The 57,671-nt window shown below is 65.2% G+C and carries 52 protein-coding genes and 1 pseudogene (1 of these 53 running past the window's edge); 35 read left to right on the top strand and 18 right to left on the bottom strand.

Translation table 11 applies throughout. The annotated features are described in order from the left end of the window. The 7 genes from GH681_RS10540 to GH681_RS10510 form a co-directional block, all read right to left on the bottom strand. Positions 1–997 carry the 5' portion of an FAD-binding oxidoreductase gene (locus tag GH681_RS10540; RefSeq protein ID WP_153161444.1) on the bottom strand. 410 nt of this gene lie to the left of the window's left edge, so 997 of the gene's 1,407 nt are visible here — the first part of the coding sequence; it begins with the start codon at positions 995–997; its stop codon lies beyond the left edge, outside the window. A gap of 27 nt (positions 998–1,024) precedes the next feature. Further along, positions 1,025–1,936 carry a patatin-like phospholipase RssA gene (rssA, locus tag GH681_RS10535; RefSeq protein ID WP_153161443.1) on the bottom strand — a complete coding sequence of 304 codons (912 nt, stop codon included), beginning with the start codon at positions 1,934–1,936 and terminating at the stop codon, positions 1,025–1,027. Between the two features lie 128 nt (positions 1,937–2,064). Beyond that, positions 2,065–3,396, bottom strand: a complete 1,332-nt coding sequence (gene rimO / locus GH681_RS10530) for a 30S ribosomal protein S12 methylthiotransferase RimO (protein WP_153161442.1) — start codon at positions 3,394–3,396, stop codon at positions 2,065–2,067. A 60-nt stretch (positions 3,397–3,456) separates the two neighbouring features. Next, the gene (gene phaR, locus GH681_RS10525; protein ID WP_153161441.1) at positions 3,457–4,065 is read right to left on the bottom strand and encodes a polyhydroxyalkanoate synthesis repressor PhaR; all 609 of its coding nucleotides are present in this window, start codon (positions 4,063–4,065) and stop codon (positions 3,457–3,459) included. Between the two features lie 108 nt (positions 4,066–4,173). Then, entirely contained in the window at positions 4,174–4,914 is a 741-nt protein-coding gene (gene phbB / locus GH681_RS10520) for an acetoacetyl-CoA reductase (protein WP_153161440.1), read from the bottom strand. Between the two features lie 38 nt (positions 4,915–4,952). Then, the gene (phbB, locus tag GH681_RS10515; protein WP_153161439.1) at positions 4,953–5,693 is read right to left on the bottom strand and encodes an acetoacetyl-CoA reductase; all 741 of its coding nucleotides are present in this window, start codon (positions 5,691–5,693) and stop codon (positions 4,953–4,955) included. A 133-nt stretch (positions 5,694–5,826) separates the two neighbouring features. Next, positions 5,827–7,566, bottom strand: coding sequence for an alpha/beta hydrolase (locus GH681_RS10510; protein WP_153161438.1), 1,740 nt, complete (start codon positions 7,564–7,566; stop codon positions 5,827–5,829). Between the two features lie 133 nt (positions 7,567–7,699). On the opposite strand from GH681_RS10510, the gene GH681_RS23660 reads away from it, so the two are divergent. Continuing rightward, positions 7,700–7,924 carry a hypothetical protein gene (locus GH681_RS23660; RefSeq protein WP_228111866.1) on the top strand — a complete coding sequence of 75 codons (225 nt, stop codon included), beginning with the start codon at positions 7,700–7,702 and terminating at the stop codon, positions 7,922–7,924. Here GH681_RS23660 and GH681_RS10505 read toward each other — a convergent pair. From GH681_RS10505 to rluD, 3 genes are read right to left on the bottom strand one after another with little or no spacing between them, the layout of a single operon-like run. Next, a complete protein-coding gene (locus GH681_RS10505; protein ID WP_153161437.1) occupies positions 7,856–8,653 on the bottom strand; it encodes a ZIP family metal transporter in 798 nt (265 codons plus the stop codon). The genes GH681_RS23660 and GH681_RS10505 overlap by 69 nt on opposite strands. Positions 8,654–8,710: 57 nt before the next feature. After that, positions 8,711–9,442, bottom strand: a complete 732-nt coding sequence (gene pgeF / locus GH681_RS10500; RefSeq protein WP_153161436.1) for a peptidoglycan editing factor PgeF — start codon at positions 9,440–9,442, stop codon at positions 8,711–8,713. Further along, entirely contained in the window at positions 9,439–10,353 is a 915-nt protein-coding gene (gene rluD / locus GH681_RS10495; protein WP_255425184.1) for a 23S rRNA pseudouridine(1911/1915/1917) synthase RluD, read from the bottom strand. Before rluD ends, pgeF begins: the two co-directional genes overlap by 4 nt. 82 nt (positions 10,354–10,435) lie before the next feature. On the opposite strand from rluD, the gene GH681_RS10490 reads away from it, so the two are divergent. Next, positions 10,436–11,236 (top strand): outer membrane protein assembly factor BamD, encoded by an 801-nt coding sequence (locus GH681_RS10490; RefSeq protein ID WP_153161434.1) that lies wholly within the window; start codon positions 10,436–10,438, stop codon positions 11,234–11,236. A gap of 18 nt (positions 11,237–11,254) precedes the next feature. Then, positions 11,255–11,773, top strand: coding sequence for a DUF2946 family protein (locus GH681_RS10485; protein WP_153161433.1), 519 nt, complete (start codon positions 11,255–11,257; stop codon positions 11,771–11,773). Between the two features lie 24 nt (positions 11,774–11,797). Here GH681_RS10485 and GH681_RS10480 read toward each other — a convergent pair whose 3' ends face one another. Continuing rightward, a complete protein-coding gene (locus GH681_RS10480; RefSeq protein ID WP_153161432.1) occupies positions 11,798–13,237 on the bottom strand; it encodes a mannose-1-phosphate guanylyltransferase/mannose-6-phosphate isomerase in 1,440 nt (479 codons plus the stop codon). Between the two features lie 157 nt (positions 13,238–13,394). Further along, entirely contained in the window at positions 13,395–14,003 is a 609-nt protein-coding gene (gene yihA, locus GH681_RS10475) for a ribosome biogenesis GTP-binding protein YihA/YsxC (protein WP_153161431.1), read from the bottom strand. 109 nt (positions 14,004–14,112) lie between these two features. On the opposite strand from yihA, the gene GH681_RS10470 reads away from it, so the two are divergent. From GH681_RS10470 to ccsB, 3 genes are all read left to right on the top strand, one after another. Then, a complete protein-coding gene (locus tag GH681_RS10470) occupies positions 14,113–14,748 on the top strand; it encodes a cytochrome c (protein ID WP_153161430.1) in 636 nt (211 codons plus the stop codon). A gap of 131 nt (positions 14,749–14,879) precedes the next feature. Further along, positions 14,880–16,913, top strand: coding sequence for a cytochrome c biogenesis protein ResB (locus GH681_RS10465; protein WP_153161429.1), 2,034 nt, complete (start codon positions 14,880–14,882; stop codon positions 16,911–16,913). Between the two features lie 32 nt (positions 16,914–16,945). Next, positions 16,946–18,085, top strand: coding sequence for a c-type cytochrome biogenesis protein CcsB (gene ccsB / locus GH681_RS10460; RefSeq protein WP_153161428.1), 1,140 nt, complete (start codon positions 16,946–16,948; stop codon positions 18,083–18,085). Here ccsB and GH681_RS10455 read toward each other — a convergent pair. From GH681_RS10455 to ffh, 5 genes are all read right to left on the bottom strand, one after another. Further along, positions 18,070–18,909 (bottom strand): ferritin-like domain-containing protein, encoded by an 840-nt coding sequence (locus tag GH681_RS10455; protein ID WP_228111864.1) that lies wholly within the window; start codon positions 18,907–18,909, stop codon positions 18,070–18,072. The two genes, ccsB and GH681_RS10455, sit on opposite strands and share 16 nt — an antisense overlap. 99 nt (positions 18,910–19,008) lie before the next feature. Further along, a complete protein-coding gene (locus GH681_RS10450) occupies positions 19,009–19,557 on the bottom strand; it encodes a phasin family protein (RefSeq protein ID WP_194271201.1) in 549 nt (182 codons plus the stop codon). Positions 19,558–19,740: 183 nt separating this feature from the next. Next, on the bottom strand, positions 19,741–20,358 hold the full coding sequence (locus tag GH681_RS10445; RefSeq protein WP_153161426.1) for a response regulator transcription factor: 618 nt from the start codon (positions 20,356–20,358) through the stop codon (positions 19,741–19,743). Positions 20,359–20,421: 63 nt separating this feature from the next. Further along, entirely contained in the window at positions 20,422–21,915 is a 1,494-nt protein-coding gene (locus GH681_RS10440; RefSeq protein WP_153161425.1) for a PAS domain-containing protein, read from the bottom strand. 72 nt (positions 21,916–21,987) lie between these two features. Next, a complete protein-coding gene (gene ffh / locus GH681_RS10435) occupies positions 21,988–23,349 on the bottom strand; it encodes a signal recognition particle protein (protein WP_153161424.1) in 1,362 nt (453 codons plus the stop codon). Between the two features lie 38 nt (positions 23,350–23,387). Here ffh and GH681_RS10430 point away from each other — a divergent pair, with 38 nt between their 5' ends. From GH681_RS10430 to nudB, 12 genes are all read left to right on the top strand, one after another. Then, positions 23,388–24,215 (top strand): inner membrane protein YpjD, encoded by an 828-nt coding sequence (locus tag GH681_RS10430; RefSeq protein ID WP_153161423.1) that lies wholly within the window; start codon positions 23,388–23,390, stop codon positions 24,213–24,215. Positions 24,216–24,271: 56 nt separating this feature from the next. Continuing rightward, the gene (locus GH681_RS10425; RefSeq protein ID WP_153161422.1) at positions 24,272–25,552 is read left to right on the top strand and encodes an HlyC/CorC family transporter; all 1,281 of its coding nucleotides are present in this window, start codon (positions 24,272–24,274) and stop codon (positions 25,550–25,552) included. A gap of 84 nt (positions 25,553–25,636) precedes the next feature. Next, the gene (gene pilB / locus GH681_RS10420) at positions 25,637–27,352 is read left to right on the top strand and encodes a type IV-A pilus assembly ATPase PilB (RefSeq protein WP_153161421.1); all 1,716 of its coding nucleotides are present in this window, start codon (positions 25,637–25,639) and stop codon (positions 27,350–27,352) included. 22 nt (positions 27,353–27,374) lie between these two features. Then, positions 27,375–28,616: a type II secretion system F family protein gene (locus tag GH681_RS10415; protein ID WP_153161420.1), complete on the top strand. Its 1,242-nt coding sequence runs from the start codon at positions 27,375–27,377 to the stop codon at positions 28,614–28,616. 18 nt (positions 28,617–28,634) lie between these two features. Then, complete coding sequence (locus GH681_RS10410) at positions 28,635–29,483, top strand: A24 family peptidase (protein ID WP_194271200.1); 849 nt, start codon at positions 28,635–28,637, stop codon at positions 29,481–29,483. Between the two features lie 117 nt (positions 29,484–29,600). Beyond that, positions 29,601–29,867 carry an FmdB family zinc ribbon protein gene (locus tag GH681_RS10405; protein ID WP_153161418.1) on the top strand — a complete coding sequence of 89 codons (267 nt, stop codon included), beginning with the start codon at positions 29,601–29,603 and terminating at the stop codon, positions 29,865–29,867. 25 nt (positions 29,868–29,892) lie between these two features. After that, a complete protein-coding gene (locus GH681_RS10400) occupies positions 29,893–30,531 on the top strand; it encodes a DUF502 domain-containing protein (RefSeq protein ID WP_153161417.1) in 639 nt (212 codons plus the stop codon). A gap of 52 nt (positions 30,532–30,583) precedes the next feature. Beyond that, positions 30,584–32,374 (top strand): aspartate--tRNA ligase, encoded by a 1,791-nt coding sequence (gene aspS, locus GH681_RS10395; RefSeq protein WP_153161416.1) that lies wholly within the window; start codon positions 30,584–30,586, stop codon positions 32,372–32,374. A 139-nt stretch (positions 32,375–32,513) separates the two neighbouring features. Continuing rightward, positions 32,514–34,130, top strand: coding sequence for a tetratricopeptide repeat-containing response regulator (locus GH681_RS10390; protein ID WP_153161415.1), 1,617 nt, complete (start codon positions 32,514–32,516; stop codon positions 34,128–34,130). Positions 34,131–34,183: 53 nt separating this feature from the next. Next, complete coding sequence (locus GH681_RS10385) at positions 34,184–34,561, top strand: ribonuclease domain-containing protein (protein WP_153161414.1); 378 nt, start codon at positions 34,184–34,186, stop codon at positions 34,559–34,561. 4 nt (positions 34,562–34,565) lie between these two features. Next, a complete protein-coding gene (locus GH681_RS10380) occupies positions 34,566–35,009 on the top strand; it encodes a barstar family protein (protein WP_228111863.1) in 444 nt (147 codons plus the stop codon). Further along, positions 35,006–35,461, top strand: coding sequence for a dihydroneopterin triphosphate diphosphatase (gene nudB, locus GH681_RS10375; protein WP_228111862.1), 456 nt, complete (start codon positions 35,006–35,008; stop codon positions 35,459–35,461). The genes GH681_RS10380 and nudB overlap by 4 nt, the downstream gene beginning before the upstream one ends. Here the strand turns inward: nudB and GH681_RS10370 are convergent. Beyond that, the gene (locus tag GH681_RS10370) at positions 35,445–35,657 is read right to left on the bottom strand and encodes a cysteine-rich CWC family protein (RefSeq protein ID WP_153161412.1); all 213 of its coding nucleotides are present in this window, start codon (positions 35,655–35,657) and stop codon (positions 35,445–35,447) included. The genes nudB and GH681_RS10370 overlap by 17 nt on opposite strands. A gap of 135 nt (positions 35,658–35,792) precedes the next feature. Between GH681_RS10370 and GH681_RS10365 the strand changes: the two genes are divergently transcribed. The 17 genes and pseudogenes from GH681_RS10365 to GH681_RS10285 all read left to right on the top strand — a co-directional run. Beyond that, a complete protein-coding gene (locus GH681_RS10365; RefSeq protein WP_153161411.1) occupies positions 35,793–36,206 on the top strand; it encodes an Hsp20/alpha crystallin family protein in 414 nt (137 codons plus the stop codon). A gap of 116 nt (positions 36,207–36,322) precedes the next feature. After that, on the top strand, positions 36,323–37,222 hold the full coding sequence (gene argB, locus GH681_RS10360) for an acetylglutamate kinase (protein ID WP_153161410.1): 900 nt from the start codon (positions 36,323–36,325) through the stop codon (positions 37,220–37,222). 227 nt (positions 37,223–37,449) lie between these two features. Beyond that, entirely contained in the window at positions 37,450–38,229 is a 780-nt protein-coding gene (locus GH681_RS10355) for a hypothetical protein (RefSeq protein WP_153161409.1), read from the top strand. Positions 38,230–38,314: 85 nt separating this feature from the next. After that, entirely contained in the window at positions 38,315–38,818 is a 504-nt protein-coding gene (locus tag GH681_RS10350; protein WP_153161408.1) for a disulfide bond formation protein B, read from the top strand. 346 nt (positions 38,819–39,164) lie between these two features. Then, on the top strand, positions 39,165–41,165 hold the full coding sequence (locus GH681_RS10345; protein ID WP_153161407.1) for an NAD(P)/FAD-dependent oxidoreductase: 2,001 nt from the start codon (positions 39,165–39,167) through the stop codon (positions 41,163–41,165). A 187-nt stretch (positions 41,166–41,352) separates the two neighbouring features. Beyond that, entirely contained in the window at positions 41,353–42,567 is a 1,215-nt protein-coding gene (locus tag GH681_RS10340) for a NarK/NasA family nitrate transporter (protein WP_153161406.1), read from the top strand. A 113-nt stretch (positions 42,568–42,680) separates the two neighbouring features. Next, positions 42,681–44,390, top strand: a complete 1,710-nt coding sequence (locus tag GH681_RS10335; protein ID WP_153161405.1) for a bifunctional protein-serine/threonine kinase/phosphatase — start codon at positions 42,681–42,683, stop codon at positions 44,388–44,390. A gap of 136 nt (positions 44,391–44,526) precedes the next feature. Next, entirely contained in the window at positions 44,527–45,618 is a 1,092-nt protein-coding gene (gene ychF, locus GH681_RS10330) for a redox-regulated ATPase YchF (protein WP_153161404.1), read from the top strand. Positions 45,619–45,809: 191 nt separating this feature from the next. Continuing rightward, positions 45,810–47,066, top strand: coding sequence for a tyrosine-type recombinase/integrase (locus tag GH681_RS10325; RefSeq protein ID WP_153161403.1), 1,257 nt, complete (start codon positions 45,810–45,812; stop codon positions 47,064–47,066). A 114-nt stretch (positions 47,067–47,180) separates the two neighbouring features. Beyond that, complete coding sequence (locus tag GH681_RS10320) at positions 47,181–48,317, top strand: hypothetical protein (RefSeq protein ID WP_153161402.1); 1,137 nt, start codon at positions 47,181–47,183, stop codon at positions 48,315–48,317. A 116-nt stretch (positions 48,318–48,433) separates the two neighbouring features. Next, the gene (locus GH681_RS10315) at positions 48,434–48,718 is read left to right on the top strand and encodes an AlpA family transcriptional regulator (RefSeq protein WP_228111861.1); all 285 of its coding nucleotides are present in this window, start codon (positions 48,434–48,436) and stop codon (positions 48,716–48,718) included. Between the two features lies 1 nt (position 48,719). After that, on the top strand, positions 48,720–49,013 hold the full coding sequence (locus GH681_RS10310) for a hypothetical protein (protein ID WP_153161401.1): 294 nt from the start codon (positions 48,720–48,722) through the stop codon (positions 49,011–49,013). Beyond that, a complete protein-coding gene (locus GH681_RS10305; protein WP_153161400.1) occupies positions 49,000–51,963 on the top strand; it encodes a tape measure protein in 2,964 nt (987 codons plus the stop codon). The genes GH681_RS10310 and GH681_RS10305 overlap by 14 nt, the downstream gene beginning before the upstream one ends. 104 nt (positions 51,964–52,067) lie before the next feature. After that, positions 52,068–52,637 carry a hypothetical protein gene (locus GH681_RS10300; RefSeq protein ID WP_153161399.1) on the top strand — a complete coding sequence of 190 codons (570 nt, stop codon included), beginning with the start codon at positions 52,068–52,070 and terminating at the stop codon, positions 52,635–52,637. Then, positions 52,634–55,570: a DUF927 domain-containing protein gene (locus tag GH681_RS10295; RefSeq protein ID WP_153161398.1), complete on the top strand. Its 2,937-nt coding sequence runs from the start codon at positions 52,634–52,636 to the stop codon at positions 55,568–55,570. Before GH681_RS10300 ends, GH681_RS10295 begins: the two co-directional genes overlap by 4 nt. 518 nt (positions 55,571–56,088) lie before the next feature. After that, the gene (locus tag GH681_RS10290; RefSeq protein ID WP_153161397.1) at positions 56,089–56,967 is read left to right on the top strand and encodes a hypothetical protein; all 879 of its coding nucleotides are present in this window, start codon (positions 56,089–56,091) and stop codon (positions 56,965–56,967) included. Between the two features lie 280 nt (positions 56,968–57,247). Next, positions 57,248–57,671 (top strand): annotated as a pseudogene (locus GH681_RS10285) (hypothetical protein); the annotation flags it as partial.

Raw genomic sequence — 57,671 nt, 5'->3', positions numbered from 1 at the left:
TGTTCTCGCGCAGGGCCCACAGAGCGGCGGCCTGGGTGGCGCTGGCGGCAATGGTACCGTCGAGGATCAGCCCCGCATCGACGCCCTGCCCCACCTCTTCTTCAAGCAGCGCCTCAAGGCCCGCGTCGATGCGGGTGTCGGTCAGCTCGACGAGCACATACCAGGGATACGCATCGGCGAGCGGATCGCGCGCACCGGGGATGTGCTGGAGCACCAGATCCAGCGACTGCCGGCTGACCAGCTCAAAGGCGGTGACGCGATCGCCGGCCACCGCACGCAGCCGGCCGAGCAGGTCGACCGCCGCGGCCGGATCGGCGATCGCCAGCCAGGCCGTGGCGGACGCCCGCAGACGCGGGAAGAGCTTGAGGCTCGCCGCGGTGACGATGCCTAGCGTACCTTCCGCACCGATGAAAAGCTGCTTGAGGTCGTAGCCCGTGTTGTCCTTGCGCAGCGACCGAAGGCCGTCCCAGATCTGCCCGTCTGGGAGCACCACCTCCAGCCCGAGCACCAGCTCGCGGGCGTTGCCGTAGCGCAGCACCTGCACGCCACCGGCGTTGGTGGAGATGAACCCACCCACCTCGCAGCTGCCTTCGCTGGCCAGGGAGAGCGGAAACAGCCGGTCGGCGTCTTCCGCCGCGGCCTGCACGGCCGCCAGGGTGACGCCGGCCTCGACGACAATGGCGTTGTTGGCTGGATCAACCCGCCGCACCCGGCGCAGCCGTGAGAGATTGACCACCACCGCCGCACTGCCAGCCAGCGGCGTGGCGCCGCCGCACAGGCCGGTGTTGCCGCCCTGGGGCACGATGGCGCAGCCGGCGTCGGCGCAGGCACGCACCACGGCGGACACCTCGGCCGTATCGGCAGGCAGGGCGACGGCCGACGCGGTGCCGGTGTAGCGGCCGCGCCAGTCGGTGAGATAGGGGGCTTTGTCGGCGTCCGCCACCAGGCAATGGGGCTCGCCGACGATCGCACGCAGGGTTTCGATCAGGACATTCATGGAACGCCTCCCGGCGAAGGACGGATTTCAGCGCCCGAGGGCGCGGCGGATGGACGGCAGGGCAAGCTCGACGGCGGCTTCGCCTTCGGCGATCGCCTCACACCCCCGGTGATAGTCCATCAGGCCAAGCTGGGCAAGGCGCGGGGAGATGAGCACGTCGGCGGGCTCGCCGGCCAGACGGCTGCGGGCGATGCGCACCGACATGATGGAGATGCTGCTCTGCATCACGGTGAGCATGGAAGGCGTGCCTTCCGGCTCCTCCTCCGGCTCGTCGGTAGGCGGCGTGTTGTTGCGCCCGAAGCGGGACAGCAGGCGCTTCGACCAGCCGTTAGCGGTGGTTTCGGTATTGCGTTCGGGTTCGGCGCGGTTGCGCCAGGCGGCGCCGACCACATCGGAATTGAGATCGACGGCGATGACGATATCGGCGCCCATCGCCCGGGCCAGCGACACGGGTACCGGATTGACGAGTCCGCCATCCACCAGCAGCCGGCCATCCTGCCATGACGGCGTGAGCAGGCCGGGCAGGGCGATGGAGGCGCGCACGGCCGCCGAGACGCTGCCTTCGCGCAGCCAGACTTCGTGCCCGCTCTGCAGATCAGTGGCGACGCAGCCGAAGCTGTGGCTGAGGGAGATGAAATCCCGGTCGACGAAGTTGCGTTCGAAGAAGGTGATCAGCCGATCACCCTTGATGAGACCGCCGCGCAGGCCCATGTCCATCAGGCCGACGACGTCCTGCCAGCCGAGGGTCTCGACCCAGCTGCCGAGCTTCTCCAGATCCCCTGCCGCCGCCACGGCGCCGACGAAGGCGCCGATGGAGCAACCGGCGATGATCTGCGGCTCGATGCCCTCGCGGGCCAGCGCCCGCAACACGCCGATATGCGCCCAGCCCCGGGCGGAGCCGCTGCCGAGGGCGATGCCGATGCGGGGGGTGCGTTTCATGGGTGTCCGGGTGACGAAACGGTTGGCGATTCCCTGTAGGTCGGACTTCAGTCCGACATCGTGCTCATATCGGACAGTGTTGTCGGACTGAAGTCCGACCTACAGTCCGACCTACAGGGGTCCGAGGGTCAGATCGGCTCGGCGTACAGGTCGTGGACGTCGCAGTCGGTGATGCGGACGCGGGCGAACTCGCCGGGCTCGAGGTTCTCGCCAGCCGGGATGATGACCAGGCCGTCGATGTCGGGGGCATCGCCCGGCGAACGGGCCAGCGCGCCCTCCTCGTCGATCTCGTCCACCAGGACGGTCATCTCGCGGCCGATGAAGCGCTCGAGGCGCTCGGTGGAGATGTCTTCCTGGAATTCCATCAGCTGGATGCGGCGCTCTTCGCGGATTTCTTCCGGCACCGGATCGGCCAGCTCATTGGCGGCGGCGCCTTCGACCGGCGAGTAAGCAAAGGCACCCACGCGGTCGAGCTTGGCTTCTTCGAGGAACTGCAGCAGCTCCTCAAAATCGGCATCGGTTTCGCCGGGGAAGCCGGTGATGAAGGTGGAGCGGATGGTGAGATCGGGGCAGATCTCGCGCCAGCGGCGGATGCGCTCGAGGTTGTTCTCGGAGCTGGCCGGGCGCTTCATGGCCTTCAGGATGCGCGGGCTGGCGTGCTGGAAGGGCACGTCGAGGTACGGCAGGATCTTGCCCTCGGCCATCAGCGGGATGATGTCGTCCACGCTGGGGTACGGGTAAACGTAGTGCAGGCGCACCCATACGCCCAGGTCGCCCAGGGCGTTGCACAGGTCGTAGAGCTTGGTGCGCATGGGCTTGCCGCCCCAGAAGCCGGTGCGGTACTTCACGTCGACGCCGTAGGCGGAGGTGTCCTGGGAGACGACCAGCAGCTCCTTCACGCCGGCATTGACGAGGTTCTCGGCCTCGCGCATCACGTCGCCGATCGGGCGGCTGACGAGATCGCCGCGCAGCGACGGGATGATGCAGAAGGTGCAGCGGTGGTTGCAGCCTTCGGAAATCTTGAGGTACGCGTAGTGATTGGGCGTGAGCTTGACGCCCTGGGGCGGCAGCAGGTCGATGAACGGATCGTGGGGCTTGGGCAGGTGCTTGTGCACTTCCTGCATGACCTGTTCGGTGGCGTGGGGGCCGGTGACCGCCAGCACTTGCGGGTGGGCAGCCATCACCACGTCCTCCTTGGCGCCGAGGCAGCCGGTAACGATGACCTTGCCGTTCTCGTTGAGGGCTTCGCCGATGGCGTCGAGGGATTCCTCTACCGCGGCGTCGATGAAGCCGCAGGTGTTGATGACCACCAGATCGGAGCCTTCATACGACGGCGAGATCTCGTAGCCCTCGGCCCGCAGACGGGTGAGGATGTGTTCGGAATCGACCAGGGCCTTGGGGCAGCCAAGGGAAACGAAGCCGACTTTCGGGGCGGCGCCCTGCTTGCTGGATTGGGTCATGCGTCAGGAAAAACCGGTGGATAAAACACAAGGGCCGCGACGAGTGCGCGGCCCGGGACATCACTTCTTGGTGGCGTCGCTGGGATCACCGCCGGAACCCGGCGCCTCACCCTTCTCCGGGTTGAAGCCCGGCGCACCGAAGGTCGGAAACTGGAAGCCGGAGAACAGGTTGCGCGTCTGGCTGTCGAGTTGCTCCTGCATCTGGGCGTACATCTTCTTGGATTGCTCCATGTAGGCGCCCATCATGCTTTGCATGGCAGGACCCTGGAAGTTCAGGAACTGCGCCCACAGATCCTGGCTCACAGTGGCGTTTTCACCATACACGGAGCGGACCTGATCCTGGAGCTTGGCCTGCATGTCGGTGAAGGCCTTGATGTTGTTTTCCAGGTACTTGCCCATCATCCCCTGCATGGCATTGCCATAGAAGCGGATCATCTGGGACAGCAGATCGCTGGTGAACATCGGCGCCCCGCCGGCTTCCTCTTCGAGGATGATCTGCAGGAGGATGTTGCGGGTCAGGTCTTCGCCGGTCTTGGCGTCGACAACCTGGAAAATGCCATGGTCAAGAACGAGTTCCTTCACGTCTGCGAGCGTGATGTAGGAACTGGTTTGCGTGTCGTAAAGGCGGCGGTTTGGGTACTTTTTTATCAGGCGAATCTGATCGGCCATCTGTGTTTTCTCCTCGGTGGCGATAGTTTCGCCTTCCGAGATTATACTGCGGTGCGCAAAAAAAAGCCCCGCCATGCGGCGGGGCCTCGTGACGCTTGTTGCAGCCTATTACTGGTAGTACAGGCCGCCATTCACGTTCAGGGTGGCACCGGTGACGTAGCCAGCCAGCTCGGAAGCCAGGTAGACCACGGCAGCGCCGATTTCTTCCGGCTTGCCAAGACGCTTGACCGGCACGGTGTCGATGATGGCGTTGCGGACTTCTTCCTTGATCGCCATGACCATGTCGGTGCCGATGTAGCCCGGGGCGATGGCGTTGCAGGTCACACCCTTGGTGGCCAGCTCAGCAGCCAGCGCCTTGGAGAAACCGATCACGCCAGCCTTGGCGGCGGAGTAGTTGGTCTGACCAGCCTGACCCTTGACGCCGTTCACCGAGGAGATGTTGATGATGCGGCCCCAGCCACGTTCCGCCATCTTCGGGGAAATGGTGTGGGTCACGTTGAAGAGGCTGGTGAGGTTGGTCGCGATGACCGCATCCCACTGGCCCTTTTCCATCTTCGGGAAGAACTTGTCGCGGGTGATGCCGGCGTTGTTCACCAGGATGTCGATCGGGCCGACTTCGTTGGTGATCGCCTCAACGGCCGCCTTGCACTGCTCGTAGTCGGAGACGTCGAAACCGTACAGCGGGATATCGAGGCCTTCCGCCTTGCGAGCTTCAACCCAGGCGTCCTTGGCGGGATCGCCAGGGAAGAAATTCCCGACCACGCGGACGCCCGCAGCGGCAAGGGATTTACAGATAGCGGTGCCAAGGCCACCGACGGCACCAGTTACAAGGGCGATGCGTTGAGACATTTTTACTTTCCTTCTTTTGTTGCGGTGCGAAAAGCTTATTAGAACATATGCTGCCCGCCGTTGATAGAGATGTTGGCACCGGTCACGAATGCCGCTTCATCTGAGGCGAGATAGGCAATCAGCCCCGCGATTTCTTCCGGCTTGCCGAGACGGCTCATCGGGATCTGGGGCAGGATCTTGGTTTCGAGGACTTCCTGCGGGATCGCCAGAACCATCTTGGTACCGATGTAACCCGGGGAGATGGTGTTGACGGTCACGCCGGACTTGGCGGTTTCGAGGGCCAGGGACTTGGTGAAACCATGCATGCCGGCCTTGGCCGCAGCGTAGTTGGTCTGACCGAAAGCGCCCTTGATGCCGTTGAGCGAGGAGACGTTGATGACGCGGCCCCACTTGCGCTCGACCATGCCGTCCATGACCTGCTTGGTCATGTTGAAGACGCTGTCGAGGTTGGTGTGGATGACGGCATCCCAGTCGGCCTTGGTCATGCGCTTGAAGGTCATGTCGCGGGTGATGCCGGCGTTGTTGACCAGCACATCCACGGGGCCGATGTCGGCGGTGATCTGCTCGACGCAGGCCTTGCACGAGTCGAAATCGGCGACATCGCAGGGGTAGGCCTTGAAGCCGTAGCCCATGTTGTTCATCGTCTGCAGCCATTCGGCCGCCTTGGCGTTGCCCGGCGAGTGGGTGGTGACGACCTTGTATCCGAGCGCGGCCAGCTTGATGCAGATCGATTCGCCCAGACCGCCCATACCGCCAGTAACCAGTGCTACACGTGCCATGTCTCTCTCCCTCAAAGTGTGAGTGCGGGGGTAAGCTGAAATCGGCAACGCCCCCCGTTATTCCTCTCGCTGCCGACCTTTTTTTTGATTTTCTCCCCCGGGGATCAAGCCCCGAGGGGGTGCTGCAGTGTGATCAGACGGTTTCCTTGACGTAACGCCCGGGCGCCGCTTCGATCACCTTGTATTTCGTGTTGCCCGGCTTGTTGCGGGCAGCGATCATCTCGCCGCTGCGCTGCTTGAGCCATTCGGCCCAGTGCAGCCACCAGCTGCCCTTTTGTTCGGCAGCGGTTTCGAGCCATTCTTCCGGCACCGAAGCGGTGGAATCGCTGGTCCAGTAGCTGCGGCGGTTCTTCGAAGCCGGGTTGATGGCGCCGGCGATGTGGCCGCTGGCGCCCAGCACGAAGGTGGTCTCGCCGCCGAGGATCTGGCGCACCAGGTAGGCGCTGGTCCAGGGCACGATGTGGTCTTCGCGGGTGGCGAGCAGGTAGGCCGGCAGATCGACCTTGCCCATGTCCACCTTGACGCCCAGCATCTCGAGCTTGCCCGGCACGCGCAGGTTGTTCTCGAGGTACATGTTGCGCAGGTACCAGGCGATGAACGGGCCGGAGAGGTTGGTGCTGTCGGAGTTCCAGTACAGCAGATCGAAGGCCTCGGGCGTCTTGCCCTTGAGGTAGTTGCCGACCACGTACTGCCAGATCAGATCGTTGGCACGCAGGCTGGAGAACACCTGGGCGAGTTCGCGGCCGGAGAACACGCCACCGCGGCCGATGGAGGCCTCGCGGGCGGCCACCGACGCTTCGTCCACCAGGCAGCCGATCTCGCCGGCGTCGGAAAAATCGAGCAGGGTGGTCATCAGCGTGAGGCTCTCGGCCGGGTCTTCACCCTTGCCGCGCAGCACTGCCAGCGAGGACGACAGGATGGTGCCGCCGACACAGAAGCCGAGCACGTTGGGCTTGTCCACCTTGGTGACGTCGCGCACGACCTGCAGGGCGGTGATCGGGCCCTTCTCGAGGTAGTCGTCCCAGCCGAAGTGGGCTTCGGACTCCTTGGTGTTCTTCCAGGACACCAGGAACACCGTGAAGCCCTGCTCCACGATGAAGCGCACCAGCGAATTGGCCGGCTGCAGATCCATGATGTAGAACTTGTTGATGCACGGCGGCACGATCAGCAGCGGCGTTTTATAGACCTGTTCGGTCAGGGGCGCGTACTGGATGAGCTGGATCAGCTCGTTCTCGTAGATCACCGAACCCGGCGTGGTGGCCAGGTTGCGGCCGATCTCGAAGGCCGAGTCGTCGGTCATCGAGATGCGGCCCTTCTCCATGTCGCCGATCAGGTTCTTGATGCCCTGGGTGATGCTCTCGCCCTTGGTCTCAAGCGCCGACTGGATGAACTCGGGGTTGGTGGCCGCAAAATTGGACGGGGCCATCGCGTCGATGTACTGACGGGTGAGGTACTGCATCCGGGCCTTGGTGCGGCCGTCAGCCACCGGCAGCGCGTCGGCCACCTTGGCGAGGTAATCGGCGTTGAGCAGATAAGCCTGGCGGATGTAATCGTAGACCGGACTGGACGACCACTCGGGCGCGTTGAAGCGGCGGTCACCGGCGGGCGGCTTGACCAGCGGCTCGGCGGGCTCACCCGGCTTGACCTGGGACATGTGGGCCCACAGGCGGGCGTGGGATTCGGCGAGTTCCTTCTGGAGCCGGGCGAGTTCCTCGGCCTCGGGCAGCGGCAGCTGCGGCACCTGGGCGGGGGCAACCTGCTGGAACGCGGCGCCCTGCTTGGAGAGGAAATCGAAAAAATTCGCAGCCATCGACTGGCCGAACTTGAACATGCCTTGCAACGCTTCGGCAGACTGCTCGGGTGTAACGGACATCCAGCTCTCCTCGTTGTGTCGTCGGACGCGCGCCCGACTCATCGTCAGCCGGCGGAATCACCCCGTTTGCCGGGGTGCGTTCGCACCAAGCCGCACTTCACCCCGGCCTCGTCGCGCCGAGTAGAATTCGGGTATGTATATCGTTGCTATCGCCTGGCTTTACGTCGCGCTGCTTGCTACCGCAGCGGAGACCACCATCGTGGGTGGGGTGCTGACTTTTTTCTTCTATGGCCTTGCGCCGCTCTCCCTGTTTCTCTGGCTGTTTGGTACGCCTGCCCGCCGCCGAAGATCAGCCGAGCGCGCTCTCCGCGAGGGGGTGAGCGAGGACGATCGAGGCAATGCCGGCGGCGATCAATAATACCTGCTGTGCGGTGGCGCGCAATTCCGTTCGTTTGTGCAGGCCTGGAATGAGATCGGCTACCGCGACGTAGATCATACTCGCGGCGGCCAGCGCGAGAAACACCGGCACCAGTGATTGCATGTGGGATAGCGCCACATAGGCCAGGATGCCCCCCACCAGTGTGGCCAGGCTCGACAGCAGGTTGAACACCAGCGCGCGAGTCTTGCTGTAGCCGGAGTGCAGCAGGATCACGAAATCGCCGACTTCCTGGGGAATCTCGTGGGCGATGATCGCCAGCGCGGTGACGATCCCGAGGGGCGTGCTCTCGACGAAGGCTGCGGCGATCAACACGCCATCGACGAAGTTGTGGAAGGTGTCGCCGATCAGGATGAGCAGGCCGCTGCGGCCGTGGTCGTGTTCATGGCCGCCGTGGCCATGGTGATCATGGGGCTCGTGCCCCTGGCAGCCTTCGTCATGACAGTGGCGCCACAGCACCAGTTTTTCGAGCACGAAGAACAGCATGATCCCGGCCAGCACGTTCATCGCGGCCTTCTCGGGGCTTTCGGCGGCCTCGATGGCATGGGGCAGCACTTCGAGAAAGGCTGCGCCGAGCAGCGCGCCGATGGCATAGCTGATCAGCACCGGCACCCAGGTAGGTCGGGCCGTGAAGGCGAGAACGGATGCCACCGCCACGCTCAACAGCCCGCCGGCAAAACTCATTACGACAATCCAGGCGAGGGGCGTCATGGTCATTCGAATCAAAAAGGGCCGGGAAGTATACCGCCAGTCACGGCGGGCGACGGCTCAGGCAAGCCAGACGAGCGAGGCCATGCGTCCGGTGACGCCATCCCGACGATAGGAGAAGAAGCGCCGCGACTCGGAAACCGTGCAGCAATCGCCACCGTAAACCGCCGTGACGCCCAGCGCCGCCAGCCGCTGACGAGCCAGCAGATAGATGTCGGCGAGCCACTTTCCAGGCTGGCCGGCCGGCTTGAAGGCAGCGTCGGCAATGGCATCGGTAGCCACGAAAGCCGCCCGCACCTCATCGCCCACCTCGAAGGCCGTCGGGCCGATGGCCGGGCCAAGCCAGGCGATCACATCCGCCGGCGCCACCTGCATCGCCGCAACGGTGGCCTCGATCACCCCGCCATGGAGCCCGCGCCAGCCGGCATGGGCCGCGCCCACCACGCTACCGGCCCGGTCGCACAGCAGCACGGGCAGGCAGTCGGCGGTCATCACCACACACACCGCGCCGGGCGTGCGGCTCACCGACGCGTCGGCGTCCGGCACGCCATCCACCGCCGCGGCGTCGACCACCGCCGTGCCATGCACCTGATTGAGCCACGCAGGCTCGGACGGCACGATGCGCCGGACTTGCGCCCGGTTGGCGGCCACGTTTGCCGGATCGTCGCCCACGTGGGTGCCGAGGTTGAGGCTGTCGTAAGGCGCCACGCTCACGCCGCCGGCGCGGGTGGTCGAGAGGGCCCGCACCCCGGCAGGCGCAGGCCAGTCGGGGACGATCCAGGCGTCGCTCATGGCTTGGCGTTTCCACGCAGGGTTTCAAGCAGCCCGTCGAAATCCGCCGGCAGCGGTGTCTGCCAGCGGCAGGCTTCACCGGTTTTCGGGTGGATCAGGCCGAGCTGCCACGCGTGCAACGCCTGACGCGGAAAGGCGTCGAGCCGCGGATCGGCGCTCTTCGCCTTGCCGTAGGTGGCGTCGCCCACCAGCGGGTGGCCGATGTGGGCCATGTGGACGCGGATCTGGTGAGTGCGGCCGGTGGCGAGTTCGCATTCGACCAGGGTGGCGCGGGCGAAACGTTCGATCACGCGGTAACGGGTGAGCGCCTCGCGGCCACCGGGCACGACCGCCATCTTGGTGCGCTGCACCGGATGGCGGCCGATGGGCGCATTGACCTCGCCGGAAGGCTGCGGCTCGCCGTGCACTAGCGCCAGATAGTGGCGCTTGACGGTGCGGGCCTGGAGCTGGCGCACCAGATCGGTCTGAGCTTCGAGCGTCTTGGCGACCACCAGCAGGCCGCTGGTGTCCTTGTCGAGACGATGGACGATGCCCGCCCGGGGCAGATCCCGGAAACCAGCGCCGTGATGCAGCAGCGCATTGAGCAGGGTGCCGGACCAGTTTCCGCTGCCCGGATGGACGACCAGCCCCACCGGCTTGTCGATGACGATCACGGTGTCGTCCTCGAAGATCACCTGCAGCGGGATGTCCTCGGCCTGCTCGGCGAGCATCGCCTCGGAGGGCTCGGGGCTCACCGCCACGGTTTCGCCGCCCCAGACCTTGGTCTTGGAGTCGGGCGAGGCGCCGTTGATGGTGATCCGGCCGGACTTCAGCCAGGACTGCAGGCGGCTTCGGGAATGCTCGGGAAAAAGCCGGGCAAGGGCCTGGTCGACGCGCATTCCCGCGCAATCATCGGGGATCGATTCGCGCAGTGGGACGGGGCTCGCGGACGAGGGGGAATGGGAAGGATCGACTGGGCTATAATCGAGCCAGTCTTCTTCCAATGAGTTTTCGATGGCGCATTTCACCCTGCGTAGTTTAACGCTTGTCGGCGTGCTGCTGCTCGCCGGCTGCGGCCTCCCCGACCAGGTCGACGAAACCGTCGGCTGGAACGCCCAAAAGCTCTATTCCGAAGCCAAGGATTCCATGAACGATGGCGCCTGGGAGCGCGCCATCAAGATGTTCGAGAAGCTCGAGGCACGCTACCCCTACGGTCGCTACGCCCAGCAATCCCAGCTCGAGGTGGCCTACGCCTACTACAAGTCGGGCGAGCAGGTCTCTGCCGTCGCCGCCTGCGACCGCTTCATCAAGCTGCACCCCAACCACGCCAACGTTGATTACGCCTACTACCTGAAGGGCCTCGCCTACTTCAACGAAGACCTGGGCATGCTGGGCACCCTCGCCAACCAGGATCTGTCCGAGCGCGACCCGAAGGCGACCCGCGAAGCCTTCGCCACCTTCAAGGAACTCAGCCAGCGCTTCCCGGACAGCAAATACACGCCGGACGCCCAGCTGCGCATGCGCTATCTGGTCAATGCGCTGGCCAACCATGAAGTGCACGTGGCGCGCTATTACTACAAGCGCGGCGCCTACGTGGCGGCGGCCAACCGGGCCCAGGCGACGATCAAGGATTTCCCCCAGTCACCGGCCGTTGAAGAGGCGCTGTTCCTGCTGGTGCAGAGCTACGACGCCCTCAACATGCCGGATCTACGCAAGGACGCCGAGCGGGTGATGCGCCAGAACTTCCCGAACAGCCGTTATTTCACCGGCAAGGGCACGGAAGCCGAGCCCCAGGCCTGGTGGAAGCTCTGGTAACAGTCGCGGAGCGACACCATGGATGAAGCCGTCCGGCAGGCCCTCGCCAAGTGGCCCAACGTGCCGTCGTGCACCGGCTGGCTGCGGCTGTCGCGCCGCGGCGAATGGTGCGTGCCCGAAGGCCCGATCCGCCATCCGGGCCTGCGCGGCTTCATCAATCGCAACTTCGAAGCCACCGCCGACGGCCGCTGGTTCTTCCAGAACGGGCCGCAGCAGGTTTTCGTGAATCTGGATTACACCCCGACGATCCTGCACCTCGCGGCGCCGGATCGCCTCGAAACCCACACCGGCAAGCCGGTCGCGGCGGTTTCTGGGGCATGGTTCGACGAGGAAGGCAGCCTGCTGCTCGCCACCGAGCACGGCATCGGCCTGCTGGACGACCGGGATCTGGCCGCCTTCTGCGCCCATCTGGATGGCGACCTCGAATCCGCCGACGCCCCGCTCAGCCTTGCCTGGGCTGGCCAGACGCTGCCCGTCGGGCGCATCCGGCAGACCGAAGTGGCAAGCCGCTTCGGCTTCGTGGCCAGGCCGGCCTGAACAGCCAGCCCCGCCCTTTCTGCCTCAACCCCGCCCGTAGGTGTCCTCAAACCGGACGATGTCGTCCTCGCCCAGATAGCTGCCCGACTGTACCTCGATGATCTCGAGGGGCAGCTTGCCCGGGTTGGCCAGCCGATGCACGTGGCCCAGCGGGATGTAGGTCGATTCGTTCTCGCCCAGCAGGAAGGTCTTCTCGCCGTTGGTGACTTCGGCGGTGCCCTTCACGACGATCCAGTGCTCGGCCCGGTGGTGGTGCATCTGCAGGCTGAGGCGCGCGCCGGGATTGACGACGATGCGCTTCACCTGGAAGCGCGCGCCGGCGTCGATGGAGTCGTACCAGCCCCACGGACGGTGGATCTTGCGGTGGGCCGAGGCCTGGCTGCGCTTTTCGAGCTTGAGCGCGGCGACGATCTGCTTGACGTTCTGGGTCTTGTCCTTGCGGGCGACAAGCACGGCGTCCGGGGTTTCGACGACCACCGTGTCGTCCAGACCGACGCAGGCGACCATGCGGTCCTGGGCATAGACGAGGGTGTTGCGGCTGTCTTCAAACAGCACGTCGCCCCGGGCTACGTTGCCGCTGCCGTCCTTGTCGGCGATGTCCCACAGCGCATCCCAGGCGCCCACGTCGGACCAGCCGGCGCTCATGGGCACGACGCAGCCGGGAATGCCCAGATCGGTGGCACCGGCGAGCTTTTCCATCACCGCGTAGTCGATGGAATCCGACGGGCAGGCCACAAAGGCATCCTTATCCACCCGCACGAAATCCGCGTCCCGCGCCCCGCCCTGCCAGGCGGCGTCGCAGGCCTTGGCCATGGCGGGCTGCAGCGCCGCGAGGGCCTTGAGCCAGGTGCTGGCACGCACCATGAAGAGGCCGCTGTTCCAGAGGTATTCGCCGCTATCCAGATAGCGCTGGGCGGTGGCGGCGTCGGGCTTTTCGACGAAGGCGGCGATGGCCTTGCTACCGTCGGGGCGCTCGGCGCCGAAGCGGATGTAGCCGTAGCCGGTCTCGGCGCGATCCGGGACGATGCCGAAGGTGACGATGGCGCCATCCAGCGCGGCGGGGATGCCGGCGTCGATGGCGGCCTGGAAGCCGGCGAGGTCACGGATCACGTGGTCGGCGGGCATCACCAGCAGCACCGGGTCGGCTTCCGCCACGGCGAGCGCAGCCAGGGCCAGGGCCGGCGCGGTATTGCGGCCGACGGGTTCGAGCACGATGTTGCGGCTGCTGCGGCCCACCGAGCGCAGCTGCTCGGCGGTGACGAAGCGGTATTCCTCGTTGCACACGACGATCGGCGCCTGGGCGACCGGCAAACGCCCCTTGAAGCCGGCAAGCCGCCCGGCCGTGGCCTGCAGCATCGTCTCGTCGCCCACCAGGGCCAGCAGCTGCTTCGGGTACTGTTCGCGGGAAAGCGGCCACAGGCGGGTGCCGGAGCCACCGGAGAGAATGACGGGTTGGAGTTCCATGGCAGATCGGAAAGTGGAAACGGAAAATTCCCCGCCGACATGCGCCGTCGACTCGAGCGGCGGGGGCAGCGCGCGGGGGATTGCCATTGATAGCACAGAATCCCTCCCGGAATCCGGTGTCATTTCACGCACCGCCGCGCTTCGGCGGCCCGGAATGTCAAAGCATGTCAGGATCGGGCGTCAGCCACGAGCCAACGACGCGCTCGACCTCCTCCATGCCCGTCTTCTTGAGACTGGAGAAGAGCTGCACCGTCACCTGCTCGCCGTAGGCCGCGAGCTCCTTGCGCACCGCTGCCAGGGTGGCGGCCCCCTCGCTGCGGGTGAGCTTGTCGCTCTTGGTGAGCAGGCAGTGGATCGGCCGCCCGCTGGGAGCAAACCAGCCGATCATCACGCGGTCGCGGTCTTTCAGCGGATGGCGCGAATCCATGATCAGCACCAGCCCCACCAGATTGGGCCGCTTGGTGAGGTAGTCCTCGAGCAGGTGCTGCCACTGGCGGCGCACGGCCTCGGGCACCTCGGCATAGCCATAGCCCGGCAGATCCACCAGCACCGCGCCGTTCTGCAGGCGGAAGAAGTTGATCAGCTGGGTGCGGCCCGGCGTCTTGGAGACGAAGGCGAGCCGGGTGTGGTTGGCCAGGGTATTGATCGCGCTGGATTTACCGGCGTTGGAGCGGCCGGCAAAGGCGACCTCCGGCCCGTTCGGCGGCGGCAGGCCGCTCGGCTTGGCAATGGAGATTTCGAACTGGGCGTTTCTGAAGAGGGACATGGGGCGGAACTGGCGGGCACGAAGCAGTGTCGTTGCATCGCGCAAATGGCTGGAATTGCTATAGAATAGCAGGTTTGAGACATCCACATTCTTGGCTTCCGAGGACATCATGATCAAGCGTTCCCTGCTGCTTTCGCTGCTTCTGGCCACTGGCGCGGTTCAGGCCCAAGACAAGGCTGCTACCCAGCCTGACCTGGCCAAGGCCAAACAGACTGCAGAACAGGTTTGCGGTGCCTGCCACGGCACCGACGGCAACAGCCAGATCCCCGCAAACCCGAAACTCGCAGGCCAGCATGCGGAATACCTCTACAAGCAGCTGACCAACTTCAAGAGCGAAGGTGGCAAGCCGGCCGAACGTGCCAACGCCGTGATGGGTGGCATGGTTGCAGCGCTCTCCGCCGATGACATGAAGGGCCTCGCCGCCTACTTCGCCGGCCAGAAGCTGAATCCCGAAGCCGCCAAGAACAAGGCCTCCATCGAGCTCGGCCAGCGCCTGTGGCGCGCCGGCGACCTGAAGCGCGGCATCCCGGCCTGTGCGGCCTGTCACGGCCCGGCCGGTGCCGGCCTGCCCGCCCAGTACCCGCGTCTGGCCGGCCAGTTCGCCGACTACACCGAAGCCCAGCTGAAGGCCTTCCGTGCCGGCGAGCGTGCCAACGATCCGGCCAAGATGATGCGCACCATCGCCCTCAAGATGACCGATCCGGAAATCAAGGCCGTCGCCGACTACGCGGCCGGCTTGCGCTGAGTCAAGGCGCGTCCCAGCGCCAGGCAGCTATAAGAAAAGGGGTGGTTTCGGCCACCCCTTTTCCATTGCAATCCGCGACCGGCAATGCCGGTCCCGACCGTTCTTCCCCGTTCTTCCGCCCGACACCACCCATGCGATACCGCAGCAACTCCCGCGCACTCTACGAACTGCTCAGTTCGATGCGCTTCGCGATCAGCCTGCTGACGATCCTCGGGATCGCCTCCATCATCGGGACGGTGCTCAAGCAGAACGAGCCCTACAACAACTACCTCAACCAGTTCGGCCCGTTCTGGTTCCCGATCTTCGAGAAGCTCGGCCTCTACGCGGTCTATAACTCCGTCTGGTTCCTCACCATCCTGGCTTTCCTGGTGATCTCCACCAGCGTCTGCATCGTCCGCCAGACCCGGCCGATGCTGCTCGACATGCGCAGCTTCCGCGAGCACGCCAAGGAAAACTCCCTCGCCCAGTTCCAGCACCACGACCGGGTGCCCTGCGCGCTGCCCACCGCCGAGGCCCAGGCCCTCGCCAGCGCCTACCTCACCCGCGCCGGTTTCACCGCCCGCAGCAATGCCCGTGGCGACGGCGTGCTCCTTGCCGCCAAGCAGGGCAGCTGGTCACGCATCGGCTACTTCCTGGCCCACTCCGCCATCGTGCTGATCTGTCTCGGCGGCCTGCTCGACGGCAACCTGCCCCTCAAGGCGCAGATGGCGATGGGCGGCAAGGTGGTCACATCTGGCAACCAGCTGATCTCCGACATCGGCCCCGAAAGCCGGCTCGGGCTCGACAACTGGAGCTTCCGCGGCAACGTCTTCATCCCCGAGGGCAAGAGCGCCAACGTGGCGGTGCTCAACGTGCAGGACGGCATCCTGCTGCAGGATCTGCCCTTCAGCGTGTCCCTCAAGAAGTTCCATCTGGATCATTACGAAAGCGGGATGCCCAAGCGCTTCGCCAGCGACATCATCATCACCGACAACGCCAGCGGCAAATCCGTCGAGAAGACCATCGAGGTGAACAAGCCCTTCGAGTTCGACGGCGTGATGATGTATCAGGCGAGCTTCGAGGACGGCGGAACAAAGCTCAAGCTCGTCGCCCATGACCTGCGCCCCGGCGCCGGCACCGACTTTCCGCTCGAAGGCGCCATCGGCGACTCCGTCAAGGTGACCACCGCCGGCCTCGACCACACTCTCGAGCTCGGCAGCTTCCGCGCCTTCAACATCGAGAACATGGCCAGCGACCAGCCTGCCGAAGGCGGCACCATGGCCAGCCTAGAAAAGCACCTGGGCAGCGGCGCCAAGTCACCCACCAAAAAGGACATGCAGAACGTCGGCCCGAGCTTCCAGTACAAGCTGCGGGATTCCGCCGGCCAGGCCCGCGAATACCAGACCTACATGCAGCCCATCCAGCAGGACGGCGCCTGGTACATGCTCTCGGGCATGCGCGATTCGCCCTCCGCCCAGTTCCGCTTCATGCGCATCCCGATGGACGCCGACGGCAAGCCCGACAGCTGGTTCATGATCCGCCGCCAGCTGATCGACAAATCCCGCCACGCCGAACTCGCCCGGCGCTTTGCCGCCACCGCCGTGGGCCAGATGGACGCCTCGGTGCGCAGCCGGATGGAAGAAACCACCCGCAAGACGCTGGAGCTCTTCGCCATCGGCGGTTTCGAGAGCCTCGGCAAGTTCATCGAGAGCACCATCCCCGAAGCCGAGCGCGACAAGGCCGCCGATGTCTTCATCAAGATCCTCGAAGGCGCCACCTGGGAAGCCTGGAAGCTGGCCCGCGCCGACGCCGGCCTGCCCGCCATCACGCTGGACGGCGCCGCTGGCCGGCTGGTGCGCGACACCCTCAACGCCACCAGCGACAGCCTGCACTACGGCGCGCCGGTGTTCTTCCAGCTGGCGGGTTTCGACGAGGTGCGCGCCACCGTGCTGCAGGTCACCCGCTCGCCGGGCAAGCCGATCGTCTACTTCGGCTCGCTGCTGCTGGTGCTGGGCGTGTTCGCGATGCTCTACATCCGCGAACGTCGGCTCTTCGTGCTGATCAAAGACTCGGGTGAGGCGCTCATCGCCCTCAGCTCCAACCGCAAGTCGATGGACGTGGAAGAATCCTTCCGGCGCCATCGGGACGGCCTCGCCGCCGCCCTCAACCCTGCAACACCGGCCTGACCGGCCCCCAATCGTTTCCACGAGGCCCATTCATGGACATTGCCCACACCGAAAACAGCGCCCTGCTCCGCCGCACGAGCCCCGGCGACTGGCTGTTCGCCCTCGCCCTGGCGGGTGGCGCGGCCTTTGCCCTGCGCCAGTACGGCGGCTTCATGGACATCTACGAGAAGCTGATCCTCGTGCTCACCGTGCCGGCGATCGCCGCCATCGGCTGGGCCTGGAAGCCTTTCCGGCTCTTCCTGGCGGTATCGACGGCGCTGGCGCTCGCCAGCATCAGCCTGTATCAGGGCGATCTCGCCCGGGCCGAGAAGGTGTTCTTCCTCAAGTACCTCATCTCCAGCCAGACGGCGATCATGTGGATGAGCGCGCTGGTCTTCATCGCCACCGGCGCCTACTGGCTGGGCCTGCTGGCCCGCTCCGACTTCGCCGAGAAGACCGGCTCGGCCCTCACCTGGAGCGCCGCCACGATGGGCACCACCGGCCTCTTCGTGCGCTGGTACGAGAGCTACCTGATCGGCACCGACGTGGGCCACATCCCCATCAGCAACCTCTACGAAGTCTTCGTGCTGTTCTCGCTGATCACCGCCCTGCTCTACCTCTACTACGAAGGCCGCTACGCCACCCGGCGGATGGGCGCCTTCGTGCTGCTGGTGATCTCGGCGGCGGTGGCCTTCCTGCTGTGGTACACCTTCTCCCGCGAGGCCCAGGAGATCCAGCCGCTGATCCCCGCGTTGCAGAGCTACTGGATGAAAGTGCATGTGCCCGCCAACTTCATCGGCTACGGCGCCTTCGCGCTGGCGGCGATGATCGGCGTCGCCGACCTACTGGTACGCAAGGGCATCCTCGCCAGCCGCCTGCCCGCCCCCGAAGTGCTCGACGACGTGATGTACAAGGCCATCGCCATCGGCTTCGCCTTCTTCACCATCGCCACCATCCTCGGCGCCCTGTGGGCAGCCGAAGCATGGGGCACCTACTGGCAGTGGGACCCGAAGGAAACCTGGGCCTTCATCGTGTGGCTCAACTACGCCGCCTGGCTGCACGTGCGCCTGACCAAGGGCCTGCGCGGCGCGATGCTGGCCTGGTGGGCGGTGATAGGCCTCGTCGTCACCGCCTTCGCCTTCGTGGGCGTCAATATGTTCCTGTCAGGCCTGCATTCCTACGGCTCGCTCTGAGCCTCGCGGCGCGGCCTGCCGCCTTCCAGCCGGGCGATCTCGGCCTCACTGAAGCCCGCCTTCCGGCGGGCTTCGACGTTCAAGGGCTTGGGCGGCCAGGGCGCGTCAAAGTCGGTCATCAGCGCCAGATAGGTCGGCTCCGGGTCCAGCCCGCGCTCCGCGCAGAAATGCCGGAACCACCGGTCGCCCAGCGCCACGTGGCCGATCTCGTCGCGCAGGATGATGTCGAGCACACCGATCGTCGCCTCGTCGCCGATGCGCCTGAGCCCGGCCACGATGGGCGGCGTGGCGTCCAGCCCCCGCGCTTCCAGCACCCGCGGCACCAGCGCCATCCGGGCGAGCGGGTCGTCGGCGGTCTTCACCGCCATGTCCCACAGCCCCCGATGGGCGGGGAAATCTCCGTAGGCGTGGCCCAGAGCGCCCAGCCGATCGCACACCAGCCCGAAGTGATAGGCCTCCTCGGCCGCTACCTGCAGCCACCCGCCATAGAAATCCGCCGGCAGATCGCGGAAGCGATAGACGCAATCCAGCGCCAGGTTGATGGCGTTGAACTCGATGTGGGCGATGGCATGCAGCAGCGCCGCGTGGCCTTCCGGCGTATTCGGCTTGCGGCGGGGCACCGAGGTGTGGGCGATGAGCTCGGGCCGCTCGGGGCGTCCGGGGTCGTCCACCGCCAGCACCGGCGCGGGGCTGGCCTGCGGAACGCCGATCCGGCCGGCGCACCAGTCATCGTGAAGGCGGTGGGTGAGCGCCGATTTTTCATCCGGCGCAGGATTCATCAGGGCCCGCCAGGCCCGGGCGTGAAGATCATCGTCGTGGGTCATGGGGCGCGATGGTAGCGCGAAGCGCCGCGCATACAAAAAAATGGCCGCACCCCGAAGGATGCGGCCAAATACCCTTGAACCCTGTGTTTGCGAGGCGCGTCAGGCCACCTTGCGCTTTGCCGCGCTGCGCGCCTTGGGCGCCGGCACCGCGGCTTCCTTGATGGCCTGCAGATTGGCTTCGGCGATGCCGCCGAGCTGGTCCGCCACCTTGGTGAACGATTCGAAAGCCGCGTTATGGGTGTCGAGGCCCTTGCGGATGGCCTGGAACAGCGGCGCAAAGCCTTCGGGCGCGCCCTCGGCCAGGCGGTCCAGGTTGCCCTGGATCTGGCGGGTCGCGTCGGCGGTGGATTGCTTGACGGCGTCGGCGAGAATCTCGCGGGTCTCCATCAGCACCGCGTACTGCTGGCGGGCGGTGTCGGCGGCGCGATCGAAATTCGGCTGGAGGTAGGTGGCCTGCCAGCTGGCGAGACCTTCCGGATCCTTCACGGCGAGCAGGGCCTGCGTGGCGGCCATGGCTTCACGGGACGACTCGAGGCCAGTCTCGACCTGCAGACGGGTGATCTTCTCGACCTGCGTTGCCAGGGTCTGGCCCAGCTCGATCAGGTTTTCCAGCGTGGCGTCCTGAAACGGACCGAATTGCGTCGACATAGATTCTCCTTTATTGATCGGGGCACCGGTCTGCATCAGGACGGAAGTCTCCTCCACCCGTCATTTTTTGTGCAATGCAGCGTCAGCTAACGGGGTGGATTCTGCCAAATAAGGTGTTTCCACCAAATCCGGCGTTTCCCCTTCGCGCATCCGGGAAAACCCTGAGGAGACCCAACCCCGGGTTCAGCTGTCGTCCCGCTCCGCACACACCACCACACGCACCAGCGCGGCCAGGGAGTCGGCCTCCAGCTTTTCCATCACCCGGGCCCGGTGCTGTTCGACGGTCTTCATGCTGATGCCGAGGTCTTCGGCGATCTGCTTGTTGAGCCGACCGGCGACCATCCCTTCCATCACGTCCCGCTCGCGCAGGGTGAGGGTGTCGAGGCGTCGCTGGATGTCGGCCCGTCTGGCATCCAGGCGACGCCGCCGGGCCGCCAGCTGCACCGCTTCCTGGACGCGGTCGAGGAGGACCTGCTCGTTGAAGGGCTTCTGGAGGAAGTCGAAGGCGCCATCGCGCATCGCCCGCGCCACCATCGGCACGTCGCCATGCCCGGATACGAAGATGATCGGCGCCGTATGGGCGAGGCGGACCAGGCGCTCCTGCAGGCCAACGCCCGAGAGCCCGGGCATGCGCACGTCCAGGACGAGGCAGTGGGCTCTTGCCAGCACTTCAGAGTCTTCGAGTACATCCAGTGCGCTGGCGAAACTGCGCACCGGCAAGCCAAGGGTTTCGATCAAAAGGCCGATGGAGAGTCTGACGGCATCATCGTCATCCACCACGCACACGAGCGGCGCGTCCATGATTTGTCTCCTGCCAGGTGTCTCATTATTCTTGTTTGGTGACGCTTCTTTTTTTGTGCCCGCTCAGGCGGCAGGCATCGACGGCAAGGCAAAGCAGAAGGTCGTACCCTGCGCATCACTGGATTCGACCCACATTCGTCCACCATGGTTCTCGATGATCGTGCGACAGATCGCCAGACCCAGCCCGACCCCATCCTGCTTGGTCGTGGCGAAGGGGGCGAAAGGGTCCTGCCGCACGGATTCGGCGAGCCCCTCGCCGCAATCGATTACCGCCACCTCGACCATTCCATCGTGGTCGACCTGAGTGCGAATCACAAGGTCGCGTGAGCAGGGCACGGCGCTCATGGCGTCGATGGCGTTCTTGACGAGGTTGCTCAGCACCTGTTCGAGTTGCACCTGATCCCCATTGACCAGGGGCAGCGGCTCGGCCAGCTGGAGCAGCAACTGCACCGCGTGGGCCCGGGCCTCGAACTCGGCAAAGCGGACGACGCTCTGCACCACCTTGTTCATCGCCACCGGCGCCGACTTGAGCCCGCCCCGGCGCACGAAGCCGCGCACCCGATGCACGATGTCGCCCGCCCGCATGGCCTGCTCGGAGATCATCTTGAGGGGTTCGGCGATGCGATTGCCGGCCGGGCCCAGTTCCTCGAGACGGCGCAGGGCCACTCCAGAGAAATTGCGCAGGGCGGTGAGCGGCTGGTTGAGTTCGTGGGACAACACCGAGGCCATCTCGCCCAGGTGGATCAGGTGCGCGGCGCGGGCCAGCTCGCGCTCCTGGCGCTTCTCGCGGGCGATGCTGAGGTAGTGATCATGCACGTCGCGCACGGTGCCGATCATCCGCGACGGCCGGCCGAGGGCGTCGCGCTCCATGACCTTGCCGCGCAGCGCCACCCAGCGGTAGGTGCCGTCACTCACCAGCAGGCGGAACTCCACCTCGGTCATCGGCCGTCCGCCCGACAGGTGGGCGTTGAAGGCCGCCATCGCCTTGCGCAGATCTTCCGGATGGATGCGTTCGGGCCAGATGTCGTTGCCCCGCAGCGCGGCGCCGTCCGGCCATCCGGTGATGGCGCGGAAGGACGGGCTGATGTTGATCATCCCGGTGTCGAGGGTCCAGTCCCACAGGGCGTCGCCATGGCCTTCGAGGGCAAACTGCCACAGGCGCTCGGACGCCTGCAGGGTTTCGCGCTGTTCGCGGGCAAGGGTGACATCGCGCAGCACGCACACGAAGCGCTCCGCCGCACCCGCCGCATCCCGCGCCACCACCCCGCCGCGGGCGGAGAACCAGCGATGCCGACCTTTCCGGCAGCGCAGCCGGAACTCCGCGTCGAACCCCGTAGCTGCCTCGCCAAGGCATTCTTCGAGGCTGGCGAGCACGCTGTCGCGGTCGTCCGGATGGAGATGGCTGCGCCAGTCGATGGCGCCCGTGGGCTCGGGCAGGCCGAGGAGTTCGCCAAGCCTGGGCGACGAGAAGATGCGGCCCTCCGCGGGCAGCCAGTCCCACAGGGCGTCGCCCGAAGCCTCGACGGCGAGCCGCCAGCGATCGTCGTCGGACTTCATCGGCTTCACCTCCCACGGCCGCGTGTCAGCGGCAAACAGGATTAGCCGGCCCCGGGCGGAGCCGGCCGGCAATCAGCGCAGGCCGCCGCCGGGCATCAGGCCCTTCATGGCCCGCATCATCTTCTGCATGCCGCCCTTGGAGAACTGCTTCATCATCTTCTGGGTCTGCTCGAACTGGCTCAGCAGGCGGTTGACCTCCTGCACCGTCACGCCCGCGCCGGCGGCAATCCGACGCTTGCGGGAGGCCTTGAGGAGCTCCGGCTTGGCGCGTTCGAGCGGGGTCATCGAGTTGATGATGCCCTCGATGCGGCGCACCGCCTTGTCTTCGACACCGCCCTGGAGCTGTCCCGCGGCCTGGGCAAACTGGGCCGGCAGCTTGTCGAGCAGACTGGAAAGGCCGCCCATCTTCTTCATCTGGCCGAGCTGGTCCTTGAAGTCGTTGAGGTCGAAGCCCTTGCCGCTCTTGAGCTTCTGGGCGAACTCCTTGGCCTTCTCCTCATCCACACCGCGACGGGCGTCTTCCACCAGCGACAGGATGTCGCCCATGCCGAGGATCCGGCTGGCCATCCGCTCGGGGTGGAACTCCTCGAGCCCGGCGAGCTTTTCGCCGACGCCGGCAAACTTGAGCGGCTTGCCGGTGACGTGGCGCACCGACAGCGCCGCACCGCCGCGGGCATCGCCGTCGAGCTTGGTGAGCACCACGCCGGTGAGCGGCAGCGCGTCGTTGAACGCGCGGGCGGTGTTCACCGCATCCTGGCCGAGCATCGCATCGACGACGAACAGGGTTTCGATCGGCTTGACCGTGGCGTGGAGGGCCTGGATCTCCTCCATCATCACCTGGTCGATGGCGAGCCGGCCGGCGGTATCGACGAGCAGCACGTCGAAGTAGTGACGGCGGGCGTAATCGACGGCGGCCAGGGCGATGTCCACCGGCTTCTGGTCGGGCGTGGAGGGGAAGAACTCGATGCCCGCCTGCTGGGCCACCGTCTGCAGCTGGGCGATGGCCGCCGGGCGGTAGATGTCGGTGGAGACCGTGAGTACCTTCTTCTTCATCCGCTCGGTGAGCATCTTGCCGAGCTTGCCGGTGGTGGTGGTCTTGCCCGCGCCCTGCAGGCCGGCCATCAGGATTATCGCCGGCGGCTGGGTGGCCAGATTGAGCCCCGTGTGGGCGCCGCCCATCAGGTCGGTGAGTTCGCGGTGCACCACGCCCACCAGCGCCTGGCCGGGGGTGAGGGAGCTGATCACCTCGGTGCCGACGGCCTTTTCCTTCACCCGGGCGATGAAATCCTTCACCACCGGCAAGGCCACGTCGGCCTCCAGCAGCGCCATGCGCACTTCGCGCAGGGCGTCCTGGATGTTGTCTTCGGTCAGGCGAGCCTGGCCGCGAAGGGTTTTTACGACTTTGGCAAGTCGCGTCGTGAGGTTATCCAGCATGATGGTTTGTAGCCGAGGGCTTGGGGTAAACTTCGAAGATGCCCGCGATTCTACTTCATCTCCTCCCCGCCTCCCTGTACGCGCTGCTTGGCGTGCATTTCTGGCACACCCGCTGGATCGCGCCGACCTCCGCCCCGCGCCAGGGCCTGCAGCCCAAGGAGCGCGTGCTGATGCTCGTGGCCCTCGTCGCCCACGGGCTTGCGCTCAACAGCACCTTCTTCTCGGCCGAGGGCATCCACTTCGGTTTCAGCCTCGCCCTGTCGCTCATGCTGTGGCTGGCGATCCTGTTCTACTGGATCGAGAGCCTCTATGCCCGGCTCGAGGGCCTGCAGACCCTTGGCATGCCCGTCGCCGCCGTCTGTTCGCTGCTGCCTGCCTTCTTCCCCGGCGCCCACGTGCTCGAGAACGCCAGCGCCCCGCTGTTCCGCGCCCACTTCGTGGTTGCGATGCTGGCCTACAGCCTGTTCACCCTGGCGGCCCTCCACGCCATGCTGATGTCCGTCGCCGAGCGCCGGCTGCACGGCGCCCACCTCACCCGCGCCTTCGCCGCGCTGCCGCCGCTGCTGACGATGGAAACCCTGCTTTTCCGCCTGATCGGCATCGCCTTCGTGCTGCTCACCCTCACCGTGGGCTCCGGCGTGCTGTTCTCCGAGGCGCTGTTCGGCAAGGCCTTCCGGCTCGATCACAAGACGGTTTTCGCGATCATCTCGTGGCTGATCTTCGGCAGCCTGCTGGTGGGCCGGCATTTCCAGGGCTGGCGTGGCAAGAAGGCGCAATACTGGACGCTCGCCGGTTTCATCGCGCTGATGCTCGCCTACGTGGGCAGCCGCTTCGTGGCCGAGGTGCTCCTGGGCCGCGCGGCTTGACAAGGCCCGACCCGGCCTGAATACTCGGCCGGGTTCCCCAACCGATCCCGCTCCGCTTGGACGCCATTCCCCTTTCGGCCCAGTCGGCGATCCTCGTCGCGCTGCTGGCGCTTTCCGGTTTCTTCTCGATGGCCGAAACGGCCATGATGGCGGCCAACCGCTATCGGCTGCGCTCCGCCGCAAATCAGGGCTCCCGGGGCGCCCGCTTGGCCCTCGATCTGCTGGACCAGACCGACAAGCTGCTGGGCATCATCCTGCTCTTCAACAACCTCGTGAACGCCGCTGCGGCAACGCTGGTCAGCGTCATCACGATCCAGCTCTTCGGCAGCGAGGAATGGGTGCTCGGCGTAAGCACGCTGGCGGTCACTTTCCTGATCCTGGTCTTCGCCGAGATCACCCCCAAGGTGATCGGCGCCAACCACGCCAACCGGCTCGCCTGCTTCGTCAGCTATCCTCTGTCAGGGCTGCTCAAGAGCCTTTATTTCGTGGTGTGGTTCGTCAATCTGTTCGTTGCGGGGCTCCTGCGTCTGCTGCACCTCTCTCCGAACGGCAACGAGGACGCCCACAGCCTGTCCACCGAAGAGCTTCGCACGATGGTGCTCGAATCCGGTGCCTTCATCCCACCCAAGCACCGCAGCATCCTGGTCAATCTGTTCGAGCTCGAGGACATCACCGTCGAGGACGTGATGATGCCGCGCAGCCAGATCGAGGCGGTCAACATCGCCGAACCCATCGACGTCATCCAGGGCCACCTCGCCACCTGCTACCACACCCGCCTGCCGGTGTTCGACGGCGAGATGAACGCGGTGATCGGCATCCTCCACGTCCGCCGCATCCTCGGCCAGACCCTCGACCACAGCCTGTCCGCCGCCGACATCCGCGGCATGCTGTCCAGGCCGTATTTCATCCCGGCCAGCACGCCGGTGTATTCCCAGCTGCAGTTCTTCCAGGAGAACCGCGAGCGCCTCGGGCTGGTGGTGGATGAATACGGCGAGCTCCTCGGTCTCGTCACCCTCGAAGACATCATCGAGGAGCTCATCGGCAAGTTCACCACCAGCGCGCCGGACGCCGCCGACAAGCTCACCTGGCGCGAGGACGGCAGCGTGATCGTCGATGGCAGCCAGCACCTGCGCAACCTCAACCGCCGGCTGGGCCTCAACCTGCCGGTCGACGGCCCCAAGACACTGAACGGCCTGCTGCTCGAACACCTGCAGGACATTCCCGAGGCCGGCGTGTCGGTCAAGATCGCCGGCATTCCGATCGAGGTGGTCCAGGCCGAGGACCGTCGCATCAAGAACGTGCGAATATTCCGCTCTGCTGCGAAAAAGTCGCCATAAAGCGTGTCGCGGCTTTACAAGCCCTCGACCTGACGGCATGATCCGGGCACGTTCAAGGCCGATCACCCTCACAGACGCTCAGGCATGTCAGCCACTCCCCAAGCCGCGCTGAGCGGCCTCGCCCGCGCTCTCGTACAACATGGCCGGCTTCTCGAAGCCGAGGCCCTGCAGTGCACGTCCGGATCGGGAAACCCCAATGATTTCGTCCTCGAAGTCATCAATCGGGGGCTGATGAGTGCCAATGACGTGGCGCGCTTTGCGGCCGACACCTTCGGTACCCCGGCGCTCGATCTCGCCGCCTTCGAACAGTCCCACCTGGCAATCGACGCCATCGACCGCAAGCTGATGCTCAAGCATCAGGTCGTCGCCCTCGGCCGCCGCGGCAACCGCCTGGCCCTGGCCCTGGCCGACCCGTCGAACCTGCGCATCCTCGACGAAATCCGCTTCCAGACCGGCCTGGCCGTCGACCCGGTGGTGGTCGAGGCACCCAAGCTCATCGCCCTCGTCGAGCGCCTGTCCGAAAGCGCTTCGACCGCGCTGAAGGATCTCACCGGCGAAGAGTTCGACATGGATCTGCTGGGCCAGGACGGCCTGGCGGATGCGCCGGTGATCGAGGAAAGCGCCTCCGAGGTGGACGACGCACCGGTCGTGCGCTTCATCCAGAAGCTGCTGATCGACGCCATCAACGAAGGTGCCTCGGACATCCACTTCGAGCCCTACGAGAAGTACTACCGCATCCGCTTCCGCACCGACGGCATCCTGCGCGAGATCGCCCAGCCGCCGCTGGTGCTCAAGGAAAAGATCGCCGCCCGGATCAAGGTCATCTCCCGCCTCGACATCTCCGAGAAGCGCGTCCCCCAGGACGGCCGGATGAAGCTGGTGCTGTCAAAGAACAAGTCCATCGACTTCCGGGTCTCGACGCTGCCCACCCTGCACGGCGAAAAGATCGTGATGCGGATCCTCGATCCGACCTCCGCCATGCTGGGCGTCGACGCCCTCGGCTACGAGCCCGATCAAAAGGCCGCCCTCCTCGACGCGGTGTCCCGCCCGTACGGCATGGTGCTCGTCACCGGCCCGACCGGTAGCGGCAAGACGGTGTCGCTCTACACTTGTCTCAACATCCTCAACAAGCCCGGCGTCAACATCAGCACCGCCGAAGATCCGGCCGAAATCAACCTGCCGGGCGTAAACCAGGTTAACGTCAACGAGAAAGCCGGCCTCACCTTCGCGTCGGCCCTGCGCGCCTTCCTGCGCCAGGATCCGGACGTGATCATGGTCGGCGAAATCCGCGACCTCGAAACCGCCGAAATTTCGGTCAAGGCGGCCCAGACTGGTCACCTGGTGCTGTCCACCCTCCACACCAACGACGCCCCGTCGACCCTCGAACGCCTAAAGAATATGGGCGTCGCGCCGTTCAATATCGCATCGTCGGTGATCATGATCACGGCGCAGCGACTCGCTCGCCGGCTATGCACCTGCAAGCAGCCGGTCGACATCCCGATCGAAGCCCTGATTTCCGCCGGTTTTGCGGAAGAAGACATCGACGGCACATGGCAGCCCTACGGCCCCAAGGGCTGCGAACGCTGCAAGGGCTCAGGTTACAAGGGGCGGCTGGGCATTTACCAGGTGATGCCGATCTCGGAAGAGATCGCACGTATAATCATGACGAACGGCAACTCGATGGACATCGCTGCCCAGGCCCAGATCGAGGGCGTCCGGGATCTGCGCCAGTCCGGACTGCTGAAAGTGAAGCAAGGGGTCACCTCTCTGACCGAAGTCCTCGCTTGCACGAACGAGTGATCGCTTCACGCGGAAATATTTGATGGCCACTGCACCCAAGAAGACCCCTGCCCGCACCACGAACGTCGCCCGCGAACACCTGTTCGTCTGGGAAGGCAAGGACAAGACCGGCAAGATCATCCGTGGCGAAATGCGCGCGACGACGGAAACCGTCGTCCAGACCGTTCTGCGCCGCCAGGGCATCCTCACCCAGAAGATCCGCAAGCAGGCCTTCTCCCGCGGCCGTTCCATCACGGACAAGGACATCGCGCTGTTCACCCGCCAGCTCGCCACGATGATGCGTTCCGGCGTGCCCCTGCTGCAATCCTTCGACATCGCCATCAAGGGCTGTGGCAATCCGTCCCTGGCCCGTCTGCTCAACGATGTCCGCGCCAATGTGGAGACCGGCAGCAGCCTGTCCCAGGCCTTCCGCCGCCACCCGGCCCACTTCGACGCCCTGTTCTGCAACCTGGTCGCCGCTGGCGAACAGGCCGGCATCCTCGATTCCCTGCTCGACCGCCTCGCCACCTACAAGGAAAAGATTCTTGCCATCAAGAGCAAGATCAAATCCGCGATGTTCTACCCGGTGGCCGTGGTGGTCGTGGCCGCGCTGGTGGTTTCGGTGATGATGCTGTTCGTGGTCCCTGAATTCAAGAAGGTGTTCTCCAGCTTTGGCGCCGACCTGCCCGCCCCGACGATGATGGTCATCGCCATCTCCGACTTCTTCGTGTCGTACTGGTATATCGTTTTCGGCATCATCCTGGGCACAGTCATTGGAATATCGTATGCCTACAAGCACTCGGTACCCATGCAGATCGCCGTCGACCGGATCGTCCTGCAGATCCCGGTCATCGGCGAAGTCGTCCGCAAGGCCACCATCGCCCGCTGGACGCGCACCCTGGCAACGATGTTCGCCGCCGGCGTCCCGCTCGTCGAAGCCCTCGACTCGGTCGGTGGCGCTGCAGGCAACGTCGTATACCGGCAGGCCACCAAGCAGATCCAGTCCGACGTGAGCACCGGCACGAGCCTCACCGTCGCCATGCAGAACGTGCTGGTCTTCCCGACCATGGTCGTCCAGATGGTGTCCATCGGCGAGGAATCCGGTCAGCTCGACTCCATGCTGAGCAAGGTCGCCGACTTCTTCGAACGCGAGGTGGACGACGCCGTTGCCGGTCTCAGCCAGCTGCTCGAACCGATCATCATGGTGTTCCTCGGTGTCGTGATCGGCGGCCTGGTCGTCGCCATGTACCTCCCGATCTTCAAGATCGGCGCCGTGGTCTCCTGACGCCAGCTGGCGCCCATCATGGAAGTCTTTGCGGACCCGCTGGTCTTCACGGCCACCTGCACGCTGCTCGGCCTGTTTGTCGGCAGTTTTCTGAACGTCGTCATCCACCGCCTGCCGGTGATGATGGAGCGCGAGTGGCTCGCCGAGGCGGCCAGCCTGCGGGGTGAATCCCCCGACGAGCAGCCGCGCTTCAACCTCGCCACGCCGCGCTCCCGCTGCCCCCACTGCGGCCACGGGATCAGCGCCGTCGAAAACATCCCGGTGGTCAGCTACGTCCTGCTACGCGGCCGCTGCCGTCACTGCAGCGGGCCGATCAGCCCGCGTTATCCGCTCATCGAACTGTTCTGCGCCGTGGCGTCGGGTTTTGCGGCCTTCCACTTCGGCTTCGGGCTGCAGGCCGCCGGCGCGCTGATCTTCGTGTGGGCGATGATCGCCCTCAGCTTCATCGACCTCGACACCCAGCTCCTGCCCGACAGCATCACCCTGCCGCTGCTGTGGCTGGGCCTGCTTCTCAACATCGGCGGCACCTTCACCGATCTGCAGAGCGCCGTCGTCGGTGCCACGGCCGGCTATCTGTCGCTCTGGACGGTCTTCTGGCTGTTCAAGCTCGTTACCGGCAAGGAAGGCATGGGCTACGGGGATTTCAAGCTCCTCGCCGCCATCGGTGCCTGGCTGGGCTGGCAGATCCTGCCGCTCACCATCCTGCTGTCGTCGGTGGTCGGCGCGGTCGTCGGCATCGGTCTGATCGTCCTGCGCCAGCATGGCCGGGAGATTCCCATCCCCTTCGGCCCCTACCTCGCGGCGGCGGGTCTGCTGGCCCTGTTCTGGGGCGCTTCGCTCACCACCGCTTACCTCGGAATGCTCTGAGCTCCGCGCCAGCGCTTGAAACAGGCTGGTTCGCCCCCATTTGCGCCGTAGCGGGCTTGTTTCGCCCGATGTTGCGATGCGCTAAACTTCGTCCCAATCGACTTTCCGGAGCTCGTCATGCCCATCTACGAGTATCGCTGCAGCGCCTGCGGCCATCAAAAAGATCACCTTCAGAAAATGAGCGATGCCCCGCTCACCGTCTGCCCCGCCTGTGGCGCAGAAGCCTACGCCAAGCAGATCTCTGCGGCCGGCTTCCAGCTCAAGGGCAACGGCTGGTATGCCACCGACTTCAAGGGCGGCTCCGGCGCCAGCCCCAAGACGGAAGCAGCCAAATCCGAATCTCCCGCACCCACTCCCTGCGGCGGCAGTTGCGCGTGCCACTGATCCCCACGCGCCCGACCACCGCTGAATGAAAAAATACTTCGTAACCGGCCTGCTGATCTGGATTCCGCTCGTCATCACCTTCGTGGTGCTGGCGTGGATCATCACGACCCTCGACCAGATCCTGCTGCTGGTTCCGCCCACCTTCCGGCCGGACGCCCTCCTGGGCTTCCACGTGCCGGGGATCGGGGTGGTCGTCTCGCTGGTCGTGATCGTCGCCACCGGCCTTGCCGCGGCCAACTTCGTCGGCCAGCGGATGGTGCGCTTCTGGGAAAGCCTGCTGTCGCGCATCCCGGTGGTCAAGTCGATCTACTACAGCGTCAAGCAGGTGTCCGACACCCTGCTGTCGAGCAATGGCCAGGCTTTCCGCAAGGCGCTGCTCATCCAGTATCCCCGCGAAGGCATGTGGACCATCGGCTTCCAGACTGGCTCCCCCGGCGGCGATGCGGCGCACCATCTGGGCAACGACTTCGTCAGCGTGTACGTGCCCACCACGCCCAACCCCACATCGGGCTTCTTCCTGATGCTGCCCCGCAAGGATGCCATCGAACTCGACATGAGCGTCGATGAAGCCCTCAAGTACATCATCTCGATGGGCGTGGTCTCACCGCCGCCATCTAACCGGCCACCTGCACTCAAGCCGGCCGCCGCCCTTCTGAATCAATAACGCGTCTGCCCGGCAGGCGCGTTCCGTTTTCCCAGGAAATAAAGACCCCATCATGCGAACTCAATACTGCGGCCTCGTATCGACCGCCTACCTCGACCAGATCGTCACCCTCTGCGGCTGGGTTCACCGCCGGCGCGACCACGGCGGCGTGATCTTCATCGACCTGCGCGACCGGGAAGGTCTCGTCCAGGTGGTGTGCGATCCGGACCGTGCCGACATGTTCCAGGTGGCCGAATCGGTCCGCAACGAGTTCGTCCTGAAGATCACCGGCAAGGTGCGTCGCCGCCCGGGTGGCACCGAGAACACCAACCTCGTCTCCGGCGAGATCGAGGTGCTGTGCCACGAGATCGAGGTGCTCAACACCTCCTCCACGCCCCCGTTCCAGCTCGACGAGGAAAACCTCTCCGAGACCACCCGCCTCACCCACCGCGTCATCGACCTGCGCCGTCCGCAGATGCAGAAGAACATGATCCTGCGCTACCGCACGGCCATGGCCTTCCGTCGCTTCCTCGACGCCCAGGGCTTCATCGACATCGAAACCCCGATGCTCACCAAGAGCACCCCGGAAGGCGCCCGCGACTACCTCGTGCCGTCCCGCGTCCATGATGGCCAGTTCTTCGCCCTGCCCCAGTCGCCGCAGCTCTTCAAGCAGATGCTGATGGTGGCCGGCTACGACCGCTACTACCAGATCGTCAAGTGCTTCCGCGACGAAGACCTGCGCGCCGACCGCCAGCCGGAGTTCACCCAGGTCGATATCGAGACCTCCTTCCTCACCGAAGCCGAGATCACGGCGATGATGGAAGAGATGATCCGCACCGTCTTCAAGGAAGTGCTGGCCGTCGAGCTGCCCAACCCCTTCCCGCGCATGACCTACGCGGAAGCCATGGCCCGCTTCGGCTCCGACAAGCCCGACATGCGCGTCACCCTTGAGCTCACCGACGTCACCGACGCCGTGGCCGACGTGGCCTTCAAGGTCTTCAGCGGCCCCGCCACCTCGGGCGGCCGTGTTGCCGCCATGCGCGTGCCGGGCGGCGCCAGCCTCACCCGTGGCGAGATCGACGAATACACCAAGTTCGTCAGCATCTACGGCGCCCGCGGCCTCGCCTACATCAAGGTGAATGACGTCACCCAGGTGAATGAAACCGGCCTCCAGTCGCCGATCGTCAAGAACCTCCACGAAACCGCCCTGCGCACCATCCTCGAGCGCACCGGCGCCCAGTCCGGCGACCTGATTTTCTTCGGCGCCGACAAGACCAAGGTGGTGAACGACGCCCTCGGCGCCCTGCGCATCAAGCTCGGCCACGAGAAGGGCTTCGTCAACGGCAAGGCCTGGGAACCCCTGTGGGTCGTCGATTTCCCGATGTTCGAATACGACGACGAAGACAAGCGCTGGACCGCCTGCCACCACCCCTTCACCAGCCCGAAGGACGAGCACCTCGACCTGCTCACCACCGATCCGGGCAAGTGCCTCGCCAAGGCCTACGATCTGGCCCTCAACGGCTGGGAAATCGGCGGCGGCTCCGTGCGTATCCACCGCGCCGACGTGCAGGAGAAGGTCTTCACCGCCCTCAACATCGGGCCGGAAGAACAGCAGGCCAAGTTCGGCTTCCTGCTCGACGCGCTCAAGTACGGCGCACCCCCGCACGGTGGCCTCGCCTTCGGTCTCGACCGCATCGTCACCATGATGACCGGCGCCGAATCCATCCGCGACGTGATCGCCTTCCCCAAGACCCAGCGCGCCCAGTGCCTGCTCACCGACGCCCCGTCGCCGGTGGACGAAAAGCAGCTGCGCGAACTGCACATCCGCCTGCGCGCCAAGACCCCGGAAGCGCCGGCCGCCTGATCGACGCGCCGTCAGGCTGCACCAAAGCGGGGCAAACGGTTCGCCGTTTGCCCCTTTTTGTTGAGCTTGCCTATCAAGAATCGCCCTCTCCAGCCGTTTGCATGGATGTCCGCGCACCTCATCCGCCCTACGAGCCCCCGTGATCGATCTCGACACCATCTCCGCCCTCATCGTCGAAGCCAATCCGAACATGCGGACGCAGCTTCGCAACATGCTCAACATGAGTGGCATCACCAAGGTCCAGTTTGCTGTCTCGGCTGGCGTCGCCGTGCGCAAGCTGCGCGATGGTCGTTTCGATCTGATCCTGTGCGAATACCACATCGGTGACGGCCAGGACGGCCAGCACCTGCTCGAAGACCTGCGCCACAACGCCATCATTCCCCTGGCAACCCTGTTCATCATGGTCACCGGAGAGCGCCAGTACGAACGCGTGGTCAGCGCTGCCGAACTGGCCCCCAACGATTACATCCTCAAACCGCTGGCCGCCGACACGCTGCACGAGCGAATCCTGCGGGCCCTTGAGAAGCGCGACGCCTTCATTCCCGCCTACAAACTCATTGAGGTAGGCAACGTGCCCGACGCCATCACCTACTGCGCGGATGCCGAAACCCGGTTTTCCCAGTGGGCGCTGGATTTTCTGCGCCTGCGAGCCGAGCTCCATGTGGCCAGCGGCCAGGCCGACACGGCCCAGCAACTCTACGAACGAATCCTCGAAACCCGCAGCGTGCCTTGGGCACGACTCGGCCTCGCCAAGACGCTGTACATGCAGAAGCGCTACGACGAAGCCACCGACATGCTGCAGGCCCTGGTCAGCGAGAACGACCTCTTCGTGGACGCCTACGACTGGCTCGCCCGCACCCGCGAGGCTGCCGGCCATCTCGAATCCGCCCGTAGCATCCTGGCCACCGCCACCGCGCGATCACCCCACCGGATCGGCCGTCTGCGCCGACTGGGCGAACTATCCATCGAAACCGGCGATCACGAAGGCGCCGAAAAAATCCTCAGCGAGGTGGTACGCAAGGGCAAGTATTCCGATTTCCGCGACCCGGAAGACCACGTCCGCCTGCTCCAGGCCCAGCTCGGCAAGGGCGACACCGCGCAAGCCGAAGCAACGATCCGCGATCTCGAGCGTTCGATGGCCGGGATTGACAAGACACGTCACTGCTCCACCCTCTCCAGCGCTCTGGTCCACGTCAAGAAGGGCGACACCCAGAAAGCCGGCGAGGCGCTCAAGTCCCTCCTCGCAGAGCAAGGAGCGGCCCACTTGCTCTCGCCGAAACTCAAGGGTGAGCTTGCCCGGGCCTGCTTCGCCAGCCAGCTGGACGACCACGGCGCCGAGGTCGTCCTCGACATCATGCGCAACGCCCCGGACGAGCGCGCCGTGGAAAAAGCCAAGGCAATGCTGAAGGACGTGGGCAAAGAAGCTCTCGGCGAGCAGCTCGCCGGCCAGATCGACGGTGAGGTCAAGGATCTCGTCGCCGATGGCGCCCGCAAGGCTCAAAGCGGCGATTTCGACGGCGCCGTACAACTGATGCTGAGCGCCGTCCGGCGCATGCCTGGCAACACCCACGTACTGTTCAACGCCACCCTGGCGCTGCTCAAGCATATCGAGCACTGCGGCTGGAACGAACGCTTCGCCGAGCAGGCCCGCAACATGATGGAACGGGCCCGAGCGCAGGATCCGGGCAACAGCCGCTTACCTGCGCTCACCGCCTACTACTACAACCTGCTCAAGAAGTACGGCATCCATAGCTGACGCCCGGGCTGCTAAACTGGCGGCATAGTCGTTTTCACGCCGCCACCATCGCCATGCTTGCCCGCCTGTTCCGCCTTGCCTTCATTTTCGCGCTGCTGGTTGCCGGCAGCGCTCACGCCCGCGACTTCCTCGACTGGCGGGGCAACGGGATCAACAACATTCCGGTGGCCGAGCTCCCCCGGGAGGCCCGTGAAACCCTGGCCCTGATCCACCAGGGCGGCCCCTACCCCTACCGCCGCGACGGCATCACCTTCCAGAACCGCGAAGGCCGTCTGCCCGACGCAGCCCGCGGCTACTACCGGGAGTTCACCGTAACCACCCCCGGCTCCCGCGATCGCGGCGCCCGGCGCATCATCAGCGGCGGCAATCCGCCCACGGTGTTCTACTATTCCGACGACCACTACCGCAGCTTCCGTCGAATCCGGGAGTGAGGCCATGAGCGCACCGCATTTCCATTCACTGCTCTCCCGGGCCGAAAGGGCCGGGATCTTCCGCATGCCCTACGCCGCCGACCTGGCCATCGAGGAAGCCGCCGAAAGCCTCGAATACCCCATCCACCGCATCGACCTCTCGCGGGTGACCACCAAGGAAGCCTTCCTCACCGCGGTTGGCGAGGCGCTGGCGTTTCCCGACTGGTACGGCCACAACTGGGACGCCCTCGCCGACTGCCTGACCGACCTGTCGTGGATGGCCGCCGATGGCTACGTGATCGTCCTCGACCACGCTGACACCTTCGCCGCCGCCTGCCCCACCGATTTCGCCACGGCCCTGTCGATCTTCCAGGACGCCGCCGACACCTGGCGCGAAGACAGCATCCCTTTCTGGACCCTCGTCGGCACCGCCACCGGCAACATGGACTGGCTGCAGGATCTGGAGTGAGCCCGGCCTTCAAGCAGCCCGTCTCGGTGCTGGTGGTGATCCACACGCCGCAGCTCGACGTGCTGCTGCTCGAACGCGCCGGCAACCCGGGCCTGTGGCAGTCGGTCACCGGCAGCCGCGAGGGTGACGAAGCCCTGGCCAACACCGCGCTGCGCGAAGTGGCCGAGGAAACCGGTATCCACGCCGCGCCCGAGGCGCTCGTCGACTGGCGGCTTGCCAACCGTTTTCCGATCCTCCAGCGCTGGCGTGCGCGCTACGCCCCTGGCGTCAGTCACAATACCGAGCACGTCTTCAGCCTGTGCGTGCCGGCCATCGTGCCCGTCCGCATCGCGCCGGACGAGCACACCGCGGCCGGCTGGCTGCCCTGGGACGAGGCCGCCGGTAAGGTCTTCTCGTGGACCAACCGCGACGCCATCCGGCTCGTCGCCCGCGCCCTCAGCGCGCCGGGCTAGACTTGGCAACGTCGATCCGCCTCTTCAGGCAGTCCGGGCAGTAGCAGCTGCCGGTCTGTTCGTCCTCCGGCACCGCCAGGATCGGCGGAAAGGCTGCACACCAGCAGCTCGTCTCGCCGGCATTCATCCCGCAGGTGAATGCCGCGCCACAGGCGGGGCAGATGTTGGTCGGGGCGGGGTTCTGGCGCGATTCCATGGCGATTCCTTCTCCTTTTTCGGGCCCCGGAGTTTATCCCCGGACAGGGCTTGAAGTGCCTCCGAGGCGACCTTATATACGTTTCAGAGAGGGCAGGCGCCCTCAGGACCGCAACCGGAAAAAGGAGACTGACGAATGAGCAACGTTTCTCGCCGTGACCCTCTGGACGATTTCTTCCGTGGTTTCTTCGTGCGCCCCGTCGAATACGGCAGCGCCACCGAAGCGCCCCAGATGCGGGTCGATGTAAAGGAAGTGGATGACGCCTTCCAGGTGCACGCCGAACTGCCCGGCATCAAGAAGGAAGACATCCACGTGCATATCGACGGCCCGGTGGTGTCCATCAGCGCAGAGCGCAAGCAGGAAAAGGAAGCCAGGGAAGGCGAACGGGTGCTGCGCACCGAGCGCTACTTCGGCCAGGTTTCCCGCAGCTTCCAGCTCGGGCAGGACGTGGATGAAGGCAAGGCCTCCGCAAAATTCACCGACGGCGTGCTTGAACTGTCGCTTCCGAAGAAGACCGCGCCGCAAGCCAAGCGCCTCGTTATCGACTGACCACGCAATACGCCGTTTCACTCTCGAAAGCGGGAAGAGCAATCTTCCCGCTTTTTGTTTGCGGGCCCCCTCATTACAATCGCGGCTACCCGCAACCAACCTGCGCGCAGATAACCATGAGCCAGCATCTCGACACTTCCGACCTGTCCCCCGCCCAGAAAGCCGCCATCATCGCCGAAGCCCTGCCCTACATCCGGCGCTTCCAGGACAAGACCCTCGTCATCAAGTACGGCGGCAACGCGATGACCGATCCGCACCTGAAGGAGTGCTTCGCCCGCGACGTGGTGCTGCTCAAGCTGGTCGGCTTCAACCCGGTGGTCGTCCACGGCGGCGGCCCGCAGATCGAGACGATGCTCTCCCGCGTCGGCAAGAAGGGCGAGTTCGTCCAGGGCATGCGCGTCACCGACGCCGAGACCATGGAAGTCGTCGAGATGGTGCTGGGCGGCCACGTGAACAAGGAGATCGTCAGCCTGATCAACCAGGCCGGCGGCAAGGCCGTGGGCCTCACCGGCAAGGATTCCAACTTCATCCGCGCCAAGAAGCTGATGATGGAAAACAAGGACGCCCCGGGCGAGTTCATCGACATCGGCCAGGTGGGCGACATCACCCAGGTGGACCCGAGCCTGATCTCCTTCCTCGACCAGGGCGACTTCATTCCGGTGATCGCCCCGATCGGCGTCGGCGAAGACGGCGAGAGCTACAACATCAACGCCGACGTGGTGGCCGGCAAGCTGGCCGAGATCCTCAAGGCCGAAAAGCTGGTGCTCCTCACCAACACCCCGGGCGTGCTCGACAAGGAAGGCAAGCTCCTCACCGGCCTCACTCCGCGCGACATCGACAACCTGGTCGCAGACGGCACCCTCTCCGGCGGCATGCTGCCGAAGATCGCCTCGGCGCTGGACGCCGCGCGCAATGGCGTGCGCAGCGTGCACATCATCGACGGCCGCGTCGAACACTGCCTGCTCCTCGAGATCCTCACCGACCACGGCGTCGGCACGATGATCAAGAGCAAGTAAGGGCGGCCCTCCGGGGCCCGCACGGCAGGAATCAAAAGGGGCTTCGCGCCCCTTTTGCCGTTTTCAGTCCCAAGAATCCGGCTGCGTCGTGTCAAACAATGACAAATCCCCCTCCGACGCCCAATCGCTCACGGCACATGCGCTCCGGGCCAGGCATTTTGTAGGAAGACACAAAATCCCAAAACGGGCACCCATCGTCGGATGCCCACCAGACTGGAAGTGCCGTGATGAAGTCTTCGAAAATACTGACCGCAACCCTCAGCCTCGCCCTCGCCGCCTGCGGCGGTGGCGGTGGTGGCGGCGGATCAACCAGCACTTCCACCAGCACCACGGAGCCCCCGCTGACGCCGACCCCGATCGTCACCCAGAACGTCGGCCTGTGGCGCGGCACGACCAGCACCGGTCGCAGCCAGAGCCTCATCCTGTTCGAGGACGGTCGCGCATACCAGCTTTACAGCGCAGTCTCCGACCCCGCCACGACCGGCGGCGTGATCATCGGCAGCGCCAGCGGCACGGCCTCCAGCCTGAGCCTGCGCGCCGTGGATTTCAGCTGGGAAGGCCACGCCAGCGCCATGACCACCATCGCCGGCACGCTTGATGGCGCCGGCAACTACAACGGCAGCGCCACCTACGACGTGGACGCCAGCCGCAACTTCAGCTTCACCTCGTCCTACCGGCCGCCCACGGCCCAGGTGATCAGCATGGCCGACGTGACCGGCGCCTACGCCGGCACCGATCGCACCACCGTGCTCACCATCCGCGCCGACGGCCTCATGCGCGGCGTGGCGTTCTCGCCCGACTGCGCCTTCATCGGCAGCATCGCCCCCACCAAGAACTACACGACGCTGATGCAGATGTCCCTCACCTTCCAGGGCGGCGCCTGCACCTTCGGCACCCAGACCCTCGAAGGGATCGCCATCTACGACCCGACCCTGCGCACCCTGCAGGGCGTGGCGCTGGTGGATACGGGCACCCGGGTGGCCCTGTTCCTCGCCCGCAAGAGCTGATCCCGCAGCCCGGGGAGCGCGCCACGCCCCTGGTGGGCTCGGGCCGGCTACAATGGCGGCCGGTCCGTTTCACCCCGACATCCCGATGCCTTCCCGCGCGCCGTTCCGTCTTCTTGCCCTGTCGCTGTTTGCCGTCTGCACCGGCCTCCTCGCCGCCGGCCTTTACCTTCAGCACGTTCAGGGCATCGAGCCCTGCCCGATGTGCATCATGCAGCGCTACGCCCTGGCCGTGTGCGGCGTGATCGGCCTGGTGGCGGGGCTGCACAACCCGCGTCATGGCGGGCAGAACGGCTACGCCGCGCTGCTGGCCGTGGCAGCCCTTGCAGGTGGGGGCGTGGCGGCCCGGCAGTCGTGGATCCAGTGGTACCCGCCGGCGGTGTCCGAATGCGGGCCGGGGCTCGAGTACATGCTCGAAAGCTTTCCCCTCGCCTCGTCGCTGCCGATGATCTTCCGCGGCGCCGGCGACTGCTCGGTGGTGGACTGGACCTTCCTCCACCTCACCATCGCCAACTGGTCCTTCCTGGTCTTCGCGGCCATCCTTGGTGGCCTCACCGCCTATCTGCTGCGGCGCAAGAAATCCGCCTTCTGAACCACGCCCCACCGCGGGGCCAGGCGCACCAGCGCGGTGCAGTTTCGGCCACCCGCCACCCCTGCCGGATCACCCAAAGCCCCGCCCAGAGGGGTTTTTTGTTGATGGCACGATAGCTGCTATGCGTAACCCATCGAATGTGGGCCGGCGGCAATAAAGCTTTTGCTGCACCGCCCGCAACCTGACACCAGGTGCCAGGGTGCCCGTCCTCCGCGACGCGGCGCCGCGCACGGGCCAACGGCGGCCCCACCGCGCGATCAACGACGATCTCTCCTGCCCAAGGCTTACGCCCGCTCCGGCGCGCCCCATGCGCCCGGCCCGGGGAGAATCAATCGTCGGAGGAATCATGCGCAAACTCAAACTGGTGATGGTCGGCAACGGGATGGCGGGCGTCCGCACCCTGGAAGAGCTGCGAAAGCTGGCCCCGGAGATGTACGACATCACCGTGTTTGGCGCAGAACCCCATCCGAACTACAACCGCATCCTGCTCTCCCCGGTGCTCGCCGGCGAGATGACCGTTCAGGACATCATCCTCAACGACCTGCAGTGGTACGCCGACAACGGCATCAAGCTGCACCTGGGCGCCCGCGTCACCGACATCGACCGCAAGAACCGCGCAGTCACTGCCATCGGCAAGGACGGTGTGCCCATCACCGTCGATTACGACCGCCTCCTCCTCGCCACCGGCTCGACACCCTTCGTGCCGCCGATCCCGGGCAGCGACCTGCCCGGCGTGATCTCCTACCGGGACATCAACGACACCGACGCCATGATCGACGCCGCGGCCCGCTACCGCCACGCCGTTGTGATCGGGGCCGGCCTGCTGGGTCTGGAAGCCGCCAACGGCCTTGCCCTGCGCGGCATGGACGTGACGGTGCTGCACAACGCGGCGTGGATCATGGACCGCCAGCTCGACCGTCCCGCCGGCAGGATGCTGCAGGCCGCCCTCGAAGCCAAGGGGATGAAGTTCCGGATGCAGGCCCAGACTGCCGAGCTGGTCAAAGGCGAATCCGGCCGCGTCTGCGCGGTCAAGTTCAAGGATGGCACCAGCATTCCGGCGGATCTGGTGTGCTTCGCCGCCGGCATCCGCCCCAACGTGGCGCTCGCCGAGAAGGCCGGCATCCACTGCAACCGCGGCATCGTCGTCACCGACACCCTGCAGACCTACGACCCGGCGATCTACGCCGTGGGCGAATGTGCGGCCCACCGGGGCACCGCCTACGGGCTGGTGGCGCCGCTCTTCGAACAGGCCAAGGTGTGCGCCAACCACCTGGCGATGCACGGCATCGGCCGCTACGAAGGCTCGGTGACCAGCACCAAGCTCAAGGTCACCGGCATCGACGTGTTCTCCGCCGGCGATTTCTCGGGCGCCGAGGGCACCGAAGACATCGTCTTCCACGACCCGGGCGTGGGCATCTACAAGCGCCTCGTGCTGAAGGACGACAAGCTGGTGGGCGCGGTGCTCTACGGCGACACCAAGGATGGCGCCTGGTACTTCCAGCTCCTGAAAGAGGCGCAGGACGTGAGCGCGCTCCGCGACCACCTGATGTTCGGCAACACGCATCTGGACGACGTCGAGCCCACCGAACCCCGCCCCGCCCCCGCCACGGTCGAGCCCCCCCACGCCGCGCCGCAGGATGGGCCGATCTGCGGCTGCACCGATCTCACCCACGGCGACGTCCGTCAGGCGATCCGTGAGCACAAGCTGCTGTCCGCCGGCCAGGCCCAGCGTTTTCTGGGCTGGAGGACGCCCGACGGCTGCGCCACCTGCCGTCCTGCGCTCGATTACTACTGCCAGTCCAGCTGGCCCCACGAGGCCATCGACGATCCCCGGCGGCGTCTGCTGGACGAGCACGCAGGCGATCCTCACCCGGCCGGCACAACCCGGGTTGAGCCCTGCTCCGGCCAGGATCCGCGCTGCGCCGGCACGCCCCACGTCACGGACGTCGGCGCCAGGCTCGGCAAGCTCCTCAACGGCCTTGACAGCCCCCACCCCCTGGCGCTGGGCGTGTCAGCCTGCCAGCACGACTGCCCGCAATCGGCCGCCAAGGATGTGGGCGTGATCGGCCTGGCGTCCGGCTACGCGCTCCATATCGGCGGCGATACCGCCATCGCACGCATCGTCTGCAAGGTGAAGGATGACGACGAGGTGCTCGAATACAGCAGCGCCTTCATCCAGCTCTACCGGGAGGAAGCCTTCTTCCTCGAACCTGCCGGGCGCTTCCTCGATCGCGTGGGGCTGGATCACGTCCGCCGCCAGGTGCTCGACGACGCCAACCTGCGCCGCGAACTCCACGGCCGGCTGCTCTTTGCGCGGCAGCGATACAAGGATCCGTGGCCCGCATGACACGACGACGCATCAAGGCCCCAGGCAGCAACGGCCTTTGAAGATCACGTTCCGGGGGCGGTGTCCGCTTCCAGGTGGTCTCCCCCCACCGCCCCCGTGACGTGCCCACCGAATTCAACCGCAGAAACAGATCAAGGCACCGCCCACGCAGCGCCGCCCCAACCCAAATCAACTCCTGGAGCCTCAAATGGACCGCAAATCATTCCTCAAAGCCGGCCACACGCCCACCTTGCTGGCGGCTTTCCTCTACTTCGACCTCGCCTTCATGGTGTGGGTGCTGCTCGGCCCGCTGGGCGTGCAGATCGCCAAGGATCTGGCCCTCGACCACACCCAGAAGGGTCTGATGGTCGCGACGCCGGTGCTCGCCGGGGCCCTGCTGCGCATCGTGATGGGCGTGCTCGTTGATCACCTCAAGCCCAAGAAGGCCGGCGCCATCGGCCAGGTCATCGTGATCGCCGCCCTCGCCGTGGCCTGGAAATTCGGCATCCACAGCTACACCGAAGTGCTGGTGCTGGGCCTCTTCCTCGGCGTGGCCGGCGCGGCCTTCGCCGTGGCCCTGCCGCTGGCTTCCCGCTGGTATCCGCCGGAGCACCAGGGCACTGCGCTGGGCATCGCCGGCGCCGGCAACTCCGGCACCGCGCTGGCTGCGCTGTTCGGCCCCGGCCTCGCCGCCGCCTTCGGCTGGGTGAATGTCTTCGGCCTCGCCCTGATCCCCCTGTGCATCGTCTTCGTGCTGTATCTGATGATGGCCAAGGACGCCCCCGAGTGCCCGCCGGCCAAGTCCCTCACCGAATACCTCGCCGTGCTGCGCGACAAGGATTCCTGGTGGTTCATGTTCTTCTACTCGGTCACCTTCGGCGGCTTCGTCGGCCTGGCCTCGTCCCTCACCATCTACTTCAACACCCAATACGGGCTTGATCCGAAGATGGCCGGCTTCTTCACCGCCGCCTGCGTGTTTGCCGGCAGCCTGGTGCGTCCGATCGGTGGCAACGTGGCCGACCGCATCGGTGGCATCAAGAGCCTCACCGCGATGTACGTCCTCGCCGCAATCTTCCTCACCATCGTCAGCTTCGGCCTGCCGGAAGCCTGGCAGGCCCTGGCGATCTTCGTCTGCGCGATGCTGTCCCTGGGCATGGGCAACGGCGCCGTGTTCCAGCTGGTGCCCCAGCGCTTCCGCAAGGAGATCGGCGTGATGACCGGCCTCGTCGGCATGGCCGGCGGCGTGGGTGGCTTCTACCTGGCGTCGAGCCTCGGCTACAGCAAGCAGGCCACCGGCAGCTACCAGGCGGGCTTCCTGATCTTCGCCGCCCTGGCCATCGCCGCCCTGATCGGCCTCACCGCGGTCAAGCGTCGCTGGCGTACCACCTGGGGTGCCCCGCACCTCACCGGCGCCCGCATCTGAGGCCCCAACTGTAGTAAAGCCTGAACCACGCCGGGCCGATGCGGTACGCTGACAACCGCCGGCCCGGCCGCTTCATCCAGCCAGCACCATTCTCATCCTGACCGGACGCCCCCATGAGCGCCGCCTCGCCCCTTCGCGTATCCCTCGGCTACTCCTCCCTCACCGGCCCCCGGCCGCGCAACGAGGATTTCTGCGGCGCAGTCACCCCCGAAGGCCCGGAGCTGGAGGCCAAGGGCATCCTGGCCGTGGTGGCCGATGGCGTCGGCGGCCACGCCAACGGGCGCGAGGCCTCCGAATACACCGTCCGCGGGCTGCTCTCCGACTACTACGCGACGCCCGACACCTGGGCCATCAACAAATCCCTCGACACGGTGCTGGGCGCGCTCAATCGCTGGCTGGTCGCCCACGCCGCGCGCACCCGCGAAACCGCCGGGATGGCCACCACCCTGTCGGCCATCGTGCTGCGCGGCCGACGCTTCTACCTCGCCCACGTGGGCGACACCCGGATCTACCGCCTGCGCGGCGAGCGCCTTGAGCAGCTCACCACCGACCACGTGTGGGAACACCCGGAGCTCAAGAACGTGCTGTCCCGCGCGGTGGGCCTCGATGCCCATGTGCAGGTGGATTACGCCGACGGCGACCTGGAGGCCGGTGACGTGTTCGCGCTGATGAGCGACGGCGTGTGGGGCCAGCTGGGAGAGCGCCGGATCCGCGACATCCTGAAGGCCGAAGCCGATCCCCAGGACGCCGCCGCCCGCCTGGCGATGGGCGCCGAAGACGGCGGAAGCCAGGACAACTGCACCGCCGTGGTGGTGCGCATCGACACCCTCCCGCCCGACCGCCTGCGCGACAACATCGCTCGCCTGCACCGCCTGCCGCTGCCCCCGCGCCTGAAGCCCGGCCAGACCATCGACGGCCTCACCGTCGACGCCCTGCTCCACGAATCCGTCGCCACCCTGCTCTACCGTGTGCGTGACGCCCGGGGCCAGTCCCGCGTGCTCAAGACCCTGCGCCCCGAGCACAGCGACCAGGAAGCCGCCGCCGCCCTCGCCCACGAGGAATGGCTCGCCCGGCGGGTGAACGACGCCTGGTTTCCCCAGGTCATTCACCACCCGGAGCGCAGCCACCTGTACTACCTGATGAGCTGGCACGAGGGCGCCACCCTCAAGGCCCGCCTCGAAGGCGGCCACCGCTTCGGCGCCGGCGAGGTGGCCGAGCTGGGCACCCGCATCCTCAAGGGCCTCGCCAGCCTGCACCGCCTGTCCATCGTCCACCGGGACATCAAGCCCGACAACCTGCACCTCGACACCGAAGGCCGGCTGCGCGTGCTCGATCTGGGCGTCGCCGCCTCGGACGGCTCGGCCGACGGCCAGAAGTTCGAGGAGATCAACAACCCCGGCACCCCCAGTTACATGGCGCCCGAGCTCTACGGCCCCAAGACCGTGGCGGCCAACGAGCAGACCGACCTCTACGCCGTCGGCGTCACCCTCTACGAGCTCCTCACCCGCAAGTACCCCTACGGCGAGATCGAACCCTTCCAGCACCCCAAGTTCGGCGATCCCGTACCGCCCACCCGCTACCGGCCGGACATCCCGGCCTGGCTCGAAGCGGTGCTCCTCAAGGCCGTCGCCCGCGAGCCGAAGGCCCGCTTCGAAACCGCCGAAGAATTCCTGCTCGCCCTCGAACGGGGCGCCCACCGCCCCCTGGCCGTCCCGCGCAAGTCGCCGCTCCTCGAACGCGATCCACAGCTGGGTCTCAAGCTGCTCGCCGCCGGCTCTCTCGTGCTTAACCTGCTGCTGCTCTATCTGATGCTGGTCCGCTGAACACGGGAACACCGTAGGTTCTGCACGTTCGGCGCAAGGCAAATCGCCAGCCCCCTTTGGATGAACGGAAAGCCGCTTTACAATAGCGGGTTTTCCGGCACGCTTGCCGGAAGCCTCTGAACATCAAAGGAATTCCATGGCTCTCCAATGCGGCATCGTCGGCCTGCCCAACGTCGGCAAATCGACCCTCTTCAATGCCCTCACCAAGGCCGGCATCGCCGCCGAGAACTACCCGTTCTGCACCATCGAGCCCAACGTCGGCATCGTTGAAGTGCCCGACCCCCGCCTCGCCGCCCTGTCCGAGATCGTCAAGCCGCAAAAGATCCAGCCGGCCATCGTCGAATTCGTCGACATTGCCGGCCTCGTCGCTGGCGCCTCCAAGGGCGAAGGCCTGGGCAACCAGTTCCTGGCCAACATCCGCGAGACCGACGCCATCGTCAATGTGGTGCGCTGCTTCGAAGACGAGAACGTGATCCACGTGAACGGCAAGGTCGACCCGCTGGCCGACATCGAAACCATCGTCACCGAACTCGCCCTGGCCGACATGGCCGCCGTCGAAAAGGCCATCCACCGCGAGAACAAGAAGGCCCGCGCCGGCGACAAGGACGCCCAGAAGCTCGTCGCCCTGCTCGAAAAGCTGCTGCCCCACCTCAACGAAGGCCTGCCGGCGCGCACCCTCAAGCTCACCGACGACGAGAAGCTGATCCTCAAGCCCCTTTGCCTGATGACCCTCAAGCCCGCCATGTACGTGGGCAACGTCACCGAAGACGGCTTCGAGAACAACCCCTACCTCGACCGCCTGCGCGAACACGCCGCCAAGGAAGGCGCCCCGGTCGTTGCCCTGTGCGCCAAGATCGAAGCCGAACTGGCCGACCTGGACGACGAAGACAAGATGGCCTTCCTGGCGGATCTGGGCCTCGAAGAGCCCGGCCTCAACCGCCTGATCCGCGCCGGCTACCAGCTGCTGGGCCTGCAGACCTACTTCACCGCCGGGGTGAAGGAAGTCCGCGCCTGGACCATCCACGTGGGCGACACCGCCCCGCAGGCCGCCGGCGTGATCCACACCGACTTCGAACGCGGCTTCATCCGCGCCCAGACCATCTCCTACGACGACTTCATCGCCTACAAGGGCGAGGCTGGCGCCAAGGAAGCCGGCAAGATGCGCTCTGAAGGCAAGGAATACGTGGTGAAGGATGGCGACGTGCTGAACTTCCTGTTCAACGTCTAAGCATGCACCCTTAGATCACAGCAGATCACGCTGTATCAAAAGCCCCAGAAAGCCCCGCTGTTGCGGGGTTTTTTATTTTCACCGCGTATCATGACGCATCTTGGAATCTCACCATTTACCGGGTAAGTTCACGGGTACAAAAACTCTTACCCGGAAAATAGGCCGGGTACAGCTACAAAGGAGTATTTGCCTTGCTGACCGATACCCAGTGCAGGAACGCGAAAGCCAAGGAACGGCCCTACAAGCTCACGGATGGAAACGGGCTGGTGCTTGAGGTGAAGCCCAACGGCGTGAAGGCCTGGCGCTACCGTTTCGAGCTGAACGGCAAGGAGTCCATGTTCGCCGTCGGCGAGTACGTGACCGCCCCCACTGGCGAAACGCCCGAGGAGGCCGAAGCCCGCCGTGCCGGCCGGTGCTTCACCCTGGCCGAAGCCCGCGAGGAGCGCGCCAAGGCCCGGGCGCTGGTCAAGCAAGGCATTAACCCCGCCCACGCTCGCCAACTCAACAAGATCCGGGCGCAGCAGGACGCCAACAACACCTTCGAGGTCGTGGCCCGTGAATGGGTCGCAATGCGAGACTGGGAGGAAACCACCAAGGCCCGCCGCCTCGACACCCTGGCCAGAGTGGTTTTCCCGAAGATAGGAGCGCTGCCAGTCAAGCAGATCACGCCCGCCCATGTTCTTGATGTGCTGAAGACCGCCCACGGGAAAAACGGGCCGAGCGTTGCCGATGAAGTGAAACGCACCATGTCCAGCGTGTTCGACCTGGCGATTTCAACGCTGCGCGCCGACACCGACCCGGTACAGCCGGTGCGGAAGGCCCTGCCCGCCAACAAGACGCAGCATAAGCGCCCCTTGGAGCTGGAAGAGATCGGACGGCTCTTCAGGGACATGGACGGGCACGGCGGACGCCACGAAACACGCGGCGCCTTCCTGTTGATGTGGCTCACCCTGTGCCGCCCGTCTGAGGCCGTAGAGGCGGAATGGTCTGAATTCGACCTCGACGCCGCGCTATGGCGCATCCCTGCGGAACGGATGAAGAAACGCAAGCCGCACACAATCCCCTTGCCCGCTCAAGCCGTTTCCACCCTGCGCGCTCTGCACGGCATCACAGGGCACCTGACCCACGTATTCCCCGGTCGTGACGATCGCGCCCGCCCGATGGCCGTTGAATCCTTCCGCCAGGCGCTGCATACGCTGGGCTGGTCGGGCAAATACAGCCCCCACGCAACCCGGACCACGGGCAGCACGCGTCTGAACGAAATGGGGTTTCCATCGGATTGGATCGAGCGCCAGCTTGCCCACGCCGACGCAAACGCGGTTCGACGGACCTACAACCACGCGGAGCACCTTGAAGACCGTCGCCGAATGATGCAGCAGTGGGCCGACCTCCTCGACCAGTTGAAAGCCGGGGCAAACGTCGTACCGATACACGGCCGCGCCGCCTGAATTGAGGATCAACCGAGCAGAACGCCGCGCCTAGGTCGGCCAACCGAAAACGGGGAAACCTTCGCCCCGCTGGCGCGGCACCTTTTCGAAGGGCGCCGGAAGGGGCGTCTCAGCATGAGTAACCGAAAACGCAGAGAGTGGCTGCTTGCGGAGAAGCGGCGCCAGCTAGATGAGGCAGATATTGGCGATGAGCTGGATTCATTTTCGGCCGAATTCAAGTATCGCGTTCGCAGCCATTTTTCGTTTGTCGAACGTCAACCGCTGCGGTTTTCGAACAACCGTCAAGGCAGCGACAACCTGGGCGGAAGCCTGATTGACGTCCAAGGGAAGAATATGCCGCCGCCTTTTAACCCGCTGTTCGATGACCTCCATCATCTCTTGATCGAGGCGGACTGGTGTCGGCTTTGGTCAAGTTATCAGAGCGACCTTGAGGAAGCCGATCGTACTTTTAATGCCGCGCTTGGCATGCTCTCCAAGCATGGCCGCGTTGTCAGCTCATCAAGCGACGAGCCCGTGTGGACAGACGGTATGCAACGAGCGGCCCGATCAATTAACGGAGTCCGCAGATCGGTTTTTCAGTACGCCGATCGGTTTCCGTCTGTTCTTCAATCAGCGAGGCTGTTTTGGCCGGAATGCAAGGACATCGGGGACAGTGACGTTCTTGCACTGTTGGCTGCAGATCAGGCCCATGCTGCCGCAAAAATACTCGTGAACCTGATTAAAGATGTCGAGGAACGAGCGATGGATGAAGACATCAGCCGCCGGGACGACGGGCGCTTTTCAATGCTCCTAACCGAGATATCCGAGAAGCGTCGCCAAGACTCGTCATACGGGTTTGGGAAGCTGCGGCGCGCCCGCGACCTTCTCCGCTTGGCCCAACTGGCGGAGTTGGCTGCGGAGTCCGAACTAGCGCGTTTGCGCTTTGAAGAGCAAGAGCGCGAGTTCATGCGACGAGAGAGCGACATGGCGCGAAAAATTGAACGGGTCAAGAACTTCGATCAGAGCGGTGGTCACGAGCGGGGCCTTTGGCGTTTGGTTGATGAAATACTCGACACGATTGGCGCTGGGGCGTCCGCGAGACAAGTATGGGATCAACTGAAAGCCTACAAGGGCAAGGGGGTTGTTTACGACATAAACGAACATGAAGTGTCGTGGATCACCGCCGCGGGCCACCTCGCGAAAGCTCCAACAGGATTCAGATCTTTTGAGACCACGTTGAGCAACAAGAGAAAGAAGAAACGTGGAGGCTAAAATCAGGGTTACCGGAAAACCCTGAAACGCGTCTCCTAGTCTCGCCATGCCTTTCAACAAGAGGCATGGGACATCATCAATGGTCGCCATGCCTCAACATCATGAGGACATGGCAAATGAAACAGCGAAAAGCCCAGCGCCTTGCGGCCTCGGCGCCCATCGATAGGGACGTGCCCGCCCAGCCGGCTACCACGATCCCTCCGGCGCTGGCCGGCTTCGACTCCTATCCCGACTCTGCATACGTCCGCCTTCCGGTCGTTTGCGCCCTTTTTCAGGTATCACCAGCCACCATCTGGCGCTGGTCGAAATCCAATCGGATTGCCTCGCCTCGACGTCTCTCCGATGGCGTCACCGCCTGGAACGTCGGCGAGCTTCGCAAAGCACTGAACGGGGGGGCGTGACATGAAAGTCATATACCTGCCAGTCCGACCGAAGTCCGGTGAGAACCCAGTCAAACTGCGTTTCCACGTCGATGAGTTCAACTCATTGCCCTGCGCACTCGATCTGCTGATCGAAGTCCTGAATGTCGCGGCTGAACTTCAGGGCTCCGAGTCACCCTTGAAGGTAGTGATTGGTGACGCGCTGACCGCTCACCACCAACGGGTTGCGATGACAGTCGCCGCCACGTTCAAGGTGCAATTCGGCGACGCCTGGCAAGAAAAACTGGTGGAGGTGATCAGCCATGGCAAACGCTGATACCGCCACCAGTGTTGAAATCCGTGCCGAAGTCACGGGTATCGAGAAGGTCGACGCGCTAGACAAGTCTGTCGAGGATGTCGGGAAACAGGCTGCGGAGACGGCCCGCGAAGAAGACCGCCTCGCCGCCATCGTCGAGGCGTCCAAGACGCGCCAGCGGATGGCCGCACAGGAGCTACTTGCCGCGGAGCGAAAGACCTACGCAGAGGCCGAGTCAACCATGAAACGGGCGGTCAGTCTCCGCGAGGCAGAAGCCCGAGCGGTTGAGGAGTTCTCATCCCGGACGAAGCGCGCCCTGTCAGATGCCTTCTCGGCCGCAGGCATTCGCGGAAGCGAAGCCATTCAGGCAGAGATTCTCAACATCCAGCAGTCGCTGCTGAAACTTGGTGCCAACGCCAAGGTATCGGGCGCCGATTTTGACCGGGCCTTCTCGGCAGCTCAGACCAAGATCGCAGCCCTGGAAGCGGAGATGAACGGCACGCTTCCCGCGATGAATCGGATGGAAGGCCAAGCGAAGGGTCTGCGGGGTGAGGTCACTGCAATGGCGGGTCAGTTTGTTGGCCTTTTTGCCGCCATGCAGGCAGGTAAAGACTTCATCGCCGCCAATGCCGGTGCAGAGAGCCTGCTTCGTACGCTCACCCAACTGAAGGGCAGCTCACAGGCGGCGGCTGCCGAACTGGAGTACATCCGCGGCGCCTCAAATCGCCTTGGCATCGATGCCCGAGAAGCGGCGAAAAGCTACACCCAATTGCTTGCCGCAACCCAAGGCACCGCCCTGGAGGGCGACGGCGCAAGGCGTGTTTTCGAGGCTGTGGCGGGTGCAATGGCATCCCTGGGAAAGAGCAGCGCTGAAACGAATAGCGCCCTGATGGCCGTCAATCAGATGGCGAGCAAGGGCACGGTCCAGATGGAGGAGCTGAAAGGGCAACTCGGCGAGGCACTGCCCGGCGCGCTCAAAGCCGCTGCGAACGGCACCAGTCTGACGGTGGCGGAACTGTCCAAGATGGTCGAGTCAGGCAACGTACTGGCTGAGGATCTGCTGCCGGCCCTTGCCCGGGGGCTGACCGAAATGTACGGGGTTGGCAAGGCCGAAAACGAAACCTTCGTCGCCAACCTGGCGCGGCTCAAGAACGCGGTCTCCGAGACTTGGCAGGTTATCGGCGACAGCGGTGTCTTCAAGGCGATCACGCAAGGCCTCGGGCTTGCAACGCAGGCCGTTGGCGTCCTGACGGTCGGCTTCGAGGCATCGGCCAAGAAAATCGGCGTGATCGCAGGCGCCATCGCTTCAGGTGACTTCGGCCTAAAGGGGTTTTCCGACCAGGCCAAAGAGGCACTCGGCGAGATCGACATTCAGACTGAGCAAAGCCTAAAGAAGATCAGCAATTCCACCAAGGTCGCGGCCACCGGGCTTGATGAGGTTGGAAAGGCGGCAGAGGAATCCGGGAAGAAGGCCGCTGAAGCGTCCGGCGACTGGCTCAAGATCGAAAACGCCTACTCCGAGGTCGAGAAGGCCAGCACGAAGCAGATCGCCAATCTGAAGACGCTAGCCGATGCCAACGATGCGGGCGCTGCCTCGATGAAGGCATTCGCCGACACCTTCGGCACCGAAGCGGAAAAGCTCGATGCGGCCACGAACGCCGCGAAGGAGCACGAAGCCGGGCTGCGCAAGATATCCGATCAGGTGAAGGCGGATCTGGAAATTTCTAAGTCCCGTCTGGCGGCCCTCGAACAGGAGCGCGGCAGCGACGGCAAGCTGAGTGAATCAAAAGAGAAGCTGCGCGATGAGCTTCAGAAGACCATTGCTGCCAAGCAGGCCGAAGCTGACAAGACCACTCAGGCGACTGCCGCGGCCCATTCCGCCACCTTGCAGGCCGAAGCCGCGCAATCGGTATACGCGGACCACAGCAAGCAGATCTACGCATTGCGTGATGCCTGGCAGGCTGCTGAGGCCGAGTACAGCCGGCTTTCTGCCTTGAATGCGCGGGGCATCAATGTTGCCCAAGAGCTTCGAGCCGCCGACGAAGAGCGGGCCAAGGCGCTGCTGCTGTATCGGGATGCGCTGGCGGATGCCACGGCAGCGGCAGAGCGCCACCTGACTGCCGAACGAACCGCGTCCGGGCTGCAGCAGTCTGCCCTTCAAAACGATCTGTACCGGGCCAACACGATCCTGGAGATTGCCAAGCAGCGAGGCAACGAGAAGGACATTGCGGAAGCTCAGATTGCCGTCTGGCGGATTGAGCTGCAGATCAGCGAAGCTCAGGCTCAGGCAGCGCGCCTGGAGGCGGACGCCATGCTGCTGGTCGCGAATGCGAAGCGTGCTGAACTCGAAGCATCGGGGCCGCTGACCGAATCGAAGAAAGCCGAGTTGTCCGTTATGGACGCCAACATCAAGGCGAAGGAGCTTGAGGCACAGAAATACGAACTCGTTGCGGATCGGATGAAGGCGCTTTCGTACGAAACGCAGGAGCTGAAATCCACGTTCGGCGACCTTTCCTCGGCTGCAGATGAAGCGGCCACAGCAGCAGATAGAGTTGCAGGGAGTTACCAGTCTGCCGCATCCGCCATTCAGTCTGCGGCCAATGCCAAGGATGCCTTCGCGAAAGGCGGTAGTGGCGACGTGATCTCGATGGCCGTGCCGACTCCGAAAGCTGTTACAGAAAGGCTGAAAGGGCTTGGCGTCACTGAGGATGCGGCAACAGCCGCCGCCCCGCAGTTCTTCGACGCCTACGGCAACGTTCAGAACACGTACGGAAGAACGCTGGACGAGGCTGTACAGGCGCTCGCCGACAAGCTCGCCGGCAAGATTCCTCAGGCCTCTACGAACACCATTGTGCGCACGGTTCGGGTCGAGGTTGTGGACGGCGGCAACGTCCTTCCCTTGCAAGTAGAAGAAAAATATGCGCAGGCCCTTGTGAATGCGCTCCGGCGGGCAAAGGGGGCGATGGGATGAGCCACGATGACCCGCGGGGCAATCGGCCCAAAGTGCGAGCTAGCTGCCGTGTTGTGAAGCCCTGCAGCCGAATGGCGAGGTTTCGAACCGTTCCGTGCAGACGCATGCATTCGCAGGTGAAGACATCGATTCATGCGATCGGTTTTCGTGCCGCTCAGCGTAATCAGGCGCCGTCGGGTGCAATCTCCATCACCGAAGCCGGCGGCCGAGCTGTCGGTACGCCCGTGCGCCTGCTCGCCAGATGGCGGTCTGTACTTCGCTTCCGGATCGGCCATAGCACGGTTGCACCCCTCGATCAGCTACCTGACCCGGCCATGTTTCCGGACGAGTTCCCGGTTCGCCAATTTGGAACCGGGCACTTCCTTGGCGAAGTGTTGGGGGTTGCCGCACTCAAGCTCTTCAGGCAGTGCGGCACCGACTTTCCAAATGACTGGAGCTTTGACCCCATAGGTCAGTGGCTGCAATCGTTGGCATGTGCAGACGCCACGACCGACACCGGCCGTCTTTCCGTGATTCACAAAGTGATCGATTTGGGCCTGAGCTTTCCAGCGCGACTGGATGTGCTCAATGCTCGCCTTGACCAGCTCACCAATGCAGACCTTCACCGAATGAGCATGGCGGCGGTTCAAGGCGCTCCGGTTCAGCCGAACGTTTTCGAGGGGCTGATGGAATGATCGATACCACCTCGATCCTTGCCCAGTTCCGCACCGCTGCCGAAGCTCGAGGCCTGCGCCTGCCGGACCGCATTGATGCGGACGGAAAGCTGCACCGCTGCGAGCTGGCGAACGGTCCGAAGGGCAAGAATGACGGGGCTTACCTTCTCCACCTGGACGGCATCCCCGCCGGCGGCTTCCAGAACTTCCGCGACGGTCTCGACTGGGAGAACTGGCGGGCCGACATCGGCCGCCAGCTCACCCCCGAAGAGGAAGCCGCCGCCCGCGCCCGTACGGAAGCCCAGCGGGCTGAACGGGAGGCCGAAGCCAAGGCCAAGCGGGACAAGGCTCGCCGCAAGGCGAACGCGATCTGGAACAGCGCCAAGCCGGCGCCGGACGATCACCCTTATCTGGAACGGAAAGGGGTGCCATCGTTCGGCCTGCGGGTGGGCACCTGGCCCAAGTGGGACGATCACCTGCAGGACTGGCGCCGCATCCCCAACGCCCTGCTGGTGCCCATGCGCAGCCCGTCGGGCACCCTGCACAGCCTGCAGGCGATCCACGCGGAGAAGGTCGACGGCCGCGACAAGGACTTTCTGCCCGGCGGCGAGAAGGCGGGCAAGTTCCATCTGATCGGCGAGCCGGCGGAAGGCCTGCCCCTGTGCGTGGCCGAGGGCTACGCCACCGCGGCCAGCATCCACCAGGCCACCGGCTGGCCGGTGGCGGTGGCTTTCGACGCTGGCAGTCTGGAGCCTGTGGCCCGTGCCCTGCGTGATGCCCACCCCGGCGCGCGCTTCATCATCTGTGCCGACGACGATCACCAGACCGCAGGCAATCCCGGCCGCACCAAGGCCGATGCCGCCGCCCGTGCCGTGGGCGGGGTGGTGGCGGTGCCGGAGTTCGGCCCGGATCGGCCCGAGCGCGCGACCGACTTCAACGATCTGCACGCCCTCGCCGGCCTTGATGCGGTGCGGGCGATCCTCGAAGCCGCGGCAGCGTCGATTCCGGCCCCGCAGGCACACGAAACGCCCAATGCCGCGCCTATCCCTGCACCCGAAGCCGAAACGCCCACCAGCGGCCCGGAAACCGCCCCCGCTGCGCCTTCGGTTGAACCGGAGAAGCCCGCCAAGCGCCCCCGCAAGCCCAAGACCAAGGCGGCGCCCGCACCGACCGGCGGCGAGGTGTTCGAGCTTCGCGACGGCGCCGACGGCCGCGGGGTGTATCGCCTGAAGGTGGAACGACGCGGCGAAGGCTGGGAGACCGTCGAACAGTTCGTGTGCGCCCCGCTTGAGATCACGCACCAGGTGCGCGATGCCCGGGGTGAGAACTGGCAGCGTCTCGCCACCTTCAACGACCACGACGGAAGGCGCCGCCGGGTGTTGGTTCCTGACGAAATGCTCGAAGGCGACGGCGCCGCGCTGGCCCGCCTGTTGCGCGCTCAGGGCCTGTTCATTGGCGACAACAAGGGCGGCTTGCTGAAGATGTACGTGAACCGATCACGGCCACCTGCCCGCGCTCGCTTGACGGGCCGCATCGGCTGGCACGATGACTGCTCCGAGCCTGGCCGCTGGTCCTTCGTCCTAGGCGGCGATGCCGACCCGCTTGCCGCCCCAGGAGCTGAACTGTGGCTGCACGCGGCACAGGGCAGCGGACACGCCCAGTTCAAGCAGGCCGGCACCCTCGACGACTGGCGGGCCAACGTGGCCGCCCTGGCGGTGGGCAACAGTCGGCTGACGTTCGCCCTGTCGGCGGCCTTCGCCGGGGGCCTGTGCTGGCTGCATCCGAACGTGTCGGGCGGCTTCCATTGGGCCGGCGGTTCGAGCCTGGGCAAGTCCGCCTTGCTCTACTCCGCGACGAGCCTGTGCGGCCCTGCCACCTACCGCCGCACCTGGCTGCTGACCGCTACCGCGATTGAAGGCGTGGCCGCCGGACACTGTGACGCCCCCCTCCTGCTTGATGAACTCAAGCAGGCCGGCAACCCGCGGGACGTGGCCCAAGCGGCCTACATGCTGACCAGCGGTCAGGGCAAAGGCCGGGGGCAGGCCGCCGGGGGGCTGCGGGAAACCGCCTCCTTCTCCCTGCTCTTCCAGTCAAACGGGGAAATCGGCCTGACTCAGTTCCTCGAAGAGAACCAGGAACGCGCCTACGCCGGCCAGGAGGTGCGCTTCTGCGAGCTGCCGGCCGATGCCGGCGCCGGCTTCGGCTGCTGGGACGTGTTGCACGGCCTCCCCGATGGGGCGCGCTTTTCTGAAACCCTGCAGCGCAACGCCGCCAAGCACTACGGCACGGCGTACCCCGAGTTCATCCGCCGCGTGATCCGGGAGCGGGACGCAATGCCCACTCAGTTCGAAGAGCTGCGCCGCGCCTTCGAGGCCCGCGCCCTGTCGAACAAAGCCGGCGGGCAGGCGATCCGGGCTGCGACGCGCTTTGCCGCGGTGGCCTACGCAGGCGAGAAGGCTACGGAATGGGGCCTGACCGGTTGGCCGCAGGGGGAGGCCGTCAAGGCGGCTTTTCGGATGTTCAAGGACTGGCTGCAGGCCTTCGGGGGCGAAGAGAACCGCGAGCCCCGCAAGATGGTGGAACAGGTTCAGGCGTGGATTCAGGCCCACGCAGGCGCCCGCCTGGAGGATTGGAGACGCCCCAGCATCTCCGACACGCACGCGCCACGGACGATGAACCGGGCCGGCTGGAAGCGCCCCACGAAGGACACGGCAAGCCTGAACGAAGCCGATCACGTCTTTGAGTACCTGATCTATCCGGCTGTCTTCAAGGGCGAGCTGTGCAACGGGTTTGACCCGGCACAGGTGGTCAAGGTGCTGACGGATTCAGGACTGCTTGAGCATGGCGACGGCAAGAACATTGCGGTCAAGGTAAGGGAGCCTGGAGCCGGCGGAACGAGCCGCCTGTTTTGCATAAAACCGGCTGTTCTCGGGTGGGGGATGGAAGGTGATTGACTGGGCTGAATTGGTGGCCGATTCCACCCAAATGACGCCTACAAATGAGGCAAAACACCCTTGTTCCGACTCGACAGGTCGGAACAAACCCCAAAATCCCGAAAAGGTCGGAACAGCCGAAAGCCGCGCCCCGATTGGGTTTCCGGACTCTGTTCCGACCGTTCCGACTGTTCCGACGGTTTTTGAAAGGTCTAGGGTCGAAGGTCACGAAAATAGCAGTTCAATGTCATTTATCGAGCCGGCCGGGGGTGGGCTTGAAGGGCAATCTGCGCCGCATACAGCACCCGTCAAATCGGCTTGCCGAACCTGCGCCCACCGACACCGCCCCGGCCTTTCTGACGGCTACTGCGGGAGTCGCCCGGACCTTCCGCCCGCCTACACCCCCGGGCACCCCCTGCGCCGGCTTCCGGACGATGGCGGGGCGACCTGCCCCGACTGGCGGCCCCACCCCTTCATGGTCTGATCTGGATTCGGCAGCCCTCCCTCATGTCTCGCACCCCTTGAATGGACACTCAAGAATGAAGATCACCGTGAAAGCCCATCTCTCCCCCGCGCTGCTGCAGATCCGGTCTGTGAAGCGGCAGCTCCCATTCGTCGCCGCGCGCTCGTTGACGATGACCGGGCAGGCTGCGCGCACGGCAGTGAATGCCGAACTTGGGCAGCAATTCGACAGGCCGAAGCCGTACGTCACCAAGCAGGCCATTCAGGTGCTACCGGCCACGAAGCAATCGCTGTCCGTCCGGATTGGCGTTGGCATTCAGTACGATGCCCCAAGCAAGGGCACCGCCTACGCCAAGGTGTTGAATCACCACTTCACGGGCGGTGCCCGCCCGTTCACGAAGTTTGAGGGTGCGCTTCGGCGTGCCGGACTGCTGGGCATCGGTGAAATGGTTGTGCCTGGCGCTGGCGCCGCGCTAGACGCGTTCGGCAATCTGTCTCAAGGGTCGGTGGTCAAGATCATGTCCGTGCTTCGCCTCTTTGCAGAGCAAGGGTTCCGGGCCAACGAGACGGACCGGGGCCGGGCGAAGCGGGAGAACATCCGCCAGCGCCGCCGCCCGGGTGGTGGCGCCGACTACATGGTCAAGAGCCAAGGCGGAAAGAAGGTGCGCCGCAACTATGTGGAGATCGCCGGCAAGGCCTACTTTGTCTCGCGTGGTCGCGGCCATTGGTTCGGGCGTGGCGCATGGCTTCATGGCCGAAGCCAGAACCTGCCGGCGGGCATCTGGGAGAAGTCCGGCATCCACGGTGCCGAGATCAAGCCACTGGTGATGTTCGTTCGGGCCGGCACGTACCGGAAGCGGTTCGACATGCCGCAGATGGTCGGCCGGGTCTTCGCTGCTGACTGGAACCGCAATTTCAACACCGCCTTCCGGCAGGCCATGCAGTCGGCGCGGTGACTCTGAACCTGCAGATGGCACGACCTGCCGGCGGTCGTGGGTCCTTTCCGGAAGGTCTGCCGCAAGGGTAATGCGAACCTCCCTCGGGCTCTACTCACGGGCCGTGCTAAGGCAATGCTCCCAACTTAACGCCAACCCCCTTGTGAACCCGCGCCACTCTCGGTAAAATTCATACCGTTAAGTCATTGATAAATAGACAGTATGAACTCAAACACTCGATCCCCAATCGCTGCTGGATGAGTTCTCCAAGTTCCTCCTCGACCCCGCCCTGGTCAATCAAGTGCGCCTGCGCCCGGGCGCTTTCACCCGCGATCGCCACCTGACCTTGCCGCGCATCGCGGCGATGATGATGTCCGGAATGTGCGCCAGCGTGCAGGCCGAACTCGACACCTTGTTCGGCCAGTTGAAGGGCATGACGGTCCGCAGTCGGGAGGTCAGCGCGCAGGCCTTCAGCAAGGCGCGGAAGGGGTTTTCAGCGGAGCTGTTCCGGCTCGCCGGCCGGCACCTGCTGGCGCTGGCCCAGCCGCAGATCGATGCGGCGCGCTGGAACGGTTTGCGCGTGGTGGCGGCCGACGCCTCCCGGCTGCGCGTCTCGACCCGCGCCAACGCCAAGCTGCCTGCCGATCACTACGCCTTCGCGCTGTTTCTGCCCGGGGCCGAGCTGACGCTGCACGCGAGCCTGCATCCGGCCGACGGTTCGGAGC

Origin of the sequence: Zoogloea sp. 1C4 (assembly GCF_009469605.1) — a bacterium.
Classification (GTDB): domain Bacteria; phylum Pseudomonadota; class Gammaproteobacteria; order Burkholderiales; family Rhodocyclaceae; genus Zoogloea; species Zoogloea oryzae.
The sequence above is the reverse complement of the archived record's forward strand: the minus strand, read 5'-3'. Positions and strand labels throughout refer to the sequence as shown.

Bases quoted from the DNA above. Each gene is read 5' to 3' on its own strand.
- GH681_RS10310 (WP_153161401.1), top strand. From the start codon at position 48,720: ATGAAAGTCATATACCTGCCAGTCCGACCGAAGTCCGGTGAGAACCCA.
- GH681_RS10365 (WP_153161411.1), top strand. From the start codon at position 35,793: ATGAGCAACGTTTCTCGCCGTGACCCTCTGGACGATTTCTTCCGTGGT.
- GH681_RS23660 (WP_228111866.1), top strand. From the start codon at position 7,700: ATGTATATCGTTGCTATCGCCTGGCTTTACGTCGCGCTGCTTGCTACC.
- yihA (WP_153161431.1), bottom strand. From the start codon at position 14,003: ATGTCCCTCTTCAGAAACGCCCAGTTCGAAATCTCCATTGCCAAGCCG.
- GH681_RS10430 (WP_153161423.1), top strand. From the start codon at position 23,388: ATGCCCGCGATTCTACTTCATCTCCTCCCCGCCTCCCTGTACGCGCTG.
- argB (WP_153161410.1), top strand. From the start codon at position 36,323: ATGAGCCAGCATCTCGACACTTCCGACCTGTCCCCCGCCCAGAAAGCC.
- GH681_RS10350 (WP_153161408.1), top strand. From the start codon at position 38,315: ATGCCTTCCCGCGCGCCGTTCCGTCTTCTTGCCCTGTCGCTGTTTGCC.
- GH681_RS10465 (WP_153161429.1), top strand. From the start codon at position 14,880: ATGCGATACCGCAGCAACTCCCGCGCACTCTACGAACTGCTCAGTTCG.
- GH681_RS10405 (WP_153161418.1), top strand. From the start codon at position 29,601: ATGCCCATCTACGAGTATCGCTGCAGCGCCTGCGGCCATCAAAAAGAT.
- GH681_RS10315 (WP_228111861.1), top strand. From the start codon at position 48,434: ATGAAACAGCGAAAAGCCCAGCGCCTTGCGGCCTCGGCGCCCATCGAT.
- rssA (WP_153161443.1), bottom strand. From the start codon at position 1,936: ATGAAACGCACCCCCCGCATCGGCATCGCCCTCGGCAGCGGCTCCGCC.
- GH681_RS10450 (WP_194271201.1), bottom strand. From the start codon at position 19,557: ATGTCGACGCAATTCGGTCCGTTTCAGGACGCCACGCTGGAAAACCTG.
- GH681_RS10300 (WP_153161399.1), top strand. From the start codon at position 52,068: ATGCATTCGCAGGTGAAGACATCGATTCATGCGATCGGTTTTCGTGCC.
- GH681_RS10295 (WP_153161398.1), top strand. From the start codon at position 52,634: ATGATCGATACCACCTCGATCCTTGCCCAGTTCCGCACCGCTGCCGAA.
- ychF (WP_153161404.1), top strand. From the start codon at position 44,527: ATGGCTCTCCAATGCGGCATCGTCGGCCTGCCCAACGTCGGCAAATCG.
- aspS (WP_153161416.1), top strand. From the start codon at position 30,584: ATGCGAACTCAATACTGCGGCCTCGTATCGACCGCCTACCTCGACCAG.
- GH681_RS10490 (WP_153161434.1), top strand. From the start codon at position 10,436: ATGGCGCATTTCACCCTGCGTAGTTTAACGCTTGTCGGCGTGCTGCTG.
- GH681_RS10510 (WP_153161438.1), bottom strand. From the start codon at position 7,566: ATGTCCGTTACACCCGAGCAGTCTGCCGAAGCGTTGCAAGGCATGTTC.
- pilB (WP_153161421.1), top strand. From the start codon at position 25,637: ATGTCAGCCACTCCCCAAGCCGCGCTGAGCGGCCTCGCCCGCGCTCTC.
- GH681_RS10320 (WP_153161402.1), top strand. From the start codon at position 47,181: ATGAGTAACCGAAAACGCAGAGAGTGGCTGCTTGCGGAGAAGCGGCGC.
- GH681_RS10340 (WP_153161406.1), top strand. From the start codon at position 41,353: ATGGACCGCAAATCATTCCTCAAAGCCGGCCACACGCCCACCTTGCTG.
- GH681_RS10370 (WP_153161412.1), bottom strand. From the start codon at position 35,657: ATGGAATCGCGCCAGAACCCCGCCCCGACCAACATCTGCCCCGCCTGT.
- phbB (WP_153161440.1), bottom strand. From the start codon at position 4,914: ATGTCTCAACGCATCGCCCTTGTAACTGGTGCCGTCGGTGGCCTTGGC.
- GH681_RS10410 (WP_194271200.1), top strand. From the start codon at position 28,635: ATGGAAGTCTTTGCGGACCCGCTGGTCTTCACGGCCACCTGCACGCTG.
- GH681_RS10345 (WP_153161407.1), top strand. From the start codon at position 39,165: ATGCGCAAACTCAAACTGGTGATGGTCGGCAACGGGATGGCGGGCGTC.
- GH681_RS10455 (WP_228111864.1), bottom strand. From the start codon at position 18,909: ATGACCCACGACGATGATCTTCACGCCCGGGCCTGGCGGGCCCTGATG.
- GH681_RS10485 (WP_153161433.1), top strand. From the start codon at position 11,255: ATGGATGAAGCCGTCCGGCAGGCCCTCGCCAAGTGGCCCAACGTGCCG.
- GH681_RS10445 (WP_153161426.1), bottom strand. From the start codon at position 20,358: ATGGACGCGCCGCTCGTGTGCGTGGTGGATGACGATGATGCCGTCAGA.
- phaR (WP_153161441.1), bottom strand. From the start codon at position 4,065: ATGGCCGATCAGATTCGCCTGATAAAAAAGTACCCAAACCGCCGCCTT.
- GH681_RS10400 (WP_153161417.1), top strand. From the start codon at position 29,893: ATGAAAAAATACTTCGTAACCGGCCTGCTGATCTGGATTCCGCTCGTC.
- ccsB (WP_153161428.1), top strand. From the start codon at position 16,946: ATGGACATTGCCCACACCGAAAACAGCGCCCTGCTCCGCCGCACGAGC.
- GH681_RS10415 (WP_153161420.1), top strand. From the start codon at position 27,375: ATGGCCACTGCACCCAAGAAGACCCCTGCCCGCACCACGAACGTCGCC.
- GH681_RS10470 (WP_153161430.1), top strand. From the start codon at position 14,113: ATGATCAAGCGTTCCCTGCTGCTTTCGCTGCTTCTGGCCACTGGCGCG.
- GH681_RS10380 (WP_228111863.1), top strand. From the start codon at position 34,566: ATGAGCGCACCGCATTTCCATTCACTGCTCTCCCGGGCCGAAAGGGCC.
- GH681_RS10355 (WP_153161409.1), top strand. From the start codon at position 37,450: ATGAAGTCTTCGAAAATACTGACCGCAACCCTCAGCCTCGCCCTCGCC.
- GH681_RS10480 (WP_153161432.1), bottom strand. From the start codon at position 13,237: ATGGAACTCCAACCCGTCATTCTCTCCGGTGGCTCCGGCACCCGCCTG.
- GH681_RS10290 (WP_153161397.1), top strand. From the start codon at position 56,089: ATGAAGATCACCGTGAAAGCCCATCTCTCCCCCGCGCTGCTGCAGATC.
- GH681_RS10335 (WP_153161405.1), top strand. From the start codon at position 42,681: ATGAGCGCCGCCTCGCCCCTTCGCGTATCCCTCGGCTACTCCTCCCTC.
- pgeF (WP_153161436.1), bottom strand. From the start codon at position 9,442: ATGAGCGACGCCTGGATCGTCCCCGACTGGCCTGCGCCTGCCGGGGTG.
- rimO (WP_153161442.1), bottom strand. From the start codon at position 3,396: ATGACCCAATCCAGCAAGCAGGGCGCCGCCCCGAAAGTCGGCTTCGTT.
- GH681_RS10385 (WP_153161414.1), top strand. From the start codon at position 34,184: ATGCTTGCCCGCCTGTTCCGCCTTGCCTTCATTTTCGCGCTGCTGGTT.
- phbB (WP_153161439.1), bottom strand. From the start codon at position 5,693: ATGGCACGTGTAGCACTGGTTACTGGCGGTATGGGCGGTCTGGGCGAA.
- GH681_RS10440 (WP_153161425.1), bottom strand. From the start codon at position 21,915: ATGAAGTCCGACGACGATCGCTGGCGGCTCGCCGTCGAGGCTTCGGGC.
- ffh (WP_153161424.1), bottom strand. From the start codon at position 23,349: ATGCTGGATAACCTCACGACGCGACTTGCCAAAGTCGTAAAAACCCTT.
- GH681_RS10305 (WP_153161400.1), top strand. From the start codon at position 49,000: ATGGCAAACGCTGATACCGCCACCAGTGTTGAAATCCGTGCCGAAGTC.
- GH681_RS10505 (WP_153161437.1), bottom strand. From the start codon at position 8,653: ATGACGCCCCTCGCCTGGATTGTCGTAATGAGTTTTGCCGGCGGGCTG.